General features: G+C 40.9%; 49 protein-coding genes, 1 tRNA gene and 1 pseudogene (1 of these 51 running past the window's edge). 30 read left to right on the top strand and 21 right to left on the bottom strand.

Annotated elements, in window-relative coordinates:
- The 5 genes and pseudogenes from M2448_RS16335 to M2448_RS16315 all read left to right on the top strand — a co-directional run.
- Positions 1-1,263 (top strand): annotated as a pseudogene (locus M2448_RS16335) (hypothetical protein); the annotation flags it as partial.
- 219 nt (positions 1,264-1,482) lie between these two features.
- Entirely contained in the window at positions 1,483-2,094 is a 612-nt protein-coding gene (locus M2448_RS16330) for a Type 1 glutamine amidotransferase-like domain-containing protein (RefSeq protein ID WP_280647190.1), read from the top strand.
- Between the two features lie 14 nt (positions 2,095-2,108).
- Positions 2,109-2,996 carry a hypothetical protein gene (locus M2448_RS16325; protein WP_280647191.1) on the top strand — a complete coding sequence of 296 codons (888 nt, stop codon included), beginning with the start codon at positions 2,109-2,111 and terminating at the stop codon, positions 2,994-2,996.
- A 31-nt stretch (positions 2,997-3,027) separates the two neighbouring features.
- Complete coding sequence (locus tag M2448_RS16320; protein WP_280647192.1) at positions 3,028-3,690, top strand: GNAT family N-acetyltransferase; 663 nt, start codon at positions 3,028-3,030, stop codon at positions 3,688-3,690.
- Positions 3,687-4,319, top strand: a complete 633-nt coding sequence (locus M2448_RS16315; protein ID WP_280647193.1) for a hypothetical protein — start codon at positions 3,687-3,689, stop codon at positions 4,317-4,319. The genes M2448_RS16320 and M2448_RS16315 overlap by 4 nt, the downstream gene beginning before the upstream one ends.
- A gap of 52 nt (positions 4,320-4,371) precedes the next feature.
- On the opposite strand, the gene M2448_RS16310 is transcribed toward M2448_RS16315, so the two are convergent.
- A tRNA-Leu gene (locus M2448_RS16310) sits at positions 4,372-4,453 on the bottom strand.
- A gap of 217 nt (positions 4,454-4,670) precedes the next feature.
- On the opposite strand from M2448_RS16310, the gene M2448_RS16305 reads away from it, so the two are divergent.
- Both M2448_RS16305 and M2448_RS16300 read left to right on the top strand, forming a co-directional pair.
- Positions 4,671-6,431, top strand: a complete 1,761-nt coding sequence (locus M2448_RS16305; protein ID WP_280647194.1) for a DNA polymerase III subunit gamma/tau — start codon at positions 4,671-4,673, stop codon at positions 6,429-6,431.
- A 110-nt stretch (positions 6,432-6,541) separates the two neighbouring features.
- Positions 6,542-8,440, top strand: coding sequence for an amidophosphoribosyltransferase (locus M2448_RS16300; RefSeq protein ID WP_280647195.1), 1,899 nt, complete (start codon positions 6,542-6,544; stop codon positions 8,438-8,440).
- Between the two features lie 87 nt (positions 8,441-8,527).
- On the opposite strand, the gene guaA is transcribed toward M2448_RS16300, so the two are convergent.
- Positions 8,528-10,048 (bottom strand): glutamine-hydrolyzing GMP synthase, encoded by a 1,521-nt coding sequence (guaA, locus tag M2448_RS16295; RefSeq protein WP_280647196.1) that lies wholly within the window; start codon positions 10,046-10,048, stop codon positions 8,528-8,530.
- A gap of 178 nt (positions 10,049-10,226) precedes the next feature.
- Here guaA and M2448_RS16290 point away from each other — a divergent pair, with 178 nt between their 5' ends.
- The 3 genes from M2448_RS16290 to M2448_RS16280 all read left to right on the top strand — a co-directional run bounded on the left by M2448_RS16290 (position 10,227) and on the right by M2448_RS16280 (position 11,770).
- Complete coding sequence (locus M2448_RS16290; protein WP_280647197.1) at positions 10,227-10,559, top strand: zinc ribbon domain-containing protein YjdM; 333 nt, start codon at positions 10,227-10,229, stop codon at positions 10,557-10,559.
- Positions 10,560-10,654: 95 nt separating this feature from the next.
- Entirely contained in the window at positions 10,655-11,479 is an 825-nt protein-coding gene (locus M2448_RS16285) for an MBL fold metallo-hydrolase (RefSeq protein WP_280647198.1), read from the top strand.
- Between the two features lie 156 nt (positions 11,480-11,635).
- Entirely contained in the window at positions 11,636-11,770 is a 135-nt protein-coding gene (locus M2448_RS16280; protein WP_280647199.1) for a hypothetical protein, read from the top strand.
- On the opposite strand, the gene M2448_RS16275 is transcribed toward M2448_RS16280, so the two are convergent.
- Together M2448_RS16275 and M2448_RS16270 are read right to left on the bottom strand one after the other, a co-directional pair.
- Positions 11,767-13,230, bottom strand: a complete 1,464-nt coding sequence (locus M2448_RS16275; protein WP_280647200.1) for a hypothetical protein — start codon at positions 13,228-13,230, stop codon at positions 11,767-11,769. The two genes, M2448_RS16280 and M2448_RS16275, sit on opposite strands and share 4 nt — an antisense overlap.
- A gap of 3 nt (positions 13,231-13,233) precedes the next feature.
- Positions 13,234-13,704, bottom strand: a complete 471-nt coding sequence (locus tag M2448_RS16270; RefSeq protein WP_280647201.1) for a CYTH domain-containing protein — start codon at positions 13,702-13,704, stop codon at positions 13,234-13,236.
- A gap of 383 nt (positions 13,705-14,087) precedes the next feature.
- On the opposite strand from M2448_RS16270, the gene M2448_RS16265 reads away from it, so the two are divergent.
- Complete coding sequence (locus tag M2448_RS16265; RefSeq protein WP_280647202.1) at positions 14,088-14,717, top strand: hypothetical protein; 630 nt, start codon at positions 14,088-14,090, stop codon at positions 14,715-14,717.
- A gap of 658 nt (positions 14,718-15,375) precedes the next feature.
- A complete protein-coding gene (mltG, locus tag M2448_RS16260; protein ID WP_280647203.1) occupies positions 15,376-16,395 on the top strand; it encodes an endolytic transglycosylase MltG in 1,020 nt (339 codons plus the stop codon).
- Between the two features lie 9 nt (positions 16,396-16,404).
- Here the strand turns inward: mltG and M2448_RS16255 are convergent, their stop codons facing one another.
- The 5 genes from M2448_RS16255 to M2448_RS16235 form a co-directional block, all read right to left on the bottom strand.
- Positions 16,405-17,817 (bottom strand): undecaprenyl-phosphate glucose phosphotransferase, encoded by a 1,413-nt coding sequence (locus tag M2448_RS16255; RefSeq protein WP_280647204.1) that lies wholly within the window; start codon positions 17,815-17,817, stop codon positions 16,405-16,407.
- A gap of 67 nt (positions 17,818-17,884) precedes the next feature.
- Positions 17,885-18,748 carry a CPBP family intramembrane glutamic endopeptidase gene (locus tag M2448_RS16250; protein ID WP_280647205.1) on the bottom strand — a complete coding sequence of 288 codons (864 nt, stop codon included), beginning with the start codon at positions 18,746-18,748 and terminating at the stop codon, positions 17,885-17,887.
- Entirely contained in the window at positions 18,738-19,607 is an 870-nt protein-coding gene (locus M2448_RS16245; protein WP_280647206.1) for an N-acetylmuramoyl-L-alanine amidase-like domain-containing protein, read from the bottom strand. The genes M2448_RS16250 and M2448_RS16245 overlap by 11 nt, the downstream gene beginning before the upstream one ends.
- A gap of 10 nt (positions 19,608-19,617) precedes the next feature.
- Positions 19,618-21,285 carry a formate--tetrahydrofolate ligase gene (locus tag M2448_RS16240; RefSeq protein ID WP_280647207.1) on the bottom strand — a complete coding sequence of 556 codons (1,668 nt, stop codon included), beginning with the start codon at positions 21,283-21,285 and terminating at the stop codon, positions 19,618-19,620.
- A 120-nt stretch (positions 21,286-21,405) separates the two neighbouring features.
- Positions 21,406-21,810 carry a DUF5856 family protein gene (locus tag M2448_RS16235; RefSeq protein ID WP_280647208.1) on the bottom strand — a complete coding sequence of 135 codons (405 nt, stop codon included), beginning with the start codon at positions 21,808-21,810 and terminating at the stop codon, positions 21,406-21,408.
- Positions 21,811-22,043: 233 nt separating this feature from the next.
- Between M2448_RS16235 and M2448_RS16230 the strand changes: the two genes are divergently transcribed.
- Positions 22,044-22,349, top strand: a complete 306-nt coding sequence (locus M2448_RS16230; RefSeq protein ID WP_280647209.1) for a hypothetical protein — start codon at positions 22,044-22,046, stop codon at positions 22,347-22,349.
- 239 nt (positions 22,350-22,588) lie between these two features.
- On the opposite strand, the gene M2448_RS16225 is transcribed toward M2448_RS16230, so the two are convergent.
- The 5 genes from M2448_RS16225 to M2448_RS16205 form a co-directional block, all read right to left on the bottom strand.
- Positions 22,589-23,188, bottom strand: coding sequence for a hypothetical protein (locus tag M2448_RS16225; protein WP_280647210.1), 600 nt, complete (start codon positions 23,186-23,188; stop codon positions 22,589-22,591).
- 27 nt (positions 23,189-23,215) lie between these two features.
- Positions 23,216-24,553 carry a dihydroorotase gene (locus tag M2448_RS16220; protein ID WP_280647211.1) on the bottom strand — a complete coding sequence of 446 codons (1,338 nt, stop codon included), beginning with the start codon at positions 24,551-24,553 and terminating at the stop codon, positions 23,216-23,218.
- A gap of 225 nt (positions 24,554-24,778) precedes the next feature.
- Entirely contained in the window at positions 24,779-25,696 is a 918-nt protein-coding gene (gene miaA / locus M2448_RS16215) for a tRNA (adenosine(37)-N6)-dimethylallyltransferase MiaA (protein ID WP_280647212.1), read from the bottom strand.
- Between the two features lie 23 nt (positions 25,697-25,719).
- Complete coding sequence (locus M2448_RS16210; RefSeq protein WP_280647213.1) at positions 25,720-26,196, bottom strand: hypothetical protein; 477 nt, start codon at positions 26,194-26,196, stop codon at positions 25,720-25,722.
- A gap of 188 nt (positions 26,197-26,384) precedes the next feature.
- Positions 26,385-27,371 carry a hypothetical protein gene (locus M2448_RS16205; RefSeq protein ID WP_280647214.1) on the bottom strand — a complete coding sequence of 329 codons (987 nt, stop codon included), beginning with the start codon at positions 27,369-27,371 and terminating at the stop codon, positions 26,385-26,387.
- Positions 27,372-27,547: 176 nt separating this feature from the next.
- Between M2448_RS16205 and rsfS the strand changes: the two genes are divergently transcribed.
- The 5 genes from rsfS (at position 27,548) to M2448_RS16180 (ending at position 33,941) form a co-directional block, all read left to right on the top strand.
- On the top strand, positions 27,548-27,904 hold the full coding sequence (gene rsfS, locus M2448_RS16200) for a ribosome silencing factor (protein ID WP_280647215.1): 357 nt from the start codon (positions 27,548-27,550) through the stop codon (positions 27,902-27,904).
- 78 nt (positions 27,905-27,982) lie between these two features.
- The gene (gene ftsH / locus M2448_RS16195; protein WP_280647216.1) at positions 27,983-30,013 is read left to right on the top strand and encodes an ATP-dependent zinc metalloprotease FtsH; all 2,031 of its coding nucleotides are present in this window, start codon (positions 27,983-27,985) and stop codon (positions 30,011-30,013) included.
- Between the two features lie 312 nt (positions 30,014-30,325).
- Positions 30,326-32,242, top strand: coding sequence for a hypothetical protein (locus M2448_RS16190; RefSeq protein ID WP_280647217.1), 1,917 nt, complete (start codon positions 30,326-30,328; stop codon positions 32,240-32,242).
- Between the two features lie 196 nt (positions 32,243-32,438).
- On the top strand, positions 32,439-33,269 hold the full coding sequence (locus tag M2448_RS16185) for a phosphatidate cytidylyltransferase (protein ID WP_280647218.1): 831 nt from the start codon (positions 32,439-32,441) through the stop codon (positions 33,267-33,269).
- A 138-nt stretch (positions 33,270-33,407) separates the two neighbouring features.
- Positions 33,408-33,941 (top strand): DUF4251 domain-containing protein, encoded by a 534-nt coding sequence (locus tag M2448_RS16180; RefSeq protein WP_280647219.1) that lies wholly within the window; start codon positions 33,408-33,410, stop codon positions 33,939-33,941.
- A gap of 7 nt (positions 33,942-33,948) precedes the next feature.
- On the opposite strand, the gene M2448_RS16175 is transcribed toward M2448_RS16180, so the two are convergent.
- Both M2448_RS16175 and M2448_RS16170 read right to left on the bottom strand, forming a co-directional pair.
- On the bottom strand, positions 33,949-34,386 hold the full coding sequence (locus M2448_RS16175) for a hypothetical protein (RefSeq protein ID WP_280647220.1): 438 nt from the start codon (positions 34,384-34,386) through the stop codon (positions 33,949-33,951).
- A gap of 1 nt (position 34,387) precedes the next feature.
- On the bottom strand, positions 34,388-35,359 hold the full coding sequence (locus M2448_RS16170) for a polyprenyl synthetase family protein (RefSeq protein WP_280647221.1): 972 nt from the start codon (positions 35,357-35,359) through the stop codon (positions 34,388-34,390).
- A 145-nt stretch (positions 35,360-35,504) separates the two neighbouring features.
- Here M2448_RS16170 and M2448_RS16165 point away from each other — a divergent pair, with 145 nt between their 5' ends.
- From M2448_RS16165 to M2448_RS16110, 12 genes are all read left to right on the top strand, one after another.
- Positions 35,505-36,539: a hypothetical protein gene (locus M2448_RS16165; RefSeq protein WP_280647222.1), complete on the top strand. Its 1,035-nt coding sequence runs from the start codon at positions 35,505-35,507 to the stop codon at positions 36,537-36,539.
- Between the two features lie 125 nt (positions 36,540-36,664).
- Positions 36,665-39,460 (top strand): DNA polymerase I, encoded by a 2,796-nt coding sequence (gene polA, locus M2448_RS16160; protein WP_280647223.1) that lies wholly within the window; start codon positions 36,665-36,667, stop codon positions 39,458-39,460.
- Between the two features lie 258 nt (positions 39,461-39,718).
- Positions 39,719-40,162: a hypothetical protein gene (locus M2448_RS16155; protein ID WP_280647224.1), complete on the top strand. Its 444-nt coding sequence runs from the start codon at positions 39,719-39,721 to the stop codon at positions 40,160-40,162.
- Positions 40,163-40,231: 69 nt separating this feature from the next.
- Entirely contained in the window at positions 40,232-41,911 is a 1,680-nt protein-coding gene (locus M2448_RS16150; protein WP_280647225.1) for a hypothetical protein, read from the top strand.
- A 9-nt stretch (positions 41,912-41,920) separates the two neighbouring features.
- Positions 41,921-43,627, top strand: coding sequence for a hypothetical protein (locus M2448_RS16145; RefSeq protein WP_280647226.1), 1,707 nt, complete (start codon positions 41,921-41,923; stop codon positions 43,625-43,627).
- Positions 43,628-43,634: 7 nt separating this feature from the next.
- Positions 43,635-45,299 (top strand): YfhO family protein, encoded by a 1,665-nt coding sequence (locus M2448_RS16140; RefSeq protein ID WP_280647227.1) that lies wholly within the window; start codon positions 43,635-43,637, stop codon positions 45,297-45,299.
- The gene (locus tag M2448_RS16135; RefSeq protein ID WP_280647228.1) at positions 45,296-46,987 is read left to right on the top strand and encodes a YfhO family protein; all 1,692 of its coding nucleotides are present in this window, start codon (positions 45,296-45,298) and stop codon (positions 46,985-46,987) included. The genes M2448_RS16140 and M2448_RS16135 overlap by 4 nt, the downstream gene beginning before the upstream one ends.
- Positions 46,971-47,186 (top strand): hypothetical protein, encoded by a 216-nt coding sequence (locus M2448_RS16130; RefSeq protein WP_280647229.1) that lies wholly within the window; start codon positions 46,971-46,973, stop codon positions 47,184-47,186. Before M2448_RS16135 ends, M2448_RS16130 begins: the two co-directional genes overlap by 17 nt.
- Complete coding sequence (locus M2448_RS16125) at positions 47,179-47,631, top strand: YqaA family protein (protein WP_280647230.1); 453 nt, start codon at positions 47,179-47,181, stop codon at positions 47,629-47,631. The genes M2448_RS16130 and M2448_RS16125 overlap by 8 nt, the downstream gene beginning before the upstream one ends.
- Before the next feature lie 47 nt (positions 47,632-47,678).
- Positions 47,679-49,016, top strand: a complete 1,338-nt coding sequence (locus M2448_RS16120) for a hypothetical protein (RefSeq protein WP_280647231.1) — start codon at positions 47,679-47,681, stop codon at positions 49,014-49,016.
- A 15-nt stretch (positions 49,017-49,031) separates the two neighbouring features.
- A complete protein-coding gene (locus M2448_RS16115; protein ID WP_280647232.1) occupies positions 49,032-49,811 on the top strand; it encodes a radical SAM protein in 780 nt (259 codons plus the stop codon).
- A 68-nt stretch (positions 49,812-49,879) separates the two neighbouring features.
- Positions 49,880-50,431 carry an NAD(P)H-dependent oxidoreductase gene (locus M2448_RS16110; RefSeq protein ID WP_280647233.1) on the top strand — a complete coding sequence of 184 codons (552 nt, stop codon included), beginning with the start codon at positions 49,880-49,882 and terminating at the stop codon, positions 50,429-50,431.
- Between the two features lie 120 nt (positions 50,432-50,551).
- Here the strand turns inward: M2448_RS16110 and M2448_RS16105 are convergent, their stop codons facing one another.
- The 5 genes from M2448_RS16105 to M2448_RS16085 all read right to left on the bottom strand — a co-directional run.
- A complete protein-coding gene (locus M2448_RS16105) occupies positions 50,552-50,917 on the bottom strand; it encodes a hypothetical protein (RefSeq protein ID WP_280647234.1) in 366 nt (121 codons plus the stop codon).
- 22 nt (positions 50,918-50,939) lie between these two features.
- A complete protein-coding gene (locus M2448_RS16100; RefSeq protein ID WP_280647235.1) occupies positions 50,940-51,485 on the bottom strand; it encodes a sigma-70 family RNA polymerase sigma factor in 546 nt (181 codons plus the stop codon).
- Positions 51,485-51,859 carry a DUF6249 domain-containing protein gene (locus M2448_RS16095; protein ID WP_280647236.1) on the bottom strand — a complete coding sequence of 125 codons (375 nt, stop codon included), beginning with the start codon at positions 51,857-51,859 and terminating at the stop codon, positions 51,485-51,487. Before M2448_RS16095 ends, M2448_RS16100 begins: the two co-directional genes overlap by 1 nt.
- A gap of 755 nt (positions 51,860-52,614) precedes the next feature.
- On the bottom strand, positions 52,615-54,252 hold the full coding sequence (locus tag M2448_RS16090; RefSeq protein ID WP_280647237.1) for a tetratricopeptide repeat protein: 1,638 nt from the start codon (positions 54,250-54,252) through the stop codon (positions 52,615-52,617).
- A 301-nt stretch (positions 54,253-54,553) separates the two neighbouring features.
- A protein-coding gene (locus M2448_RS16085; protein WP_280647238.1) for a glycosyltransferase N-terminal domain-containing protein crosses the window boundary here: on the bottom strand, positions 54,554-54,892 show its 3' end. Its footprint extends 903 nt past the window's final position; only the last 339 of its 1,242 coding nucleotides appear in the window; its start codon lies off the right edge, out of view; its stop codon occupies positions 54,554-54,556.

Genomic DNA, 54,892 nt, shown 5'->3' with positions numbered 1-54,892 from the left:
GTGCTCGAATCGGCCGTAGACATGATAAAGATGATACGCAACTACCCCTCACTGGCGATGTGGTGCGGAGGAAATGAGATAAAACCACCCCACGATATACTGGTTCCCCTGAGAGACTCTATATTACCCAAACTGGATGGTACCCGTTGGTTTATAGACTATTCCAACTCAGACGAGCGGTCGTACAACTTCTTGGGCGGTAACGGCGACGGCCCGTACACCATACAGCCGGTAGAAGTCTTCTGGCAGCAGCGCACATGGCCATTCAACTCGGAAGTAGGCTCAGTAGGCGTAGGCGATTACGAGTCGCTGGAGCGTTTTATCCCCAAAGAGAACATGATAGCTCCCCGCTACAATCCGAACGTACAGTTTGAAGAAGAAGCCGACCCCGTATGGACATACCACACCTATTCGGGAGTAGGCTACAAAGGGCATATCGTCCCTTACGGCGAACCAAAAGATGTAAAAGACTTTGCCATGAAAGCCCAGTTGGTGAACTACGACCAGTACAGAGCGCTGATAGAAGGCTTCAGCTCACACATGTGGGACTGGTACACCGGAACGATAATCTGGAAGACCCAGAACCCTTGGACTTCGATGCGCGGGCAGATGTACGACTACTACCTCGACCCCAATGCCTGCCTGTTCGGCTTGCGTAAGGGTAGCGAGATGCTGCATGTAATGTGCAATCCGGTCACCAAGCGTTCCATGATCGTAAACAACGGCTTTGAAGAAGTGAACGATATGATGTTCGTTGCCCGGTATTACGACATGGCAGGCAACGAAACCCTGTTGATACAGGAAATAGCCTATATAGACGCCTCCGATGCCAAGATGCTTCTGCCGTTGGAAGGTATGCTCAAAGACAAGCTCAAAGACGACGGCGGCTTCCTTTACCTGCAATTACTGGACAGAAGCGGGAAGTTGTTGAGCGATAACTTCTACTGGTACCCCAATGCTGAAGGTAAATACAGCGGGCTGAACAAGATGAAGCAAGCCGATATAAGTATATCCAGCAAGCAACTATCTGCCGGAAAGATGGAAGTAAGCCTCACCAATGCGAAAGGCGGCCCTGTTGCCTTCTTCAATAGAATCTCACTTGTAGACTCAAAGACCGGCAAACGTATTCTTCCTGCTTTTTATAGTGATAATTACATATCGGTAGTTCCGGGCGAAACCAAGACGATAACTGTCGAATACACCCCTGAGCCGGGTGTGACACCGAAGATCGAGGTTCTGGGCTGGAATACGGAGAAGAAGTAAAAAATTAGAAATACACACATCCTATTAATACACACGTTATAGGGATTTTTTTATTAAGGTTGGAAAACTGCCGGATGCGATATCCGGCAGTTTTCGTTTTGTTTGTACCAACCTGTATAATTTCTTTATGGAATTATCTATAGCGAAAGGAGCTGTTATTATCTTGGAAAAATAATTATATTTATGGACTTAATGTGATAAACAGAGAATTGTAACTATATGAAACGATTATTCTTATCATCTTCTTTTGCCGATGTAGCAGACTTGTTTAAAGAGTTCGCAAAAGAAGATATTAAAGGAAAGGCTGTCACCTTTATCCCCACAGCGAGTAATGTAGAGGAAGTAAAATTCTATGTCGATCTGGCAAGAGAGGCTTTTAGAGAAATGGGGCTGATTGTTGATGAGCTCGATGTCTCTAAGATGTCAGGTGATAAGATGACGGCGAAGCTGAAAGAAAACGACTATATCTACATCTCGGGAGGAAATACATTCTATCTGCTTCAGGAGTTAAAAAGATCAGGAGCAGACAAGATGATTGCAGACGAGATCAACTCGGGGAAATTGTATATCGGAGAATCTGCCGGTTCTATGATTGTATCGCCGGATATCGAATATGCAAAAGAGATGGACGACTTTAAGAAAGCACCAGATCTGGATACATTTTCGGCGTTGAATATCATCGACTTTTATCCGCTGCCGCATTATAAGAGCTTTCCTTTCGAGGAGGCTGTTGAAAAGATAATTGCTAAGTACGGGGCGAAATTGAATTTATATCCGATCAGCAACTCTCAGGTAATATTGGTGGAGAGGAGTAATGTGAGGGTTAAGTGATAAAAGAACAAAATATGGATAGTTTATTTATGGGTTGCATAAAAATATGCATAAAATGCAGCTTTTTATTTATAGTTGGTTTATTTATGAGTTGTAAATTGAATCTTTCTGTGAAATATACAGAGCACGATATTCTGAGTGAATTGGATGGCGCTTTCCATAAAAAAGTAAGCAAGTATTATCCGGTTGGTAATTCGGATGATATAAAGTATATTTTCTTTTTAGACCTAGAACATGGATATTGTGAGACTGCAGGAAGCAGAATTCATTTATATGCAGATTCTGTAAATTGGGCGATTGTTTTTGAAAAGAGCGGTTATCAGAATCGGGGCGATTATAGTGGTATAGAATTGGCTTATATAGGAAACTGTATTAAGTATATGACTGAACATTACAATGGCTATAACTATATAGCAAACTCCAAAAGCATCAGCCTTGTTTCACATACAGAGTATGAACGCATAAGAAATAAAGAGGGTGGAGAGGGTGAGCAATTTGAATTGATAAGTGATTCGGTAAGATTTGTCAGAGTAAGAGATAAGCTGATTAATATAGAATACGATCCCCAATTATTTATCAAAATGGGAATTGTCAGGGAATATAATAACCCAAGAAACTTAATGAGTTACGGCGGGCTGGTAAGATATTTGAATGACACACAACCTTCGGTTGTTCAAAGTACAGAATCGGAGATAAAAGAGCAGTTTTTAAAAGATATTCCTAAAATAATGACATTAGATGAATTTCATTACTTCAGTATTTATAATGAAGATAATATTCCTAGTAAGCAGGAATTATTTCAACTAATAGCTAAAATATTGGTGACGAGAGATTCTACCCTATGGAAACCAACAAAAGAGCCTAATAATCATTGGTCTAACTGGGAATCTGGTAATTTGTAAAAGCGAGAGTGTGTAACGGAGATTATAGAATATGAACAACTTTGAAATAAAACAGATACAGCATTCTGAGATTGATGAAGTGGCAGTAGTACTGACAGATGCCTTTTATACCAATCCGGCATATTCTGCTGTTTTCAAAGATAAAAGTCAGCTAAGAGAAGGCTTGTTGTGGTTGTTCCGGACAAGCCTGCTGATGAATAACCGGAAACAACCGTTGACAATGGTTGTAAAAGAAAAGAGCTCAAGTGCGATAGTCGGAACATATTCATTAATTCCTCCACAAGGTGTATCAAATAGTATCTCCATATATTTTCAAATCGGTATACCCCGCTTCATTTCAAAGTTTGGACTCAGTACTTTGATCAGAATGCTTAGTCTGGATGCAAAGAATAAGAAACTATTGACGGAATCGCTGGAAAATCAGGAACATCATTATCTGTCTATGGTCGTTGTAAAAGAGGAGTACAGGGGTTGTGGCATCGGCTCTTTAATGGTCAGGCACGCAATAGACCGTCTTGTGGCTTCCGGCTCTGCTTGCCATCTGTTAGGGCTAACTACACAGTTACCCGAAAATGTGGTATTTTATTCCCGCTTGGGATTTGACAAACTCGATGAAGGATATGTCACTTTTAAAGAGAACAGGTATTATAATTGTAACATGAAGTTAGATTTGATGAAAGAGGGGATCGGATGAAACAAGTATTGAGAAAAATAAAACCAAAAACCCTTAAGTATATTGGCTTTGCATTTTATGTCTTGTCGTTTATTTATTTCATTCGTTGTACCATCTATGAATATCCTTATTTCCCGATTACTGTTCCATTGCTGGCTGCCACTTTCTGCTGTTTGATAGCAGAGAATAATACAGAGCATATTACCGATTCAATTATGCTAATTGTATTTTTCCTTGCGTTTACATTCTTTTCATATTTAGATTTAAAAACTAAAACAGATAACTTACTTGAAGGTTATGCAACAACAAAAGGCAGAGTAGTAAATATAAAATTTCATACAGCGACGCCAAATTCGCATTCAACGGTTTTTTGCAGATTCCTTCTATCTGATGATAAAATACATACTATTTGTAAGGATTATTCTACGATTCCCCCGTTTAAATATAATGATTCTGTATTTGTTGTATATCAGAGTGATAATTTTGATAATGTCTGGTTTTTTAAATCCAAAAAAGAGGTTGACAAATGGATAAAGAAATCATCTTTCTCAAAATTCTGGGAAGAGGCGTATTGGCTAAGGCGTATCGTAATAATATTTATATTATTTGGCATTATTCCCTATGTTTTATTGAAAGTAAAACGACACTAATATATTAAAAAAAGCGACAAAAAGAAGAAAATCTTCAATTTGTCGCTCTCAGTGCGGATGAAGGGACTCGAACCCCCACGCCTCACGGCACCAGATCCTAAGTCTGGCGCGGCTACCAATTACGCCACATCCGCGTAGCTAATTGCGTTAGCGGGTACAAAGGTATAATTATTTTTCTTAAAACAATGCTTTCTGTCGAAAAAATGAATTAATAATGAAATATGGAGGAGTATTCTGTGGATATATAGGTTCTACATGTCTATTTTGGTATATGAAGGTAATCACATTTTTTACCTTTTTAGTTTCCGTTTTTTTTCATAGCTTTGTATTGCTAAAAGAGGAAAGATAAGAATGGATAACTATATAGTTTCGGCTCGGAAATATCGCCCGATGAACTTCAATTCGGTTGTAGGGCAACGGGCATTAACCACCACACTGAAAAATGCGATCGCATCGGGTAAATTGGCGCATGCCTACCTGTTTTGCGGACCACGTGGAGTGGGGAAGACCACCTGCGCCCGTATTTTTGCCAAGACTATAAACTGTCTTTCTCCGGCTGCCGATGGCGAAGCATGCAATCAGTGCGAATCGTGCGTGGCTTTCAATGAGCAGCGTTCGTTTAATATACACGAACTCGATGCCGCATCGAACAACTCGGTAGACGATATCCGTTCGCTGATAGAGCAGGTAAGAATACCGCCACAGATAGGAAAATATAAGGTATATATTATTGACGAGGTACATATGTTGTCTCAGGCGGCTTTCAATGCCTTCCTGAAGACATTGGAAGAACCACCTCACCACGCTATATTTATTCTGGCTACTACCGAGAAACATAAGATACTGCCTACTATTCTTTCGCGTTGCCAAATATACGATTTCAGTCGTATCACGATTAAAGATACTGTCGAGCATCTTGAATATGTCGCTTCACAGGAAAATGTACAGGCAGAACCCGAAGCACTGAACGTACTCGCTCAGAAAGCTGACGGAGGGATGCGCGATGCCCTTTCTATATTCGATCAGGTAGTAAGCTTTACAGGTGGAAATGTGACCTATAAGGCAGTTATCGAGAACCTGAATGTATTGGACTATGAATACTATTTCAAACTGACGGATTGTATTCTTACAAATAATGTCGTAGAAGGATTGCTGATACTGAACGAGATACTTAGTAAAGGCTTCGACGGCAATAATGTGATAACGGGGATCGCATCTCATTTCAGAGACTTGCTTTTGTGTAAAGACCCTAAAACAGCCGAACTGTTCGAAGTGGGAGCTTCTATTCGTGACCGTTATATAGAAACGGCAAAGAAATGCAGCAATGAGTTTCTCTATAAAGCGATAGATATAGTCAACGAAAGTGATCTCAATTACAGGCTCAGCCGGAATAAACGGTTACTCTCCGATCTGACGATTATAAGGCTCTGCCAACTATCTTCCCCTAATGGTTTGGAAGATCAAAAAAAAAAGCAGGTAATTGAACCTGTATTTTCAAATCAGGCTCCGGCTCAGACATCGCCGTCCAGACCTGTACAATCTCAGACGCAACCACAACCGACTGCAAATGTAGCTGCAACTACACCACAAACTAGTCCCGTTTCCAGAATTACACCTCCGAAAGTGGGTGAGCCTTCAGTGTCTGCTGCTCCAAAAGCCAGTACGGGAGGATTAGGTATTTCCATATCAGCATTAGGACAGAAAAAAGAGCAGGAGGCAGACAAGCCGGCAATGACTATTGAGGTGCTCAATGAGCGCTTTACTCCATTGCAGCTTATCAATGAGTGGAAAGCCTATGCCGAAGAGCTGACCGAAGAGCATCATCTGAAAAATACAATGTTGAACTGTTTGCCAAGCCTGTTAGAGAATTCAGTCTTCGAAGTGGTTGTAAACAATCCTGTTCAGGAGCAGCGATTGCTTGAAAATAAGATGGATATTCTGTACAAACTGAAATCTCAGCTTCGTAATACACAGTTACAGATGCAGGTGCGTATCAGCGAGGATAATGAAAAGAAACTGGCTTTTACCCCTGCCGAAAAGTTCAACCTGATGATGGAAGAAAATGAGAGCCTTCGCAAGTTGAAAGACGAATTCGGATTGGAACTTAGCTGAATAATAGGCCGACTATTTATGATTTCTACATCTCGATTTTTCTAGGTTTGCGTTGAAAATCATATTATCTTTGTAGCCTCAAATAAACATTCTCAAGAAGGAGATTATCTATGACAGAGCCTTTAAAGCACGAATGCGGTATTGTAATGATACGCTTGCTAAAGCCGCTTAACTACTATCAGGAAAAGTATGGAACATGGCAGTATGGACTGAACAAGCTGTACTTACTAATGGAAAAACAGCACAATCGTGGACAGGAAGGTGCAGGGTTGGCTGTGGTGAAGCTTGATTCGCCTCCCGGCAGCGAGTTCATTTTCAGAGAGCGTGCGACAGGCTCGGGTGCCATATCTGAGATTTTCTCCAATGTCTACAAAAATTATGAAAAGGTAGATTCCGAAAAGCTGCACGACCCGGTATATGCAAGCCAATACTTGCCATTCGCCGGAGAACTGTTTTTGGGGCATCTGCGCTACAGCACTACAGGAAAGACCGGCATATCATACGTGCATCCTTTTATGAGGCGTAACAACTGGCGGACGCGCAATCTGGCACTGGCGGGTAACTTCAACATGACAAATGTAGACGAACTGTTTGCTGAACTGCTTGCAGAAGGGCAGCATCCGCGTGACTTTGCCGATACATTTGTTTTGCTCGAATCGTTGGGTCACCATCTTGACAGGGAGGTACAATACCAGTACGATAAATATGGAAAAGACCGTAAGGTGAAAGGTGAGGAACTTAACAAGATCATTGCGGACAATCTGGACATACATTTTCTGCTCAACAAAGCGAGTGAGAAATGGGACGGAGGTTTTACCATTGGCGGACTTATCGGTTGCGGTGACGGCTTTGTCTATCGCGATCCGTGGGGCATACGACCTGCATTCTATTATCACGATGACGAAATTGTCGTGGTAGCATCGGAGCGTCCTGTGATACAGACAGCTTTGGGGCTGGATGTGCCGGATATTAAAGAGCTGAATCCGGGACAGGCCATCATAGTGAAGAAGGACGGACGTGTGATGTTCTCCCAAATACAGGAACCTAAGAGGGTGACACCTTGTTCATTCGAACGTATATACTTTTCGCGTGGTTCGGATGCCGATATTTACAACGAACGCAAGGAGTTGGGTAAACTGTTGCTAAATCCTATACTTAAATCTATTGACTCGGATATTCAACATACGGTCTTCTCTTTTATACCGAATACAGCCGAAGTGGCTTTCTTCGGTATGACGGAAGCACTGAACAAGCACATGAACGATGTGAAGCTGCGTAAGATCACTGAAAAAGGTCCTTCTATAAAAGAAGAAGAATTACAGCGAATACTGTCGATGCGTGTGCGAACAGAGAAGGTTGTTATCAAAGATATCAAGCTTCGTACATTTATCGCACAGGATGGTAACCGTGAAGACTTGGCGGCACACGTTTATGATGTCACATACGATTCTATCCGTCCTTACGAAGACAATCTTGTAGTGATCGATGACAGTATTGTGCGTGGAACAACGTTGAAACAAAGTATAATCAAGATGCTTGACCGCACTCATCCGAAGAAGATTGTGATCGTTTCATCCTCTCCTCAGATACGTTACCCCGATTGCTACGGGATAGACATGTCGCGCATGAGCGAATTTGCAGCTTTCAGAGCAGCCATAGAGCTTTTGAAGGAAAGAGGCATGCAATCGCTGATAGATGAAGTATATCGCAAATCGCTGGCTCAGAAAGATAAGCCGAAAGAAGAGATTGTAAATTATGTGAAGGAGATATATGCACCGTTTACAGATGAAGAGATTTCTGCCAAGATGGCCGAAATGCTGACACCGAAAGGTACGCAGGCTAAGATAGAAATCGTTTTCCAGAGTATAGAGAATCTGCACAAAGCTACACCTGATCATAAGGGCGACTGGTATTTCTCTGGCGATTATCCTACACCGGGCGGAAACAGAATGGTGAATACGGCATTCCTAAATTATATAGAGGGTATTGAATTGAGAGCTTACAAATAATCTGTAACTAAGATTTATATAATACAATGAGGGCTATCGTATGATAGCCCTTATTTTTATCTCAGTTCTTGGTGTTTATTAGATCTACTACTCCCACTCTATCGTTGCCGGCGGTTTCGACGAAATGTCATATACCACACGGTTTACACCTTTTACCTTGTTGATGATCTCGTTCGATACCTTCGCAAGGAATTCATAAGGCAGATGTGCCCAGTCGGCAGTCATTCCATCAGTAGACGTAACAGCACGCAAAGCAACCGTATTTTCGTATGTGCGTTCATCGCCCATTACACCGACAGATTTAATAGGGAGAAGAATTGCTCCTGCCTGCCATACCTTGTCGTAAAGATTATTCTGGCGAAGCATACGGATATAAATATCATCGGCATTCTGTATGATCTCTACTTTCTCGGGAGTGATATCTCCAAGTATGCGAATACCTAGTCCGGGACCCGGAAACGGATGTCTTCTGATTAGTGATTCCTTCATGCCAAGTTCAAGTCCTACGCGGCGTACCTCATCTTTGAACAATAGGCGTAGAGGTTCTACCAGTTTGAGGTTCATCTTCTCAGGTAAACCGCCTACGTTATGATGCGATTTTATAACTGTTCCGGTAATAGATAGCGATTCTATTACGTCAGGGTAGATAGTTCCCTGTCCCAGCCATTTTATATCTTTCAGCTTGTGTGCTTCTTCATCGAATACATCAATAAATCCTTTACCAATGATCTTACGCTTGCGCTCAGGATCGGTTACTCCTGCAAGCTCTTTGTAAAAGCGTTCTCTTGCATCTACACCGATTACATTCAGTCCCAGATGTTCGTAGTCTTTCAATACAGTTTCGAACTCATTTTTGCGTAACAATCCATGATTTACAAATACACAAGTCAGATTCTTGCCTATTGCCCTGTTCAGCAAAACAGCCGTAACGGAAGAGTCCACCCCACCCGAAAGCGCCAGAATGACTTTATCGTCACCCAGTTGGGCTTTCAGTTCGGCAACAGTAGTATCTATGAACGAAGCCGGACTCCAGCCCCTTTTAGAATGGCATATATTGAGGAAGTTGCTCAACAGGCGTGTACCGTCTGTCGTATGATATACTTCAGGGTGAAACTGTACAGCCCAAGTCTCTTCTCCTTTTACCTTGTAGGCAGCTGTTTCCAGATCTTCTGTTCCAGCCACAGCCTCAAAATTGTCGGGGATAACAGTAATAGAATCTCCGTGCGACATCCATACCTGCGAACCCTCCGATATTCCGTCGAATAAAGCTACTCCCGGTTTTATCTGTGTGAGATGTGCCCTGCCATATTCGCGGGAATCGCTTTTTTCTATTTTTCCTCCCGATGTATATGCCAGATACTGTGCTCCGTAACAGATACCCAATACAGGATATTTGCCCCTGATCTGGCTGAGGTCAGGTTTGAAAGCATTGGCATCGTTTACCGAGAACGGACTGCCCGATAGGATTACTCCTTTTACAGAGTCGTCTCCGAAAGGAAATTTGTTGTAAGGTACTATTTCGCAGTATGTATTTAACTCTCTGATCCTGCGCCCGATCAGTAGGGTGGTCTGCGACCCGAAATCGAGGATGATAATTTTCTCTTGCATAAGAAATAATGATAAGAGGGAGTTGTTATTTAATGAGTGCAAAGATACATCATTTTTTGGTATATTAGTCATAAGCTTACCCTGTTTAGTCCTTAAATTTGGTGTAAAATACTGTCTATTTGCAACCTGTTTCTATTTCCCTTATCTTTGTGGCTTTAACACTAAAAAACTAGCTAAAATGGAAGGAACTCCGAATTGTCCGGTGTGCAGCATGGAAAATACGTATTTCGATGGAACATCATTTGTATGTCCCGATTGCTTTCACGAATGGACAGGCGAAGCCGGCACAGAAACAGAAGACATGATACCCAGAGACAGTAACGGTGCTGAACTGATGGATGGCGATGCCGTAACCGTAATTAAAGACCTGAAAGTAAAGGGATCGTCGATGGTGATCAAACGAGGAACAAAAGTAAAAAGTATCCGCCTGACGGAAGAACCGGAAGAGGTGGATTGCAAAATAGACGGATCGAGCATTGTGCTCAGAACCGAGTTTTTGAAGAAAGGCTAATCATGCTTTGTAAAGGATAATTTATACTAAGTGTTCATAACTTTAACGTTACGGACACTTTTTTTATTGGCGATACTCCATACCTTTGTAAGGTTATGCAATACGATTTATTTACACAACACAAATATAAGTTCTTCAGCATGGGTAGTGGCAGCAGCGGTAACTGTTACTATCTGGGCTCCAGCGAATGCGGTATTCTTATCGATGCGGGCATAGGTATACGCTCTGTTCAGAAAGCATTGCGCGAATACGGTGTGCCGTTCCATAAAATAGTCGCCGTATTGGTAACTCACGATCATGCCGATCATATAAAGACAGTAGGTTGCTTCGGCGATAAATACAATATTCCTGTCTATACCACCGAAACCGTTCACGAAGGTATTCTCCGTAACAGGGTAGTGCAGGCAGACCTTACCCGCTCACGACGGATTATAAAGAAGGGAGAACCTTTTACCATAAACGATTTCCGTATAACAGCATTCGATGTGCCTCACGACAGTATAGAGAACGTAGGCTATCATATCGAGTTCGATGAGCAGACCTTTGTGCTTGCGACCGATGTGGGCAGCATTACCGATACTATAAAAGAATATGCCTGCCGTGCCAATCATCTGGTAATAGAAGCCAATTATGACGAATATATGTTGCAGGCAGGTAAGTACCCTTATTATCTGAAACAACGTATAGGCAATGGCATGGGACATCTCAGCAACCGTTTGTCTGCCGAATTTATAGGGAGTATATACAACGAGAAGATAAAGAACATCTGGCTGTGCCATCTCAGTCAGGACAACAACCATCCCGAAATAGCTTATAAAGCTGTAGAAGAAGCCTTATTGCAAAATGGCGGGATAGTAGGAAAAAATGTGAGGCTTGAAGCTCTGAGCAGGTATAAAGTCTCCGGACTGAGAGAGTTTTAAGTCTCCGGTTTTGCAATAGCCTCAAGAGTTTTGGCAGAGTGGACGATGTGCCGACATGCCATTTCGGGCTTATAAAATAATCTTAATTAGCTGCTGTTCCCCGTCTGTTTTCGGATAATGTTAGTATCTTTACCTATAACTAAACTTTATTGGATAATGGCACAAAACGATACGACAAAAAAAGTACTGGCAGTGACTTTGGTAGCTGCTGTAGCCGGAGTGGCAATATATGCCTATGTGTGGAAGAAGAAGAAAGAAAGGCGCAGGAATCTGCCTCTGAACTTTATCTAATTAAGTTCCGTAACATCGCTGATACCATTACGGTTAAACATTACGCGGTACTTCTTGTAATATTCATCTTCATCCGATTTGCAGTGTAAGATGAAATATAATGAGTACATCTTATTCCCCTCGATGCTTATATAACCCCTTTCTTCATTGGATATATAAAGCGGAATATGGGGATTATCCATTTTTTGCGTAAAGTTCAACAGATTGATACGTGTAATGTCATTGACACCCGACAGCCTGTATTCTTTATACTTCTCTATCTCTTCCTTCGACAGGTTCACCCATTTTCGGTATAGCATGATTTTTTCATCATACACCTGATTCTCGGCTTCTACAAGCGGGCTGCGTGCGCGTATATTGCGTACTTCCTCCGATAGTTTATTCTCTTCTATGTAGTCGAATGCTTCCTTGATCCATCCTATTTCCTGTTTACGTATGCTCAGTTTCAGCTTGGTGTCGAAATACTTTTTCCCCAACTTGGACGAAAAGTAGTAGCGCATCATATCCTTTATACGGTCTTTGAACATATAGCTGAATACAAGGATGATGAAAAGGTCGGTGGTGAAATTACCGAAACGCTGTGTGGCAAAGAATGAGATCACTGTGGCAAAGATCATAGCAACCCCTGCTGCAATGCTGTAGTAGAACTGCTCGGCAAAGAAGCCGTCCTTTTTCTTAATGATTTGCAGGAAAAGGTCACTCTCTACAAACTTCTTGAGAATGTTGCGTTGCGTGATTACCAGACTGTTGTGCTTCTCATTGTCTTTGTCGAGTAGCATAAAGCCCCTTTTCTTGCGGTGGGCGATTTCGTCTTCTATCAGCTTATGCAGTTTTGGTCTTACCGCCTCGAACAGAGTGCTTGTTCGTAGCAGTCGTATTACCTGAAAGGTATATTGCTCGGTAATATTTCCCAGAAAATCGTCTCCGAACAGGAAGTATTCACGTTGTTGCTTTGTAATATCAGGTTTGCTCAACTCGTCCCACAATTCTCTGTATCGCAAGTTTATCTCCCTGATATCGCGTATGTAAGCCTCTACATGCTCAAGCGTTTTCTCGTCAGTAGTGGTTGCCTTTATTATCTGCACATGGCGGCGAAGCGCACTTTTTACGATACACACCAGCATCTTTACCTGATAGACAAAGCTTTCTGTCTTTACTTCATCGGCAGGGTCTATTACTAAGGCATCCAGTGCTTTTTGCAGGCGTGGTAGGGGGCCACGCCCGGCTTTCAGTATTTCTTCGAGCGAATACACAGGGGTAATCAGGCGCATATTGGTTTTTACATCCCTGTAGAAGTCATTTTTCTTATATGTAGAGCGATTGATATCGAGGCTGTTGGGTACGAATACCCACGTGTTGATCCTGAACTCGTTGATGTCTTTACCATTCTTGTTGGTGATAAAGCCGATCTTGAATTCAAGTGAAAAATTATCGTGTACTTTTACTTCGGTATCAATCATATCTCAATCCCATTTACTATAAGGGTATTTGACCAATGAGGCATTATAGTAACGTTTATCCCCCGTTACTTCCCTTCCCAGCCATTCAGGCTTCTCAAAGTTATCATTTTCGTCGGCAATTTCGATCTCGGCAACTGTTAAACCTTCATTTTCACCGCGAAATTCATCTACCTCAAACGTATATTTGCCACTCGCTATATAATAACGGACTTTGTCTATCACTCCCGGTTCACACAGCAGGAGAAGTTCGCGGGCTTCGGCTACCGGAATCTCCTTTTCCCATTCGTAGCGCGACATTCCCGACTCATTTCCCATCCCTTTGATGGTAAGGTATGCTTTTTCTCCTTTGATGCGTACCCGCACCGTACGTTCGGGTACAGAAGAGAGATAACCCTGTACTATCTCTTCGTGGGTGAAAGCAGCAGCTTTATAGTCTCTTGTTACTAAGAATTTTCGTTCTATTTCTAATGGCATATATTTTTTATTTTAACTAAAACCTTACAAACATTACTAGTTTACTAGTTTTTAAGTCTACTAGCTTGCTAGCATTATTTTCTGTTTTTCGGGCGAACACATGGGTTCACCCCTACAAGCTCATTCCCTTTTTGGGCTTTGCAACCCCCTCTCACTTTGGAGAGGGTCGGGGTGAGGTGAATTTAACTAAAACCTTACAACCAACGGTCACAGGAGCGAAGCGTATGTAATCATTATAAGTTTTACGCAAGTTTTCGTTTTTATTTTCCCATTTTTATTTCTCCTCTGTGTATTGATAAAATTCCTGCCGGTTGATAATGCTGGTAGCAGAAAGTCTTTGTATAATCAAAATTATCCTTTATTTTTGAAAAAAGATAAATACCATGAAAAAAACATTCTTCATATTATTTTGTATCTTATCAATACAATGTTATTCGCAAATAGAACTAGCTGAGATAACGGTTTATGAAGATACCACCATATTCTCAAAAGTTCAGATAGTTGACTTCGGAAAATATAAAGGATTCATATTTCCAAAAGAGTATGGCTCAATCATATTTTCACACCCAAAAGATAAGAGAAGCTGCTTTGATATTGATAAGCCCCTTATTCTTAAGGTTGATAAAGAGTTAATTAGCCAATATTATTCTGCCAATAAGTATTTTATGGAACGACGATTCCAGGAAATTTATGAAAACGAGAAAATGCATCCCGGCTCCTATGATGTCAAGGCTCTCAATAAGGATCGTAAAGATTATTGGAAAATATTTAAGAAAAATAAAAATAAGATGGAAGAATATCTGGAAAGTTCTGATCGACAGTATATAGGCTATGTGTCGAATAAAGGCGAAAAAATTATTCGAATACAGATTGTTCCCCATCATTATAATTATGATGATAACTTTATGAGAAAACGTTTTGCTCCAATTTATACATCACAAGATGGGTCTGATGTTATGACCATGCATTATCATCTTTCGGCCAATAGGATAACTGTAAATGAAGATTTTTAATTATTATGATAGTCTGCAGATTCTATTGTTTGCATATAGTAAATCTATTTTACATCAATATCCTTTTCAAGGCAGAAGGCAACAAATTTATCACGAATATTGCCCCATTGTATTGATCATAAATGGGCATTGGTTGCAGTAGCTATTTTGTTATCATTATTTGTATTATTCCTTACTTATGAAAAATCTAAAACCGCTACTGTAATTGGAGGAATTATAATAGTTTTTCCTATTGTTATACTAAATTTTCCAATGTTTGTGGAAATAATATTTATTACTCCAGCTGTAACATTTATTCCTTTTTTCTTTTCTTTACATTCATATATGAGTCGTAATTACAGAGAAACCGCGCGATTGCATCGCGTGGTTATGAAGCCAATTTTATAAGTTAACAAAAACTTTATCTATAAGAATAGCTCACTTAACAGAATAGAAAGGGATATTGAATTGAGAAACCGGCCGAACCAATGGATAGGTGAATAAGGAAAGAAAAAGTAATGGAAAGTAAAATGATTCAAAAACGTTACCTTCGTTACATTTTAGTTAAAAAAGGTGTTTTATTTATTTGCTATAATAGAAAAGGTAAAAGCATAAAAGATTGCATACTCATAAAAAAATACACTATTTTTGGCTTTATTTTGCTTCAACAGGTTTAGATATGAAAAAGAAGATATTATATATTGTAATTATAGTAATCGCTCTACTTGCCGCACTGGGTATATACGGCTATAGTATTCTATCCACAGGATTTAATATAGACAAGACAGTTTATATCTATGTAGACCAATCGAAAAATTACGATAGGTTGTTAAAGGAAGTAGAAGATAGTGCGAGAGTCGAAAGTTTATCAAGCTTCAAACTATTGGCTTCCGCTCTTGGTTACGAAGATAATTTAAAGACAGGACGATATGCCGTAACACCTGATATGAAAGCTATCGATCTGATCAGAAATCTCCGAAGCGGACATCAGGCACCTCTTAAGTTGAGGTTTAATAATATCCGGACAAAAGAAGACCTTGCCGAGCGTATTAGCGAACAATTGCTGATTAGTAAAGAAAGCCTGTTATCTGCTCTGGATGATAAAGATAAATGCGAGGGGCTCGGATTTACACCTGAGACTGTGGTGGCGATGTTTATACCCAATACATACGAGTCCTATTGGGATGTAAGTCTGGACAGCTTCCTCAAACGTATGCAAAAGGAGTACAAGACATTCTGGACAGACCAGCGAAAGAACAAAGCTAAAGAAATCGGGCTGACAGAGATTGAAGTATCCACTCTGGCATCTATAGTGGAAGAAGAATGTACCTACACAGACGAATATCCGATGGTTGCAGGTCTGTATATAAACCGTCTTCGTCTGGGACAGGCTTTGCAGGCTGATCCGACAGTGAAATTTGCAGTAGGTGATTTCAGCCTGCGCAGAATACTCAATAAGCACCTCGAGGTAGATTCTCCTTACAATACCTATAAGCATACAGGATTGCCTCCGGGACCTATTCGCATTCCATCAATAAAGGGGATTGATTCTGTACTGAACTTCTCAGAGCACGAGTATTTGTATATGTGTGCCAAAGAGGATTTCTCAGGTTACCACAATTTTGCAAAAACGTTTGCCGAACATCAGTTGAATGCAACTAAATACAGAAAGGCTCTGACTGAAAGGGGGATTTTCTAACAAAGTGAATTAATAAGCGTTCTCTTCGCCTTTGACAGCGTTGCGTATCGTACGATAGATAATCTTCAGATCGAGAAAGAAAGTCCAGTTTTCAAGATACCACACATCGTGTTTTACCCTGTCTTCCATCTCTTCGACTGTTTTGGTCTCACCCCTGCATCCCGAGACCTGTGCCCATCCGGTAATACCGGGTTTAACAAGGTGACGCACCATAAATTTGTCAATAATGGATGAATATAGTGCTGTATGTTGCAGCATATGAGGGCGAGGGCCAACGACAGACATATCGTTTTTGAATACATTGATAAACTGCGGTATTTCGTCTATACTGGTACGGCGCATAAAAGCCCCGATTTTAGTAACACGCGGATCTCCCTGAACCGCTTGCAATGTATTTGCATCGTCATTTATTTGCATCGATCTGAATTTGTAGCAATAGAACTCCTTCCCTTTGAATCCGGTTCTCTTCTGCTTGAAGAATACAGGACCCGGCGATTCAGTCTTTATGATAATGCCGAATATGATATACAGGATAGGGAAAATGGTGATGAGCACCAGTATTGAGAAAATAAGGTCGAAAGTCCGTTTAACAAATCTGTTGGCAAAATGCTGCAATGGCTCATACCGGAGACTTAATACGGGGGTAGACTCTATGAAGTGTAAGGAAAACCGACGCCTGAAGAACTTATAAAACTCCGGAATAAGGTGGAAACGGATCATGTTCTTTTCGGAGAAGTGGATCAGATCGTATATTACATCTTCCTGGCTACCCGGTAAGGAGCAGAATATTTCATCAACTTTTGTAGTCTGGGTATAATCCTTGATATCGGACAATCCTCCCAGATAATTAGGCATGTTATCCTTTTTATCCGGATCATCTTCGAAGAAACCAAGTATCTTATAGCCGTATTCGCTGAATATCAGGGATTCGTATGTCTTGATACTATTGGAACCTCCCCCTACGATGATCACTTGTCGGTAATTATAGCCCTTTCGCCTGTACGACTTTAGTAATATACGGAATAAGACATGCCATGCTACAAACAATGTACCCAATACAAAGACGCCCATTAGCCATGGAGTGAATGGAATGCTTATAATGTGCAAAACAGAAAAGCCTGCGGTAATGAGAATGGTATATACAGTGATGAACAGAGTTGAACGTTGTACTATTTTTTCAATATATACAATATTGGAAGATATATGAAAGCGTATGAAAGAGGCCGTTATAAAATAGCACAGGTTGATGAGGAGCAGGGCTATAATCTTCTCTCTGTAATGCAGATGGCTGATAACCAATTCTTCATTTCGGAATATGACATATGCCGATATGAAGAATACATTTATCAGCAGTATATCGCCAACATGAACGATCCAGTCAATGAGGAATCCGTACCCTTCTTTTTTCTCTATTGTGTCCATAATGCAAGTAATGCAGATGTAAGTGTAAGTGCAAATATAATAACTTACTTTTCGGCTTTATAGTATATTATAGTTTTTTGTGAAGAATAAATAGTATGATAGCAGATAAGATAAAGCTTGAAATAATCAGCGGAGCATTCTCATTAAGGCTGAAATACCCCATTTGTTCATTTTCCGGAATATCGTAATACACATATATCAGAAGCACATTCACTGCATTATGAATGGTGTGTGTAATTACAGGCACCCAGATACTACCCGACCATAAGAACAGATAACCTAAAAGAGCACCAAGCAATACACGCGGAACAAAGCCATAAAACTGAAAATGTACGATACTGAATATAATGGCTGTTATCCATACGGCAATATGTTTGTTTGTGACTATCTTCTGTACGATCTGTTGCAGGCATCCCCTAAAGAAAAACTCTTCGGCAAGACCCGCTACTACAGCTATCACAAGCAGATTGAGGATGAGGGAGAAAACACTTCTGTCCGTAAACAGGACTTTTAATGTCTTCTCAGCAGCAGCTTCCCCATTCTTTATCCATCCATCAAAAGATGCCATCGACTCGGGTAATACAATCTGATGATTGTAATAACTGATGCAATTTATAAAAGGTTGAATGACAATGATAAGCAATATGGCTAAAATGATCAGCAGGAGGTTCTGGCTTTCTTCCGTTTTAAGATAAGTTTTCGGACTGCCCTGACACAGATAGGCAAAGGCTAGTGAGGGGAGCAGAAATATAAAGACAGTCTGTATTGCCTGCACCATCTGCATTGTGCGTGCTGATTGATATATCTCTTCCGAATTTGTGAACAGTGTAATTATAAGGACTCCTGTTATCAGTCCGATGGAAGCAAGGAAGAAAAAGAAGAAGAACTGTGACCAGCCTCCCATACCATGCAAGATACCCTTATTCTCCATATCTGTTCTCCGGTTTTATTCTGAATATGCTTATTCCTGTACAGTTCTTCGAACTCTTACAGTAATTGAGTAAGGTCTTTGTTTCTATAACAACCTGCTTAGCCCTGCTCGAAGCATGGATAAAATGCATTGTTCCGTTTTGCCTATAAGCAATACCCATATGAGAGTAGTCAAGTCCGGCTATAGATGTGGCAAAAGTAATAATGTTGCCGTTTTCGATCCCCTTCTCAATTGCTGCTATTTTAGCTAATGGGATGATCCGGTACGAATCTCGTTTGTTTATTTCTTTTTCAATGTTGCTCAGTTCCCTGATATTGGAAGGACTGTTCTTGAGATGCTTGTACAGATTCGGGTGTGTCGACATAAAGTTAACAGGCTGTACAACCTTTTTTCCTCCCGGTTTAAGGCTTATATTTTCAAACACATTCTGCTTTTCGTTCTCGAAAATCCAGTCGGTAGTATAATGCAGACGCGACAAATAGCCGTTTATTTCGCCGTCCCGATAACGTATCTGTTTAAGTATCCGGCAGTAATTGCCGAAAGAGGTGTCTCCTGACTTTATAGTCTTTGCCAAAGCGATACTGTTCTCTACCAAAGTCGTGCAATCAAATTCCCTCAGGTTTATTATCAACTGTTCTTTGTCCGACACTTCCAATGTAGATGCTACATAAGGTTTCCCCATGAAGAACTTGGATGTATTCACTATCAGTTCATCCAGTGGCTTATCTCTTTCTGATTTAAACTCCTTTATATACTTTTCATAGATAACAGAATCCTGCTTGCTATACACAACATCTGCACCTTGAGCCGCACAGAACAGGGAGCAAAACAGTAATATAAGTACAAACAAAGGTTTCATAACAAATCTATCAGCTAAGTCCTTCTATCACTCCGTCTACAATATCGATATGCTTAGCCTGTGGTTCGGCAGGCAATCCAGGCATACGCATAATGCTGCCGGCAATAGCAACAATAAATTCCGCACCGTTATTTATCACAATATCGTTGATTGTAAGTGTAAATCCTTTCGGTGTACCATAAGCATGAGCATTGTCAGAAAACGAATACTGCGTTTTTGCTATGCAGACCGGATACTTTCCGATACCCAGTTTAGCGATCAGCGGCAATTTTTTCTTTGCCTTGTCAGCTAACACAACCTTGTCGGCTCCATATATCTGTTTCGCTATCTTCTCTATCTTCTGCTCGGTAGAATCTCCGTCTTCATATACAAATCGCAGAGGCTCCGATGGGGTCTGCTCTATAGCTTTTACCACTTCCTTTGCAAAGTCGATAGCACCATCTCCACCATTGGCAAAAGATTCGTTGAGCGCAAAACCAACCCCCATACTTTTGCAATGATTTTGGATCAAGTCGATTTCTTCATCGGAATCGAATCCGTATTTGTTAAGGGCTACCAATACATTCTGTCCGAACGACTTCATATTGGCGATATGTTTGTCCATATTGGCAAAGCCGTTTTTCAGACCTTCTATATTCTTTTTCTTAATATCCTCTATCGGCACATTACCGTGCATTTTCAGTGCTTGGGTGGTGACAACAATAATGGTAAGTTTCGGAGCGATTCCTGCTTTCCGACATTTTATATCAAAGAACTTCTCTGCTCCCAAGTCTGCGCCAAAACCGGCTTCGGTAACCACATAATCGCTGTGCGACATTGCCATCTTAGTTGCGATGATAGAGTTACAGCCGTGTGCAATATTGGCAAAAGGCCCTCCGTGTATAATGGCTGGAGTATTCTCTGTTGTCTGCACCAGATTCGGGTTTATGGCATCTTTCAGCAATACAGTGATGGCTCCTGCTACACCCAGATCGTTTACCGTAAAAGCACTACGGTCGGCAGCATATCCGAGAATAATGTTGCCTACCCTTCTTTTCAGGTCGTCGAGATCTTTTGAGAGGCAAAGGATAGCCATTATTTCCGAAGCGGGAGTGATCTCGAATCCCGACTCGGAAGGAGTGCCGTTTTCAGAGCCGTTGAGTCCCGTAGTAATGTATCTCAGGTTGCGGTCGTTCACATCGAGAACACGCTTCCACACCACCTCTTTCAGAAACTTATCTGTTCCTCTGTTCCTATATAGATAATTATCCAGCAAAGCCGTAATCATATTATGCGCCGATGTGATGGCGTGGAAGTCTCCAGTGAAATGCAGGTTGATGTCTTCCATCGGCAACACCTGCGCGTATCCGCCTCCGGCAGCTCCGCCCTTCATGCCAAAGCATGGGCCTAATGACGGTTCGCGTAATGCGACGATTGCTTTCTTTCCTATCTTGTTCAGTCCTAAGACCAATCCTATCGAAGTGGTGGTTTTTCCTATTCCGGCTTTCGTGGGAGTGATAGCAGTAACAAGTATGAGCTTACTCCGGCTTATCCTGTCTGCATCGATCAGCGATACAGGGATTTTCGCAATATACTTTCCGTAATGGTGGATGTACTCGGGGTTTATATCCGTATTTTCAGCTATTACGGATACGTTTTTTAGTTTTATGCTCCGGGCTATTTCAATGTCTGTTTTCATGATCTGATTTGTGTCTTTATATGGTTTGCAAAGGTATAAATTTTTAAGCAACAAAGGCCATCTTTAGGGAGATAGCCTTCATCATATTTTGTTTATCGGACAGTTTGTTCCGATTCCTTATTATTGTAGTCTTTTCAGGCGATACAATAATTGTTGGATAGCTTCCTGATAGTCATCGATGATTGCCTGAGTGAAAGCTTCTGCGAAAAGCTCTCTCTGAGTTTCAGAATAGGCAAAGAAATCTTCAGCATGCTTTACAATGTCTGTAGGGTTCTTTGTTTCAGGGATAACGATGTTCAGGTCACCTTTCAGTGCATAAGAAGTTTCGACAAGACGGTCTGTTACATCCAGCAGGTCTTCTATAGCCTGATCCAGTGCAATGTGTTGAGCATAGCTGGCTTTGCCTGTTATGTGCCAGTGATGAAGCTTCAGGCTGCTGTTGAATGAAAACATTTTACCAATGAATGTTGCAATTTCAGCATTAACTGAGGTTGCTTTTTTTTCTTTTAATGTTGATGTACTCATAATGATAAAGTTTATTTATTATTTTTGTTTTTATATAGACAAAGTTAATGACAAAAGCAGCGATTATCAAATTAAAACAATCGAATGTTTATATGTTAATATAGATTCTGTTTATTATGTATTTTGAAATATTCACACCGCTTATGTAATTATATAAACAAATCTAACTATTAATTGTTTCGGGGAAGTTAAAATTTTGTGAGGCCATCTTGATTTTTTATTATATTTGGTTCATGAAAGGATTCGTGAAGTTTAGCTTTTGGTTCTCTATAGCAAGTATTTCCGTTAATCTGATTGCTGTTATACTTGCATTTACTTTTGGAGATAGTTTGCGTTTTCTGGAAGGCTTTCTTTTTTATTCATGTTTTCTTACTCCGATTCTGAATTTACTGATCATGCTAGCCTGCCTTTTTGAGGCTTGTTTCAATAAAGAAGACAGAAAGCAATTAATGATAAACAGCCTGCTCCTGCTGCTTGGTAGTCCCATCTCAATTATAGCAATGTTTCATATAATATTTTCTTCCGGTTACAGAGGGTGATTATTTATTCACATGAAATATTTTAACTAAAACCTGACAACTCTTACTAGTTTATTAGTTTTTTTAGTTTACTAGCTTGCTAGTTTAAATTTTCCTCCGCCGATTACTTTGCAATTCTTTTTTCTAGTAAACTAGAAACATCGTTCAGCGGAACAAGGTGTAGCTAACTCTATAATCTAGTACACTGGTTATTCAAAGATCGCTCAGGATATAGATAAAAATAATGGATGATGATATATCTAATAACTTTGCAAGCTTTTTCCTTTTCTTATAGCTTTTAGAATATTCTTTCGGGTTGTTTTCAACGAAGGGGGAAGCTGTGAATCTTCCACTATATCCAATGCTGTACGGAATTCCTGCAGTAATTCGGGAATTATTCTGCACATTTCATAAGCCAGTTTCATACAAATAGTTGTAGTTCCGGGAGCTTCTTTTCTTGCTATCATTTCTTCGAGGCAATAATCAAGAAAATCAATGCGCGGTGGGTTTGCCAGTGGTTGCCTGTAAAGCAGATTAAGCAATAATCTCTGTTGTGACTTATTTGTTGTCAACAGTAGTTTATCTATCATTTCATCTTGTTTCTGATACAACCATCTGTTTTCAGATAATGAAAAGTGGTTCATTATCCACAATGTGTTAGTTACAATCCTCTCGTCTTCATCGAAGATCAGGTTATATAGCCTCTGCCTGCCTTTATTGTTGTTCTGAATCAGATATGTAATCTCATGGATGTCATCCATACTGATGCGCCCCGATAAGCGTTTTCTGAGATTAGACGGGAGCTTTTTGCTACTTTCGCTTTCTCCTAGAAAGTATATTATGATAGGTTCTCTTTCCATAACATATTATTGTCCTATGTCACACTTTTACCGATCGAATCGCAACCTTTCGCCCCTTACCTCATTTACTGTTCCGTTCTCGAAAGCGATTTTTCCGTTGAGGAATGTTTTTTCTATGGTTGCCGACATGGTTTCACCTTCCAGTGGCGACCACTTGCATTTGTATAGTATATTTTCCTGTGTGATTGTGTATGGCTTATTCGGGTTAACCAGTACAAGATCGGCATAATATCCTTTGCGGATAAAACCACGCTTATGTACCTGAAACATGATTGCCGGAGCATGGCACATCTTGGTTACGACCTGTTCTTTCGATATTTTCCCTTTCTTAGCCAGTTCGAGCATCATTTGCAGTGAGTGCTGTACAAGCGGACCTCCCGATGCGGCTTTCAATGCACCACCCTGTTTTTCTTCCAGCAGGTGGGGAGCGTGATCGGTAGCTATTATATCCAGCTTGCCTTTGAGCAGTCCCTGCATGAGTGCGCCGCGATCTTGCCGCGTTTTCACCGCAGGATTCCATTTGATGCGTGTACCGTATTTGGAATAATCTTCATCCGAAAACCAAAGGTGATGTACACAGACCTCTCCTGTTATTTTCTTTTCGGCTAGCGGTTTTATATCGAACAGGCCAATCTCTTTCTCGGTGGAAAGGTGCAGAATATGCAGACGCGACTGATATCTGTCTGCCAGTTCCACAGCTTCTGCTGACGACCGGTAGCAGGCTTCTGCACTACGTATCAGCGGGTGATATTGTATAGGAACATCGTCACCGAACTGCGCCTTGTATTTAGCCATGTTCTCGCGTATTATCTCTTCTTTTTCACAATGGGTAGCTATCAACATATCTACTTCAGCAAAAATGGCTTGCAGCACTTTTTTATCGTCAACAAGCATATTTCCGGTCGATGATCCCATAAAGACTTTTACACCGGGTATCTGTTTCGGATCAGCCTTTTTCAACTCCGCGAGATTTTCGTTTGTCGCCCCCAGATAGAATGAATAGTTGGCGTATGATGTGTTTGCACCTATCTCGAATTTCTGTTCCAGCAGATCGAGTGTGATTGTCGGCGGCTTGGTATTGGGCATCTCCATGAAAGAAGTGACGCCTCCGGCGATGGCTGCACGGCTTTCGCTGGCAATATCACCTTTGTGAGTAAGTCCCGGTTCGCGGAAATGCACCTGATCGTCTATCACACCGGGTAGCAGCCACAGGCCATTGGCATCTACGACTTTTGCCTTATTGAGTATATATTCGGGTACCTCTTCGATACGGTAAACTTCGGTGATAAGGTCGTTTTCTATCAATACCGAGCCGGTAAATGAACAACCTTCGTTAATAATGGTCGCTTTATGGATAAGTATCATGTTGTGAAATAAAAAAGATTTCTACAAAGGTAAATTTTATTATGGATAACGTCTGTAATTCCTCGAAAAAGTGGAATAGAGGTTCACACCTCATCTTTTAGAGTAAATACAGCCATATTATCCCAATCGAATACCGCATTTTCGGAATAATTGCGTTCTCCCATATACAGTAGTTTAGTAATCTAACGTTTATCTAATATACAATTAAAATATTACTCATATTTTTTATTCAGCCAGCAACGCCATCACTTCACTTATTTTCTTTTCCATCGGCAACGTAGCGTCTATCCAATGAATATGTATGCCTCTTTTCTCCATACCCCTGAACCATGTCATCTGTCGTTTGGCAAACTGATGGATGGCTATTTCGAGTTGGGTGAACATTTCTTCGTAGGTTAGCTGTTTCTGTATGTAAAGCGTAACATATTTGTATTCGAGCCCGTAATAAATAAGATCATCGGCGCTGACGCCCTTGTTGAGTATCGCCTGCACTTCCTCTATCATTCCTTCTTTTAAACGTGCTTTCAAGCGTTCCGATATTTTCTTTCGGCGGAGTTCCCTGTCTATATCTACTCCTACGACCAGGCTGTTGAGTGGAGGGAATTCGTTCGTTTCCATCGGGTGTTCTTTCTTATATTCCTCTATCTCGATGGCACGTATGGCACGCTGGGCTGTATCCACATCGGTGCTGTTATGTAAGATTTTATAACTTGCCAGCATCTCGGTCAGTCGGGGCAGGTTGTAATCTGCATATTTCTTTCTGAGTTCTTTATTCTCCGGTACATTAACAAGAGAATAACCTTTCAGTACCGATTCGATATATAAGCCTGATCCACCGCAGAGAACAGGTAATTTTCCCCTGTCTTTTATTTCAGTATAGACCTGATGAAAATCGTGCTGATATTCAAAAATATTGTATTTATCACCCGCTTCGCGTATATCTATCAGATGGTAGGGTATAGGTTTGCCATCAACGATGTAGTCCGAGAGGTCTTTTCCTGTGCCGATATCCATTGACTTATACACCTGCCGCGAATCGCCACTTATGATTTCAGTGTCGAGTGTTGAAGCCAGATGGCAGGCAAAGGTGGTCTTGCCGGAAGCAGTAGGTCCAAGTATGGTGATGAGGTCGTAATTCTTCATATGGCAAAGTTAAGCTATTTCGGTCAATAGCTTTTCCTGTTTTCCGTTAAACTGATGACCAGATCTATTATTAGCCCTAAGATAAAAAACCACAGGCTACTGATGGGGAAAGTATAAAAGGAACCCATTATCAACTGCCCATCTGAGCGATAGTCCAACTTTATAGCCCAATAGATATAGAAGACGAGAGGATGCACTATCAGATAGGACATTGCCATTATCAAAGCAATTTTGATTTTAGTTACCTCCCGATCGTTGATTACCTGCTTGCGTACATAGTATATAGTTGCTATTAGCATAATGGCAAAAATAACAGACATTACGATAATCGTAACCCGCCCTACATTACTGTATGGCTCGTTGTCTACAAACGCGGAAACAATGCCCTCAACAATAGCTCCCGGGATCAAAGAGAAAGCAGGTACAATAATGGTTATTGTAAGCAGCATGGAGACAATTGTAAATATGCTCCCGACTTTAAGTCCGTTATAATCGTTCATTTTCTTCTTGTGCTATGTTGTTTATATGTCTTCCTTACCTCACTTTTTTTAGCGCGGCAACGCATTATCAACTCAAAGAACCGAAAATACGATAAATTTCTTGTATTTTAATGGAAAGAGAAAAACGGATTCCCACAAAATTACTTTTGATGCAGGAATCCGTCGGTATATTTTTTACTTATAAGAATTTAAACTTCTTCTTCCCTCTTGCTCGGCAATGCTATAATGACATATGAAAATATGAAGTACACACTCATTAAAACATAGAAGAAACGATTTGAGAAGAGATACATTACGGGCTTGTCATCAAAGAAGCCGGTTGCCAGTGTAAAAATATAGAAACCGATCAGTGCCACTAAAGAGAAAAAAGCTACGATGATAAACGCACTGTTAATCCCTGCATCCCGCGATCGTTTTACGAAAATTTTCAGATAGAAATAAACGTATGCAACTATGGCGGCCAGACCTGCCAGCTTAGCAATTGTAGGATTATATGCCAGCCATGATGCCATCAACTTAAAACAAATGAAAACTGCGGTGTACGCCAGAAAGAATTTTGTCAGGCCAAATATGCAGCTAATAGAATCGTATGCATCGTAGTCTACTTCCTCTTCATTATCCACATCAGCCTGTCTGGATAGGAGTATAACTATTATGATGGTTGCTACGATAAATATTCCCGTGATAATGAATCCTGTAGGAATAACCATGTCTACATCGGAGAGATCGGAAGCATCGCCTCCGTAGCTACGCGCACTTGTACTTTTGTATTGAGCATACTTAGAAAGTGCGTTCAGCAAAAAATAAGAAGCGTATGTTATTATAGCAAAAACCCAACCTATTACTTTCGCATACCCTAAAGCCCTGCAACGTTTCAGTGTAACGAAAATCAGTGAAAATGCCACAGCGGTAGAAGTAAAATACAATATAGTCATCAGGCCACCGAGAATCTGTATCAGAAATAAATATGTGTCCCCATCATATATTGTAGGAATGTTTCTTATGAAACCCAATGAACCACCGAGAGACTCCCATCTGTATATAAGATTATTTGTTGAGAGCATAATAAGTAAGAAAAGCAGGCTGCCCCAATATTGGCGGCGGGTAATGCTACCCCGATAGTCGAACAGCATCCGGAAAAATTTGTTTTCGATCATAGTATTATTCGTTTCCATGTAGTTTGTTCTCCACAGGCAAATATAGTTTTTTTGCCTTATCTATTCTAAAATATGGTAATATTTATTGTAATCTTGCATTAAATCTTTGTTCTTCTAACGTATGTAGGCTTGTTGTTCGAAAAATCACCCTATATTTGTAGGTTCAAATAGATTCAAACACTTTATAATTACGGATGAAAGAAGTAAAGAGCTTAGTAAACAACATCGTGGCTGCATGTCAGGAAAAAAAAGCAAGAAATATTGTAATCGTCGATATGACCCAACTTCCGGGAACAATTTGCCAATACTTTGTTATTTGTGAGGGAAACACGCCTATGCAGGTGGGAGCTATCTCAGACGAAATCGTGGATGCGCTGAAAAAGAAAAAGGAACGTCCTCTCTCGATAGACGGTCTGCGCGAAGCCCGTTGGGTAGGAATAGATTATGGTACGGTTATTGTACATGTTTTCTTGCCGGAGTTGCGCGAATTCTATAACATCGAACATCTGTGGGCTGATGCCAAGCTGGAGAGCATACCCGACTTCGACTAACAACAATCTCCTGTAGTTGCTTGTTATACGTTTTCAACAACCAAAGGGAATAGATTAGAAACCGTATCTGAAAAATATATGGATAATTATAACAAAGAAGATAAAAACAAACCCAAGATGCCATCTACCAAAGGGCCTAAGATGCCATTCAACCTGTATTGGATCTACCTGTTGGTATTCGGTGCTATTATCGGGATGTACTTCTTCACCGAGAACAGTGTCACTAAAGAAGTACCCTGGACCGATTTTCAGGGTTATGTAGAAAATAACAGCATCAACAAAATCGTTGTCGACAACAAGAACAATACGCTGAAAGCATTCGTTCGTCCCGATTCGGTGAAAACCGTATTCAAAACCGATGCCGAACGTGCAGGGAATAACCCAGCCATTGTTGTAAGAATACCGTCGGCTGACAAATTTTCAGATTTCTACGATAAAGTACGTGCAGACTATAAGTACAATATAGATGTCAGCTACGAGAGCAGCACCAGTGCTGTGGAAATCTTGCTCAGCTTCTTGCCTATACTGCTTATATTCGGACTCTTCATCTATATGATGCGCCGCATGTCGGGCGGAGGTTCCGGTGGCGGAGGAGGCGTATTCAGCGTGGGCAAATCCAAAGCACAGCTGTACGACAAAGGTTCCGACCTGCGTGTCAGTTTCAAAGACGTAGCCGGTCTATCCGAAGCCAAAGAAGAGATTGAAGAAATAGTTGAATTCCTTAAAAATCCGTCGCGTTATACTGAAATAGGTGGTAAGATACCTAAAGGAGCCTTGCTGGTAGGCCCTCCGGGAACAGGTAAGACCTTACTTGCAAAAGCGGTAGCCGGAGAAGCCAATGTTCCGTTCTTCTCACTGTCGGGTTCCGACTTTGTGGAAATGTTTGTCGGCGTGGGAGCTTCGCGTGTACGTGACCTTTTCAAACAGGCAAAGGAAAAATCGCCTTGTATTATCTTTATTGACGAAATAGATGCAATCGGTCGCGCGCGTGGCAAGAATCTGAACATGGGTTCGAACGATGAGCGCGAAAATACGCTGAATCAGTTATTGACAGAAATGGACGGATTCGGTACCAACAGCGGTATTATCATACTGGCTGCTACCAATCGCGCCGATATTCTCGACAAAGCTCTGCTTCGTGCAGGACGTTTCGACCGTCAGATCACTGTAGACCTACCCGATCTGAATGACAGGAAGGAAATATTTAAAGTACACCTGCGCCCTGTAAAAATAGATGATACTGTAGATGTGGAATTTCTTGCCCGCCAGACACCGGGATTCTCGGGTGCGGACATTGCCAATGTATGTAACGAAGCTGCGTTGATAGCTGCACGTAAAGGCAAAAAAGTGGTGCAAAAAGAAGATTTTACCAATGCCGTAGACCGTATCATCGGTGGATTGGAGAAAAAAAATAAAGTAACTACGCTCGAAGAGCGCAAAACAATAGCCATACACGAAGCCGGACATGCTACTCTCAGTTGGTTCCTCGAATATGCTAATCCGCTGGTAAAAGTAACCATCGTACCGCGAGGTAAGGCGTTGGGTGCTGCATGGTATCTGCCCGAAGAAAGGCAGATAACCACGAAGGAGCAAATGCTCGATGAGATGTGTGCATTGCTTGGCGGACGCGCTGCCGAAGATGTATTTATCGGACATATATCATCCGGTGCGGCTAACGATCTCGAACGTGTTACCAAACAGGCTTATGCTATGATCTCTTATCTTGGGATGAGCGAAAAAATGCCTAATCTGAGTTATTACGATTCGTCAGGAGAAGGATACGGATTTACAAAACCATATAGTGAAGAAACTGCCCTTCTGATCGACAAAGAGGTACAGGCTATGATCAATGAACAGTATGAGCGTGCTAAACGCTTACTGAAAGAACATGCCGATGGTCATGGAAAACTGGCGAATCTCTTGATTGCTGAAGAGGTGATCTTTGCCGATGACCTGAAGAAGGTATTCGGCGAACGTCAGTGGGTTTCTCGCTCAGAAGAATTACTGAAAGAAACCGAAGAGCTTCCTAAAGATGTGGAGATAGAAATTAAAAAAGGAGAAGATGCTCCCGGAATAATCACTCAAGAAGACCAATCGGAAGAACAATAAGGATTTATCCCACTAAACAATTACCCCTAAATGTCTGTAATATACACATTTAGGGGTAATTGTTTAATAGATATTACATCTTTATGATAAATAATAGATATATGTTTTTGCATTACATAAAAAAATACTTAGTTTTGTCACGAAAGCCCAATATATTCTAAGTCTTATCCTAAGACTAAGACTATGATTATGACAAATAATAGTACGCTTGATTTTGTTTGCTGATACTTTTTGCCCAAGAAAGTAGGTGAACTTTATTTAGGGAAGGGCTTTTATTATCTGATAAGTCAAACTAAAAACTCAAGTAAAAAAATGAAGACAACACAAATTCTGGTATTTTTCCTGATTATCTTATCGGTCGGGAATATACAAAATCTTAACTCACAAGTGACGGTTGGACAAAACGAGCCCCCCGAGCAATATGCAACTTTACAAATCAAAGACAAAACTATTGACAGGACAGGAGATCTGGATGTCGCTACAGCTGACAAAGGCGGGCTATTGTTGCCGCGTGTAGAATTGGTGAAGAAAAAAGAACTTCTCCCTTTTGTTACACAAGACGAAATAGACGCAAATGCACAGGAATATAACGATGCTAAGCTTCTTCACACAGGACTTATTGTATATAACCTTGTGGAAGACGATGATGAAGAACTCTGTATAGGTCTCAACCAGTGGGACGGTGAGGAATGGAACTGTTTGCAAAACAAGATGGGTAATGCAATAGCCGAAATAAATGATTGCAGTACACTAAAATTTATGGGGCAATATCAGAACGATGTCCCTTTGAACAGTTCTAATTACATGAGTATTGAACTGACCGTAACAAAGGCGGGAGCTTATACTATTACGGCTATGCCCGATCCCGAAAACGGATATTATTTTGCCTTTACCGGGGTTTTCATGGCAACAGGAGATTATACCCTTATTGTCCCCGGGGCAGGTACTCCTATTAATTTTACTCCTACCGGAGAAAGCGGAGATCCCATTAAAATCACCTTCAACGAGAAAGCATTGGATGCCTGTGCCCCTCTGTATGTCGTAATAGAAGACTCTTCGAAAAAACCAATTTACTCAATGCTTTGTAACAAAACTGAAGTGAAAGGCGTGTACCAACTGGATAAAGAACTTGACGAAGATAATTTCATAGAAGTGACATTAGATGTTGATCCAGCTGCTGCCGGAGCAACCTATATTATAGAAACCAACACTATAGATGGCATATACTTTAAGGGGCAGGGCACGCTTGCTGATACAAGTCCGCAAACTATATCCCTGCAAGGATATGGTACACCAAACAGTTACGACAACAAAGTGTTTACTATCTCATCTAACAGTGTGCAGACTGCTGAAACCTGCAAGGCTACAGTAACAATATCATTGGCTACCAAGGTAACATACGGATGGGGATATTATGAAAATTCCGCCGGCTATATTATGCAACCGGGACAGGGAAGTGGGAAAATAGCTGATGCCAAAATAAATTTCGGCACGGATGAAACCAGCACAGTAAATATAGTCAGGCATTCTGAAACTCAAACATTCAATCATAAAACTTTAGACGGTACTTCTGCCTATAGTCCTACTCAGGTAAAAGCGATGTTCGACTCCAAGCCGGAAATTGTTCTGGTCGGTTTCGACTTAGCTATTTCATCTGGGAACAGGGCTACAATCGCCGGCTATATGGTAGACTACCTGAAAGCAGGAGGGGTACTTATATTGGCACTGGAAAGAAGTTATATGATGGAGGCCTTTGTCGAGGCCTTATATCCGGGTATTTCTGTTTCGGCAAGTAGTTTGCAGGATGAATCAAGATATCAGATAGGCTTCATGGATGATGAAATACTTAATGGCCCGTTTGGTGATATCAGAGGACTCTTCTGGGGGAATGATACCAGAGGAGCAATCAGTATAGCCGGGATGCCCGAAGAAGACCTCATCGTATATAGCAGAGACCCTGATGGAAACCCTTTTATGTTCAAGCATAAATACTTCAATCTGTTCTGGATAGGAGAAGGCGGGGTGTTTGCTAATTATAATGGAAATACAGGATCGCGTAGTGGAACTATTTCTGCGACATCTTATCCTTTAGCTTTTGATGATACTTTCCGCCCGACAACCCGTACAAACTGGTCAGGTGGAGATGTGGAAAATGGCAGATTATTTGGTAATATCATGGCTTGGGCTGTTAAGCAGGCACAGTTTAATGGAATAAATACTCCGAAATAAAGCATCGATTATTTTCATAAGAGGTGATTCTCGCGAATCGCCTCTTTTTTTGTCGGATACAACACGTTGTATAATGATTTTTAGTATTTTTGCCCATAGAACTAAGAGCCTGTTTAAATTTTAGCGAAAATTTTTTATTATAGGCTCAATAAATAGTTTGCTATAAAATTTAAACAGACTCTAAAACCTGATCACATTGAAATTACCTAATATCGCAGTCCGTATTCTGGCCGGAGCCGTATTTGTAGGCTTGTTGCTCGGAGGCATCCTCGTTAATGAATATACTTTCCTGATCATATTCTCAGTTATTACCGCTCTGTGCCTGTACGAGTTTTACGGGCTGATGGAGAAAGATGCGAAAGTACCTGTAATACGTCCTTTGAATATATTAGGCGGGTTTTTCCTGTTCTTGGGTGGTTTCTATTATTGTGTGCATACCCCGTCGGTCATTGCGTTCGTTCCATATATCATCTATCTGATAGTGTTATTTATCAGCGAGTTGTATATGAAGCGCCCTAACCCGATACAATCACTGTCTTATTCTCTCTTAGGACAGGTATATATTGCCGGCCCGATGGCGCTAACCAATTATCTGGTATTTGCTTATGAACCGGGAAGCTATCACTATGTGTATATTCTTGCCCTGCTGGTCTTTATTTGGGTGAACGATTCCTTTGCCTACCTCACAGGTATGGCCTTTGGTAAGCACCGTATGTTTGAACGCATATCTCCCAAGAAATCGTGGGAAGGATTTGCCGGAGGAGCTACTGTAGCCATTGCTTCATCCCTTATATTTGCTCATTTCTATCCTAACTTGTCTGTTCCCGCATGGCTTGGTTTTGCTGCGGTAACTGTGGCTTTCGGTACATGGGGCGACCTCTTCGAGTCGCTTATTAAACGTACATTGGGGGTAAAAGACTCCGGTGGTATGATACCGGGACATGGAGGTATTCTCGACCGCTTCGACAGTACTATACTAGCCATTCCGGCAGTATTTGTATATCTGATGTTGATTTCGCTAGTTTAATAGATCCCATCCTTTCTCTTTTTACAATGTGCTGCTACTGTCTACAGTAACACTATAATTCTCATTTGCAGTTTTTTAGCTTCATCTGTTAAACCTTTTATATCACAGGTTGTTATAGTTCTAAAAAACAAGATGGATATGAAAACGTATGTATTCTCATTTATCGCAATAATTTTATTATTGAGTGGTTGTAAAGCGAAAGATCCATTGGTGCAGCAGGCAAAACAAGCCGAAGAAAAGATGTGGCACGATAAGGCTGTACAAGCCCTTAACGATCGTGAGTTTGTACTCGAAGCCGATCGTATTACTTTCAAATACGGGCGTTTTACCTATGTAAATGCAAATACGAATTTTATTTCCGTACATGGCGATCATGCTACTATACAGATGGCCTTCAATTCGCCCTATGCAGGGCCTAACGGCATAGGTGGCGTTACAGTAGATGGTATGGTATCGAATATAAAGGTAAATACTGATAAAAAGGGGAATATAACTTACAGTATGTTTGTGCAGGGAGCTGCCGTATCGGCAGAGGTAAGGATATGGATACCAAATGGTAGCAACAGGTGCAATGCTGAAGTAAATTCTACTTTCAATAGCGGACGGATAAGCTTTTCGGGTAATATGTACAGTGAGGAAGACTCGAACGTATATAAAGGCAGGGCGTTATAGTTGATTGTTAATAAACTTGTTGTAAGCTATCAATATATACTTCTCTTCTTGAGTTTATTCTATACCGTTGTTTCGAAGAATATTTCTTTAAAGAATGGAAATCGGCAATCTCTCGTTTTATTGTAGCATAGTTAACGAGCGTATTATTCTTTGTGAATAAAAGAATACAAATATGGTCTGAATTTCCTATGGAATTGCTGATATCCGCATCGGTTTCGTCTGTCATAGTTATATTAAAGTCCTGATATTCGGGTATCATATAAGGAGAAAGGACATAAACGGAATCCCATGAGGCTGTATTGATCGTATCTAACGTGAATGAAGCATTGGTATTTATTCGGGATAAGTGTTTTTCTATATCCCTGTTTTCTTGACGATTACCACAACTTAAGAACAGAAGAACCGAAGCGGAACATATTATCGTCAATAACACTTTCTTTATCATACTAATATGCTCTCTCTACAATGTAATCGACCGTAGCCTCCAACGCTTCGCGTACCTCAGTATTTGACACTTCGGCTATCAGCGCTTCCGCCTGCAATTTTATTTCTTCTATTTTACGGTAAGCATATTCTATTCCACCATGCTCTTTGGCATAGCTGATCAGCTTCTGTATATTTTCGTCCGTATAGTTATAAGAATTGATGATTGTCAGCAGTTCGGTACGTTCATTTTCGGGAGCATTCCGTATAGCATAAAGTAGTGGTAAAGTCACCTTTCCTTCGCGGATATCGTTACCAGTAGGTTTGCCTATAGCATTGGTGAAATAGTCAAATATATCGTCTCTCAGTTGGAAGCAAAGACCGAGCAGCTCGCCTAGTTTTGTGAATTTTTCAACCACTTCCGGCACAGCATCTACCGACATAGCACCTACACGCATACAGACTGACATGAGCGAAGCGGTTTTCTTCTTTATCACCTCAAAATACTCCTCTTCATCGAGAATAAGTTCTTTTACAAGCGAGAGTTGGTTCAGTTCACCTTCGGCAAGGTCGCGACCTAAGTCCGATATATTGGAGATAATCTCCATGTTTCCGGTCAATACGCTTTTTATGAGAGCTGTCGACAGGAAGTAATCGCCTGCAAGTACAGCCATCTTATTGTCATAAATGGCATTTATAGAAGCCATCCCCCTTCTTATCTTCGATTCGTCCACTACATCGTCGTGAATAAGGGAGGCTGTATGTAACAGTTCTACCGTGATAGCGGCATTGTAGGTTACATTATTTATTTCTCCACAGGCCTTAGCTGCTAGTAACAACAAGGTAGGGCGGATGCGTTTCCCATCCGATTTCATAATATAATCTATTATCTCCTGAATCCTTGCATTATTACAAAAAATCGAATCCTTGTAATAGGAGTTAAAAATCTTAAGTTCTTCCGCTACAGGTTTAGCTATTAACAGCTTCTTGTCCATATCATTTTTTTGTTGAAATGCAAATTTAAGAATAATTCGGCTTTTAGCGTTATTTATTTATATATTTGAATGTATATACGTAAAGTAAAATACTTTTATTGTATTTTTTAACATTAGCATCAATCATATAAAGAACTTTAGATTTATGAGAAAGAGATTATTCATTTTTCCAGTGCTTATAATATGGTCTATCGGGTGGTCGTACGCCCAGAAAAACAGTGACCTGAAGATTACTATACCCGATGGAGAGATAGCAGACAGTAAATATCGCAATCTGCAATATATAGAGTCACGCCCCAACCCCGATGATATGGGAATATTGTATGTTGATATCTGGAATGGATTGCAGATGGTTACAGCAAAAGAGCCAATAGCAGAACAGCTTAAACCTATTGTAAATCTGATGTCTCCATCCGAAGATGCAAAAACACTGGCTGTGCAGATGCGCGTTTTGTTTTTCGAACAAGGCACAAAGGAAACAAAAGGGAAAAACATGGGACACCTGCGTATGACGCTGTATAAGATGGATGGCGACAAATACTATTTCCTCAATACGCTGGATACTACCCTGCTTGATGGCAGTGCCGGAAAGATCAGGACTATTACAGGCGATGCCATTGTCTCTTTTATTACAGACAATCTGCCATATGATGTCTTTGAAGACGAACAGGCACTGGACATGCAGCAGGTGATGGATATAGATATGTATGAAAGGAACAGTATTCCGTTCTATACCGAACTGAATATTCCCGATGGAATCTATAATAATTACAAATCGCTGAAATCGCTTACTCCCGATAATTCTTCACCTATTACAGTAACTAAAGCAGATGGTGACGACCTGAAAGAGGTGAAAATACCCGATCCCGAAAACTCCGGTAAGGAAAAGAAAGTGAAGGCTAAAGACGTATATGCGGTTGTTGTGGATGGTATCCCTTACATTGCTTATAGTGGGAGTTTTCACAAAGCATACCTGAAAGACTCAGACTGGCGATTTGTCATCAGCCGCAAGGTTGCCGGTAGCGGCTTTGCTCTGGGGGTGAGTATGGGCGGCGGTGGCCGTCATGGTGGCGGAGCTGTAGGATTCGGTATTCCGATAGGAGGCAAAAAGGAAAATATAGAGATGTTTATAGATCAGCTCAATGGCGCTTTTTTTATGGGGAAGAAGGTGACGGAGTGAAAATATATAAAGGTCAACTTATTGGCTTATACTAATTGTTGAAAAAGATATGATAGTCTGTTTTTCCGCTTTGTAATTCCCCCCTTTTTCCGTAACTTTCCACAGTTTTTATAAAAATTATCCCGATGAAACTATTTCTGTTAGACGCATACGCATTAATATACCGCTCATATTATGCCTTTATAAAAAGTCCGAGAGTCAACTCCAAAGGGCTGAATACTTCCGCTGTTTTCGGATTTGTGAATACACTCGAAGAGTTGCTCCGAAAGGAAAATCCTACGCACATTGCCGTAGCATTCGATCCGCCCGGTGGAACTTTCCGTCACGATGCTTACGAGCAATATAAGGCACAGCGTCAGGAAACGCCCGAAGATATCCGTATTGCAGTACCCATTATTAAAGAGATAATAGCAGCATACAATATCAAAGAACTCGAAGTGCTTCGCTACGAGGCCGACGATGTGATCGGAACTATCGCCAAAAAGGCTGAAAAAGAGGGATTCGATGTATATATGATGACTCCTGATAAGGATTACGGGCAGCTCACTAGCGATCATATATTTATGTACAAACCCAAATTTGCAGGTAACGGATTTGATACGCTCGATGCAAAGGCCATAATGGAAAAATACGAACTGTCGTCTCCCGAACAGATGATAGACCTGTTAGGGCTGATGGGCGATGCTTCCGACAATATACCCGGCTGTCCCGGAGTTGGGCCAAAGACTGCACAAAAATTACTCGAAGAATACGGCAGTATTGAGAATCTACTCGAAAATACAAAAAATATAAAAGGCACACTGAAACTGCGCCTTGAAGAAAATAAAGAGCAAATCATTTTCTCTAAATTTCTTGCTACAATAAAAACAGACGTGCCTATCGATTTCAAAAAAGACGAATACAAGCGCAGGGAGATAAATGCTGAGAAAATAGCCGAATTGTTCGAAGAACTCGAGTTCCGTACACTTATCAACCGCGTACTCAAGAAAGACGGTAGTCCGGCAAATCCGGTGCGGATAACCACTACCCACGAAGCAATACAAGGCGATTTGTTCGCTGAACTTTTGCCTGTAGCAAATCAAGCGAATGAAACAGTGAATTATTCGAGTTTGCAGGAACTGAAAGATATACCGCACACTTATCATCTGGTAGAGAAAGACGATGAAATCGCAGATCTGGCGATAAAAATAGCAAAAGAAAAATCCTGCTGCTTCGATACTGAAACTACAGGGCTAGATCCGACTACGAGCGAACTGGTAGGTATGTCGTTTGCCTTTAAGGAAGGCGAAGCCTACTATGTCGCAGTACCCGCCGATTTTGAAAAGGCAAAGCAAATAGCAGGACAATTCCGTTCGTTTTTTGAAGACGAGAAAATACAAAAGGTAGGACAGAATTTGAAATATGATATTATTGTCCTCAAAAAGTACGGCATCCACGTGAAAGGGCCGCTTTTCGATACCATGATTGCTCATTACCTGCTCAATCCTGAGTTGAGGCACAATATGGATTATATGGCGGAAACGTTTCTCAACTATAAGACAATCCATATCGACGAACTGATAGGAGCAAGAGGCAAAAACCAGTTGAATATGCGCAGCCTGCGCCCCGAGCAGATAAAAGATTATGCCTGTGAAGATGCCGATGTGACTCTGAAACTGAAAGCAATACTCGAAAAAGCCATTGAAAAACAAGGTTTGGAGAAGCTGCTGTACGAAATAGAATTGCCATTGATATATGTTCTGGCAGATATGGAATATACCGGCGTACGCCTCGATACGGATGCTTTGGCAGAATATTCAAAAAAGCTTACGCTCCAGTTACAGAATATAGAGCAGGAAATATTCAAAGCAGCCGAATCGGAATTTAATATCAATTCGGCTAAACAGGTAGGAGAAGTGCTTTTCGACAAACTCAAAATTGTAGATAAACCTAAAAAGACAAAAACAGGGCAATACGTAACCAGTGAAGAAACACTGGAAAGCATGAAGACAGCCCATCCTATTGTAGGGCAGATTCTGGACTATCGCGGACTTAAAAAACTGCTGAGTACCTATATAGATGCACTGCCGTTGTTGGTAAATCCTGTCGATGAAAAGGTGCATACATCGTATAATCAGACGGTGACTGCTACCGGACGACTAAGTTCGAGTAATCCTAACTTGCAAAACATTCCTATCCGCGAAGATCAGGGACGAGAAATCCGTAAAGCATTTATTGCCGATGAGGGCTGTGTATTCTTCTCAGCCGACTACTCGCAGATCGAGTTGCGCATTATGGCACATCTGAGCAAAGACCCGAATATGGTAGATGCTTTCAACAGCGGGGAAGATATCCATGCTGCCACTGCTGCCAAGATATTTAAACTGCCGATAAAAGAAGTTACGGGCGATATGCGCCGTAAGGCAAAGACAGCTAACTTCGGTATTATATACGGTATTTCGGTATTCGGATTGGCCGAAAGGCTTTCAATTCCGCGCGGAGAAGCCAAAGAACTTATCGACGGCTATTTCGAAACTTATCCGAAAGTGAAAGAATATATGGACAACAGCATCGCTGTTGCTCGTGAGAAGAATTATGTGGAGACTGTTTTCGGACGCAAACGCTATCTGCCCGATATCAATTCCCGCAATACGACCGTACGCGGATATGCTGAGCGAAATGCAATAAATGCACCCATACAGGGAAGCGCCGCTGATATAATCAAAGTGGCTATGAATCGTATTTTCGAGCGTTTCGAACGTGAAAACATCAAATCGAAGATGATATTGCAGGTACATGACGAATTGAACTTCAATGTTATAGAAAGCGAATTACCACAGGTGCAAAAAATTGTGATGGAAGAAATGGAAAACGCCTATAAGCTGGTTGTACCGCTGAAAGCCGATTGCGGAAAAGGAAAGAACTGGCTGGAAGCACATTGATATATTTGCTATACCTACTTTATCGCACACACAAATCAAACATTTCTATAAAGTAGTTTTATAGATTATTCTAACATCTCCCCTATTGTTAAGTGTTTTCGGGGGAAATAAGGGATGAACAGATACCGGTAAAACAGACATAGGGGGGGATATATGCTACTTGTAAATTCTATTCTCCTCTTTTTGAAGACAGAATCTAATTCATAACAGGACTATATACTTTTTAATATGTTTTTTATTAGCCCAAAACTTAGGTTTGTGCTATTATTTCTGTTTATAATAGTCTATCCATTCATTTGCAGTCTCGAGTTTAAGGCTGTAGATTTTTATTCCAATACACCGAGCTACGATCATAGGCTTGTGCTTTTATCCTTATATCCCATTTTGACAGGTTTTCTGGGCTATTTTTTCTTTGTCAGGGGTATCGGTGAAGAATTTTCGCTGGAATCCTGTGTAAAAGCTGTTTTGTCCTTTACGGTTTTGCTGATTATTGTATCTTCTCTTGCGATGGTTACGTGGCTGCTGTTGGAAGATCCATTGAAATCGCTCTTATACAAAACACAATGGTATAATTATTTTTTCGATTATGACAGACGATCAGGTGAATCATTCTTATCCGTAAAGGTTTTATGTGTATTCTACACTTTGTATATATTGTTAAGTGGATGGTCAGTATGGAAGGCAATAGATAGGAAAGAATAATTCATGTCTCTTAAAAAAAGTCCGAATAAATCTTTCTGATTATCTTTACCGGAAATTTAAATTTGCTCTATGCACAATATTTTAAATAAAATAGAACAAAGCGGGAAAAACCAATACTGGATATTCTTTTCCATTCTGGTTATTCTCACATTGTTTACAATGTGGTGCAACGGGCCGTCATCGTCTTATTCCGGTTTCGATTTTTTCTTTCATTTCCGTAGGCTAGATGTGCTGATCGATGCCTTGCGGCATGGTTCATATCCTGTTTATATAGATTATGTAAATGCCGAAGGATACGGCTATTTTATCAAGGGATTCTATCCCGATCTCATACTTATTCCGTTCGCTTTCATCGGAGTTTTCTCCAGTACATACTTTGCTTACGATGCTATGGTGTTCACCATGACCATATTGTGTGGTGTGCTGATGTACCATACTGTCAGGGTAATCTTCAAGAGCAGGTATGCTGCGGCTGTAAGCTCTCTACTTTATACTTTTGCCGTCTACCGTCTGTATGACTTTTATCAGCGGGGCGCATTATCCGAAGGGCTTTCGTTCACCTTTCTGCCCATCGTTTTTCTTGGATTGTATTATATAGTTAAAGGCGATTACCGTAAATGGTATGTGTTAGCCATAGGTTACAGCCTGCTGATTTATACCCATACGATAGCATCAGTGCTGATGTTTGTCACCCTGCTCATTCTATTACTTGTTTACTGCAAATCTCTGATCAGAGAACCTAAGCGCATCGCTTATCTGATGCTGGCGGGTGTGGTTACTTTGGTCATCACTTCTTACTATATCTTCCCTACATTGGAGCAGCTCAGCTCTAATTCGTTCTATCTCGATGCCCGTACGCCGGGCGGCGGTGCCGGATACGGTAAGGTGGATTTCGATATTTTACTGTGGGGATTTGTCAGTGGTATTGCTTATCCCAATATACTTTGGACGGGAGTAGGTATTATCCTTACCTCCATTATCTTCCTGCGCTTTTTTATAAAAGGACACAAGACGGATCGGCTCAGGGCAGCAGATATAGGTGTCGTTATCGGTATTCTTTTTATTATAGCCACTTCCCGCATTTTCCCTTGGGGCCGTTTTCCGTTCAATATTCTTTCATTTATACAATATCCTTGGCGATTGTATGAATTTGTTTCCTTTTTCTTTGCAATAGCGGGCGGATACTATTTATCTTTGCTGCTGACTAAGAGCAGGCAGCGCATGGCGGCTTTTGCCGTTATCGTTGTGGCGACACTGATTACAACCTATATACACAGCGAAAACTTTAAAACACTTTTTCCAAAAAATATAGAAGGAAATGTCACCACCAGCGAGCAGCCGGCCTTTGGTAACAGGTATCATACCATTGGTGGAGAATATTTTCCGGCACGTTTGCCGAATATAGAATATATACGCGACAGAGGCGAGGTTGCAGAAACGGGGAATGAAGATACGGAGGTAACAAATCTGAAACGTGACTATAATGTTACTTCGCTTCATATTTCGGTTAATCGTACCGATACGGTGATATTACCGCTTCTCTATTATTATGGCTATGCCGTTACATTGAACGGTGAAAAGGTATATTTTGAAGAGAGCGACAAAGGGCTTATTGCTGTGCCTGTCAATCGTTCGGGAGAGGTAAAAGCATGGTATGCAGGAACAACAATGCAGAAAGTGACTTTCTATATATCCATGATTGCCATTTTAGTATTGATAGTATTTATTGTCTGGAAGAGAAGAGAATAAAATATAAGGATGGGGAAAATCGAACTTCTTTTAAGCAAAATAGCCGCTAACAGGAAAAGCCACTTCTGGTTGTTCCTCGTTGTGCTTGTGATCCTTACACTGGCTATGATGCTGTTGTACCGGCCGCTGTGTCCCGGTCACGATTTCTTTTTCCATTACAGGCGGCTGATGGCGCTGATGGACGGACTAAAGATCAGCCCTTTCCTTATCTATCTCGATTATAGTGCAATGGCAGGTTACGGTTATTTCGCCAAAGCATTTTATTCCGATGTTATCCTTATTCCGTTTGCTATTATCGGTAACCTTACCAATGCCGAATTCGGTTACCAGTCGATAATATTTACTACGACTGTGCTGTGCGGAGTATTTACATACATGTTTATCAATCGTGTATATAAAAATACCTTTACTGCATCGGCAGGAGCTTTACTATTCACATTTTGTGTCTACCGCATACTGGATGTGTATCATCGTGCAGCCGTAGGTGAGGCATTGTCGTTTACATTTATTCCGATTGTCTTTTGGGGACTTTACGAAATTATAAACGGCAACTATCGCAAATGGTATATACTGGCTATCGGCTACAGCCTTGTAATATTCACGCACCTGATATCTTCGGTGTTGATGTTCCTTACCATGCTGATCATACTTATTATCTGTTATAAACCGCTGATAAAAGAGCCTAAACGAATCCGCTCTCTTGTAATTGCAGGTGTAGTCACTTTACTTATCGTGAGTTACTATCTGTTTCCGATGCTCGAACAGATGTTTTCCAATACATTCTACTACAACGGTAAAAATATAATGATGAAGGCAGGCGATATGTCGCTCGATTATCACTGGATTATCTGGGGAATGTTTGGCGGGGTTATTCAGCCACGCCAGTTGTTCATACCGGGAACGGGCTTGTTGCTGACCTGTGTTATTGCCTTACGCCTGTTCGTTAGTGGCAGGTCGGACAAACTGAGAATGGCAGATATTGGTGTACTCATTGGGCTTTTCTACATCGTGCTTACCATGCCTTTTATTCCTTGGAGTGTGTTCCCGTTCAGTTTACTCGATTTTATACAAATGCCTTGGCGATTTTATGAATTTTCAAGTTTCTTCTTTGCAGTGGCAGGAGCATATTATCTGTCACTACTGATAAAGTCGAATAAACGCGGATTGATCGCCCTGTGTATGGTGGTGGCAATGATATTGGTAGTAATGGCCAACGACAGCCGGATATATAAAGAAGTACGTTGTTACAATTCGATAGAAGAAAATGTGCCGCAACCGGCAAACGCGTATAATATGGGTGGAGCGGAGTACCTTCCCGTAAAAGTACCTTCGGTCGATTTTATCGAAAAAAGAGGGGATCTCATTCTTAGCGGAGAGGATACAATAAATGTCTCAGGTTTTGATAGAAACGGGAAATATACACGCCTCAACCTGACATCGGATAATGCCGGAATGTTAGAGCTTCCGCTTATTTACTATAAAGGATATACTGCTACACTGGATGATCAGACCATTCCGGTGAGTGAAAGCAACAACGGATTGGTAGAGATACACGCAGACCGTTCGGGAAGTGTGGAAGTGTATTATGACGGCACTGTGGCACAGCAAGTAGGCTGGTTCCTTTCAGTGCTAAGTATTATTGGTCTGTGCATTTACATTTTTGTGTCAGTCCGCAAGCAAAAGCAATCTTTATCTGAAGATGAATCTTCAATCTGAAATAAAAATGAAGGATAGCAGGTATGATTACCCGCTGTTCCTGTTTGTTTTGTTCACCTTATCCCTGTTCATGGTGTGCTGGTTTGCGCCTGTGTCGGAATATGGAGGGCACGATTATTTCTTCAATTTCAGGCGTTTCAATGTTCTGATGGAAGCATTGCAGGCTGGTAAATATCCGATTTACCTCGATTTCAACGCTATGGAAGGGTATGGTTATTTTACCAAAGCTTTCTATCCCGATCTTATGCTTCTGCCCTTTGCTGCGATAGGCTTGCTTATCGGGCCGGTAGCAGCTTATAATGTAATGATCTTTACATTGACTTTCCTATGCGGACTGTTTATGTATCATGCTGTAAAAACCGTTTTCGATAACCGGATGATGGCATCGTTCAGTGCCATACTCTATACCTTCTCGGCATATCATCTTTTCGATTGGTACAATCGCGGTGCATTAGGCGAATCTATCTCTTTTACCTTTCTTCCGCTTATATTTCTGGGACTTTACCATATCATAGCAGGCGATAGCCGCAAATGGTATTTACTGGCTATCGGTTATACCCTTTTACTTTATACCCATCTGTTGTCCTCTTTCCTCACATTCATTACACTTGCCATAGTTGTACTCGTTTGTTACAAACCGCTTATAAAAGAGCCGAAGCGTATCGGCTATTTATTACTGGCAACTGCGGTTACCGTATTGCTAACAGCGTCCTATATTCTGCCAATGTTTGAGCAGATGGCATCCAATACATTCAATTACAGCCATGCTGTGAATATAACAGGACAGACAAAGCTCAGTATCAAGGAAATGGGATGGGGAATGCTTAGCGGAGTATTTAACCAGTGGGGCAGCAATATGAGTGGTACAGGCCCATTATTGATTATTCTTGTTATTCTGCGCTTGTTTATCCGCGAAAAATCGTCTCTTATCCGTATCGCCGATATATGCGCTTTGATCGGGATAGCTTACATGATCGTGATGTCTTTTATCTTCCCTTGGGGACGTTTGCCATTGGGCTTTATACAGTTCCCCTGGCGGCTGTATGAATTTGTCATATTTTTCTTTGCTATTGCTGGAGCGTATTACCTGATGCTGATCCTCAAGTCGAGAAAACAACAGCTGGCGGCAGGAGCGGTTATCGTCTTTTTCGCAGTGATTACGATCGTTGTCACCAACAACAGCTACATATACTGGCAGTCGCAGGCAAAGACTGCTGTTCCCGAATTGTTTACAGGAATACCATCCGTAGACAACGAGTATTATCTGGGTGGACGTGAATATATGCCAGCCAGTGTACCGTCTTACCGCCTGATACACGAACGGGGCGACAGCATAAAGGCGCAGCCTGCTACAGTAGCCATATCCAATCTGGTTAAAAGCGAAGGCATTACCCGTTTCGATGTGATTGTTGACAGCCCTGCTGCACTCGAATTACCCCTGCTTTATTATAAGGGATACAATGCCACTTTGAATGGGAAAAATATTCCGATAGGGCAAAGCGATTGGGGGCTGCTGACTGTTCCCACCGATGAATCAGGCAAAATAGAAGTTTATTATAGAGGAACTATGGTGCAGAAAATCAGCTGGTATATAACACTTCTTAGTGCATTGGCATTTTGTATTTATATATTTGTATCGCGAAAGAAGAAAGAACCTAAAATACAGAAATGACAGGTATAGAAAATAACAGTAAATCACAGTTCCGTTTGTTTTTCGGTCTACTGGTACTTTTGTCCGCATTTATGACACTAGTATATGGTCCTGTCTACGAGCATCCGGGTTACGACTACTATTTTCACCTGACACGTTTCGATGCGCTAATCACTGCTTTGCGCGAAGGGAATTTCCCCTTCTATACCGATTACGTGGCGGCACTTGGCTACGGCTATCTGAGCAAGGTATTCTATTCCGATATTATTCTGCTGCCTTTTGCCATTCTGGGCGTTTTCACCGGAGCATATCCGGCCTATGAGGTAATGCTTTTTACAATGACCATCCTTTGCGGGCTGTTTATGTATGGCATGGTGAAAACGGTCTTTAAGAATCCGTATGTGGCTCTTCTTGCTGCTATTCTCTATACTTTTTCGGTCTACAGGCTTTTTGATATTTATCATCGCGGAGCCTTGGGTGAGGTGTTTGCCTTCACGTTTTTACCACTTATTTTCTGGGGACTTTATTATATTATAAAAGGAGATTACAGAAAATGGTATATTATCGCCATCGGATTCAGCCTGATGATCTTTTCGCACGTTATATCTACTGTGCTGATCTTTATCACAGTTCTTATATTCCTTGCGGTTTATTATAAAGATTTTGTAAAAGAACCGAAGCGGTTTTTCTACCTTGCTCTTGTAGGGGTAGTCGCACTAGCAATAACATCTTCCTATATTTTCCCGTTACTGGAACAGATACAGTCAAATACTTTCAGATACGAAGATAATGACTGGTCGCTACCGTCACGCACCAAGCTCACCCCTCTGTATTTCATCTGGGCTTTGCTTTGTGGTTTTGTCTTCCCGAAAGATATAATGATAGTGGGAATAGGCATCCTGCTGGTCATTCTGGTTTGGTTACGCTTTTTTATAAAAGGTGACAACAAACTACTGAGAGGCGTGGATACAGGCGTATTTATCGGTGTATTCTACCTTATCGCCTCCTCCAGCATCTTCCCTTGGGGACGGTTTCCTTTTACCCTGCTATCCTTTATACAATATCCGTCGCGTTTGTTTTTGTTTGTTACTTTCTTTTTTGCTATTGCAGGGGCTTACTACCTGTCGCAGCTATTTACAAAAAACAGGCAGCGGATGATTGTTGTCGTTTTCATCGTGCTTTGTACAGTGGTAACCTTGTACATGCATAGCGACAATTATAAGTATATGCAGGAAACATATATTACAGAGTCGAATGCTACACCTGCGCCCGGAAACTTCTTTTATCTGAATGGTGCCGAGTATGTGCCCGAGCGTGTAGAGTCAGCTTACTTTATACAGGAGCGAGGTGATAGTATTATCAGTTTGCATAACGGGGTTGAGGTGAAAGGACAAAGGAGAGACGAAAAAATATTCAGCGCTGATATAACGGTTCAGAATGCAGATTCTTTGGAACTACCATTGTTTTACTATAAAGGATATATTGCAAAGCTCAACGGTAAAGAAGTTCTCATAGAGCAAAGCCATCATGGGTTGATACAGATTCCGGTCGATCATTCGGGCGAACTAAAAGTGTATTATGCAGGAACAACTTTACAAAAAGTGAGTTGGTATATAACCATTGTGGCTGTTTTTGCGTTATGTATTTATATATTTGTACAAAGAAGAAAAAAAACATTTAAAGATAACAACAATGCTAAAGTTCACTAATTACGATTATCTATACGCTATTTTTATGTTCGCTTTTGGTCTGTTCATGATCTTTAGTCCGCGCACGCTGATGCGTGGGGCAAAGTATGACGAAGACAGCCTGAAAACGGAGAAATGGGTTAAAAGACTGGGCATCGGTCTTTGTGTGATAGGTGTTATTTTCGGTATCTGGTTATACACGAGTATGAAAAATGCTTGACGGCTTTGTAGAATACGGCTATATCGGGCTTTTTCTGGCTTCCTTTCTTGCAGCTACTATCCTGCCGTTCGGCTCCGAATTTGTTTTTGCCGGATTGCTGGCTATGGGTATGAATGCGTGGGGTTGCGTCATTGTGGCAACAATAGGCAACTGGCTCGGCGGTATGACAAACTATTATCTGGGCAGGCTGGGCAAAATAGAGTGGATAGAAAAATATCTGAAGGTAGACAAAGCAAAAATAGACAAGATGCAGCATTGGCTGGAAGGGAAAGGTGCCATAATGGCATTTTTTAGTTTTATGCCTGTTGTAGGAGATATTATTGCGTTGGCTCTGGGTTATATGCGCGCGAATGTGTATATAGTGAATGTGGCGATGTTGACAGGTAAGTTTGTCCGCTATCTGGTGATCATGTATATTATGTATGGTTTCAGTTGGATAAGATGATGAGACTCTTTATTATAATCTTTTCTTTAGCGCTGCTCTCTTGTAATATGGATAGAGGAGTAAGGATAGAGTGGGTTGACAATCTGCAAGGCGATTTCTCTTTTACCGAAAGGTGGAGTTATCCCGAGAATGTTTTTCGTAACGATTATGGTGAACTGGTCTGTGATGGGATATGCGACGATGTGCTGTTCAGTATGCGTGATACAGATGGCCGGATTTTACCCGATTCCATCGAACGATATTATCAATTACTCGATACCACACATTACTATCATACTATAGAAAGCGATGCCGATTGCTATGAATGGGATGGTACGGATTTTGCATATGCACACAGAAGCAGCAACGATACGGTTTATTGCTATACCGCTTGCGGAGTATCTACTCACTCGAGTTTACGCTTTATGATTACGGAAGATAATTGCATCCCCTCGATAGAGTTGAATAGTATAGCTGATGGAGGAATAAAGTATTATAACGGTAAAAACGGGTGGATACGGATAGACCGGACTTTATGGCAGAAAAATATTCTGAAAGCAGAATTTGATTTTACTTTCGATAATTCGGATGATATAGAGAACCCGATGCGGTGGAAAGGAAGGATTTATACAAAGATTGATGATAGTCTAAAGCAACAAGCGGTTGTTGAATCTATAGAAAATAGTCTGCGCACAGATTCTGTATATACGGGTTTCATTGGAATTGACGAGATAGATGCAGACTATATATTGCCCGGTTCGGAGAAGTATGTCAGACAGGGGTTCGTACTGAAATCTAAAATAGGCACTTATGATTCCTCTTTCAGGTTTAAGGTGTGTACAACATTCCCCTACGAGGAAGAGGTTACACCTGTAGAGATATTGCAAAGGACGAAGAAATTGATAAGAATGGACAAGGGCGATATCTGCTCTTCAGACTACTTTCTTAAAGTAAAGTATGGTAATGAGTATTTTATAGCAAATGGAACTGAGGTTTACGAAAAAGATGAACAAAGTGTTTTCACATTCGTAAATTCCAAAGGAAAAAAACTGGAGCTATTTCGCATAGGTTTTCTTCGGATCGGAGCATCTAATGAGGACGGACTTACAGGTTGCGATGAGTATTATCCGCTTCTGATAAAGGATGGCGATAGATACTATAAGATAGGAACTCCGAGAGCCGATGACTATTATGCAAAAAGGCACCGGATATTCTATTTCTACCTGAAAGGGGATGATACGGCTCAAGAAAGCATAAGGTCGGCTTCATTGAAGAATGATACCATAATTGCTTCCATAAAGGCATTGTATCAGGAGGGTGGAGCCGAATACGACTTGAAAATATTCAGGAAAGGAGAAGGCTATTCTTCTTCTATAGCCAACAGAATAGAATACGAAACAGAATAGAAAAATATACAGATTATGTCAACAATATTGTTTCACGAAATAGTTTTTGGTCCCATACACAGCCGTCGTTTGGGTTCATCTTTAGGTATGAATCTGCTACCTTACGATGGCAAGTTGTGTTCATTCGACTGCATTTATTGCGAATGTGGTTACAACGAAGATTTCAGGACAAAAACACGCCTGCCCGACAGGGAAAATGTGAGGGCAGCACTGGAAGACAAACTGATACAGTTGCAAAAAGAAGGTACGCCGATAGATGTGATCACCTTTGCCGGTAACGGCGAACCGACTGTACATCCTCAGTTTGCAGAAATTATTGATGATACTATTGTCTTGCGTGACAAGTATTATCCGAATGCAAAGATCAGCGTATTGTCGAACGCCATGCATGCCGGAAAGCAGAAAGTATTTGATGCTTTAACAAAAGTAGATAACAACATACTAAAACTCGATTCTGCCATTCCGGATACAGTACGATTGATAGATCGCCCCAATTCACCGGAATATAGTATCGAAAAACAAATAGAACTTTTCAAGCGTTTCAATGGTAATTTTATCATGCAGACCATGTTCTTAAAAGGCAGTCATAAAGGCAAGATCGTAGATAACACCACAGAAGAAGAGATATCGGCATGGTTAGAAGCCGTTAAGGCGGCTAATCCGCGCGAGGTGATGATCTATTCCATTGATAGGGAAACGCCCGAAAAGAACCTCGAAAAAGTGCCTGTGGAGAAATTAAAAGAAATAGGCCGGCGGGTAGAGGCGCTAGGTATAAAAGCAAGTGTAGCGGGGTAAACAGACAGGAAGTCTTTTCTTGTGTAAATTACTCTTCCAGTTATAACTAATAAAAATTTGAATAAAAAATGGTTACAATCGTATTCAGCCATCCATGGCACGGTAGCTTCAACAAAGCTATATTAGACACTATCACAGCTAAGTTCGATAAGGAAAACAAAGCATATCAGATTATAGACTTGCCGAAAGACAATTTTAATCCATCATTTTCGGAGGCCGAACTTGCCGGATACAGCAAGGGAAAAGCAGTAGATCCGCTTGTTACAAAATATCAGGAAATGATGAAGAATTCAGATGAGATGATCTTCATATATCCTATCTGGTGGGGTACGATGCCAGCCATTCTGAAAGGATTTTTCGACAAGGTATTGTTACTCGATTTTGCTTACAATTACACTAATGGATGGACTCCGCTACTAAGCATTGGCAAATCTACAGTGATCACTACTTCGGAAAGTCCGGGTGATAACTTCAAACCATTCGTACAGGATTATTTTATCCCCAATATGCTCTATTCGGTAGGAATTAATAATGCTACATGGCTCAACTGCGAACATATTGTATCCGGTTCGGATGAACACCGCAAAAACTTTTTGAAGAAAGTGGAAGCAGCAGTGTAAGATTCAAGTCTTCAATCGGGATGCTACAAATAAAACAGGCAGGGAAATACTCCCTGCCTGTTTAACTATAATATTATTTTACCAAATATTTTGAGAAAAATATGGTTAATATAAAAACACCTATTCTTTTACCTTTTGGCGGTTTCGCCTGTTATCATCGTATGATGAGATCATCCAGAACATCGCGCAAACAGATGCAATGAGGATAATCGGCAGGAAGAAGGCTACCGACTTCAACATACTTTCACCGACAACGAAATATGTACCCACTCCAACCAGTGCGATCAGAGCATACATAATTCCGAAGATGGAAAGCATATTTCCCACAGCCGGACGTGTTACTTTCCGAGCCTTCTGTTGCAAAGCCTGTTCGGTCTGTATTTGCTGCATGATTCTATATTTGAGATTCTCTCCGGCTTTCATCTTGGTGCCCGAAAGAAGTTCTTTCAATTTATCATCCTGCATATTTGTTTCGTTCTTATTCATATTCAAATATATATAAATATTTTTAAACTCTTAGTTGATTGCCGATAATATCAGCAAATCGCTTCCGCGCTCTGTGAAGCTTTACTTTTACATTCGACTCGGTAAGATTCGTTATCAGTGCTATTTCTTTTACCGGATTATCTTCCAGATAATACAGAGTAAGCATTACACTTTCGTCCTTAGGCATTTGCTCCATCGCCTCATTGATGAGCCTGTTGCGCTCGTTCTCCTCTATCTGGCTCATCGTATCCATATCTGAATATGAATTTGTCTCAGCCACCTTATAGTCTACAAATTCGGTGTTGAATGTCGAAGTACGGGTTTCCGTTATGGCTGTATTATATACAATACGGTAAAACCATGTGGAAAACTTACTGTCGGCTCTGAATGTATGCAAGTTATGAAAAGCTTTTACAAAAGCATTCTGCACAATATCTTCTGCATCCTGCTTGTTGCCACAGATACGATAAGCTATGGTGATAGCCATATCCTGATATGTATCGACAAAGTAGCCGAAGGCAGACATGTCTCCCTTCAGCACCTTGTGTATCTGTTGCTTTTCGTCCATTATTCGATATTGTTATCGAGGTCTTTATTCTTCACCATGAAGTAAAAAAGCACATATGCCAGTCCTAGGCAAAGGACAGTGGACGAGGTGATGATCAGGAATTCGATATAGAAATCGAAGAATTGTCCTGTTATTATCACAATACCCAGTATGAGTCCGATGGCAATGCCGATGCAGAGTACGCCATTGCGTAGCGAGCGGTATTTGTTGGGCGATGGTTTTTGCCTTACCGGAGGTATTATCCCGTGTTTTGCCAGTTCCATCCGTTCTTTGTTGTTCGACCCGATGAGTTTTATCAATACGTATGCTCCTGCAACAACCGGAAGCGCGAATATACATATGATCGCTATTATCGGAATTAAAATATCTTCCATAATCTGTTTATTTTTTAGTGTTAATAATCTGTTTACGAATATATGACTATAGAAGTGTCTGTTCGGTTACAGATTCTTCCGATTTTTTTGAAATATTTTTTATTTCATTGGTTAGTAAGTGTTTATGCAGCCTATGATTTCCTTTTATATTGCGCTATCTAACACGAATATAGGCATTACGAAGCAAATATAATTGTTTTTGGTGTATCTTGAAGAAGATGGCGGATGTTTAAGTAACTGTTTAAATTTGATTGGCAATCTTATTTTGTGTTATTTCAAATATATTTTTTTCTTTTTATTCGCAGGTTTAGCGGGCTAAACCAAGAGTGGAAAGTAGAAAATAGAGAAGAAAGAATGAAAATAAGAGCCAAAGAATGATCAGAAACAGTTATATGAAATATTTTCGGTCAAATTTAAACTGTTACTTATATATATAGGTATCAAAAAAAAGCGGATACCGTTATATGAGCATAGTTTTGTGTATCCGGTATCCGCCGGTGCTTGTATTAAAGTAGAAAGTGTATTATTTATATTTATGGGAACTATCACAGTTTTTTAGCAGGGGCAAAGTTATTCTATTGAGGCAGGAGAGACAAATTTCAGGTGTCTTTAGATTAAGACACTACCCGATTGCAAGGCGCTTATTTTTAGTGTATTTTGTGAGATATAAGATGGAAATATTGAGACATGCCGAAAAATCCCTCTTATTGGGGCTCGGGGAGTAATATGTTGTTCGGATAAACGAAGGGTAATTTTTAGCCCAGCACTTTTTCGCGGAGCATCTGTTCTAGATCTTTCGCGTTAGTGAATCCTAATTTTTTACACAGGCGTTGCTTAAATTTGTACTGGCTGCTCTGCTTATAATCCATGATAAGAGAAATATCTGTAGTAGACAGTTGCAACATAAACAGGCAGCACCACATGATCTCCTTGTCGGTGATATCGGGATAATTCTCTTTCAGCTTCTTAGGCAGGTCGTTCAGCAGGCGGCTAGCCTTTTCGGTGAATGCCTTTTCATCATTTATGTGGAGTACATTGTCGTAAACGTCCTTTTCTAGCTGCATACGTTGTTCGAATGTAGCATTTTTGCGCATCTCAGCATATTTAGTGCGGGTACGCTCCAATTCATCGGCAAATTCGAGCAATAGTAACTCCTGTTTTTGTTCCAGTTGTTCGTGCTTTTGTTCCAGTAGTACATTCTGTTTATCCAGTTCACTTTTGTAAGTGTCGGCTTTTATTTGTTTCTTTCTGTTACCCCTGTACATCCAAAGAAGGATAAGAGTGCTCGCCAGTATCAGCCCGATAATGCCGCCAATAAAATATATCTGCTGCTGCTTTATCTTGGATGCTTCGGCTTCTGACCGGTATATTTTGTCAAAGAGTTTTATACTTGGTTGTTTTTCTATCTTCCTTATCGAATCCATACAGGCCTGTTGTTTGGCCATATATACGGATAGGTTCTCCTTATCGTTTTTTACTATCGCAATTTTGGAGAGTGCCTGATAACATTCTTCTTCTATGTAAATATTGATCGGGTGTGACAAGGCTTTTTCTATATATACTTTTGCCGAGTCATACGACCCGATGGATGTGTACACATTGCCTATATTATACAATCTGAGCGACAGGTTGGTCGACAGATATGGATATTCCAGACTTTGGTGCAGATAATACAATGCCGAGTCGGGTTCTTGCATGTAAATATACGAATTTCCGATATTACTCAGCAGATCTCCCTGTGTAATAGGTGCTGGGTTACTATTCAGTGCCTTCCGGGCAGCGAGTATAGCATCTTCGAAGTGTTCCATTGCCTGATATACCCATCCTTCTGCCACATATATTTTGGTAATATTCTCTGTATTTCCGCTTTTTTCGTAATACTGCTTAGCTTGTTTATAATACTCGATAGCTTGTTCCAGTTCGCCCTGATAGCCCGATATTAGTCCCAGATTGAAATAAACCGAACCAAACATATTGATGTCCTTGTCGGGGTCAATATATTTCAGGGTTTCCAGTAGTTCCTGTATTGCTTCGGGATATTTTCGCTTGGTAGTGTACATACGTGCTTTGTACAAGTAACTGTTAGCGAGAGATTTTTTATCGTTGTTTTTTTTGTAGTAGTTGATCGAATGATCTATCTTTTCCACAGGCATTGCATCTATCCCTAAGGCGTATTTCACCTGAAAGAGCAACAAACCATATGCAGCCTTTTGCTTATCCGTCATCTCGGGATAGTGAGGTTCCAGATTTTGAAGCAGGTGCAATACCGAGTCGGGATTCTCTTTTACTAAATTACGGCTCTCTGCCAGCTTGTCGTCAATCTTTGGCACAGGTTGACAGGCAAACAGCAGGGGTACTAAAAGAAATGTTATAACCCGCAGGAAAGATTTCATGAAATTTGTTTGAGTGTCAAAAATACAATTTTTGACACAATAGTACAATAGGATTACACATGATTTAAGATTTTATGAATCTTTTTCGACGAATTGAGAACGAATAGCTTTACTTCAATTGATTCTATAATCTACTCCTGTCATTATTGTGGACGGTATCCTTACCCTTGTTTGCGCAGCAAGAAGAAAGATCGTATTTTGAGAAAGCACGAACAATATGTTTGCGTCAGCGAGATTAGATTCGTAAAAAGATAGGTCAAAGCGATGGGATATGACTTTTTACGAGGGGGAAAGGGGAAATTTAAAGCTCCAAAACAGCCATTACCCGATCTACTACCCCACTGTTTGCCCTGACATAATCTCCTGCATGTTTTCCGGCAGCGATGCGTGTATTGTCATATTGCAGGAACTCGTCCATCAGGCCTCTGAAAGACTGGTAGTCGGATACGGAATAGCCACCACCCTGTTCGAAAAGTTGCTGAGCTTCGCGGAATTTTTTAAAGTTAGGCCCGAATACGACAGGAATATCATATACGGCAGCTTCGAGTACATTGTGTATGCCCACACCAAATCCGCCGCCAATATAGGCTATCTGTCCGTACTTGTAGATGGAAGATAGCAACCCGATGCAATCGATGAT

The organism is Dysgonomonas sp. PF1-14 (assembly GCF_029892965.1).
Classification (GTDB): Bacteria; Bacteroidota; Bacteroidia; order Bacteroidales; family Dysgonomonadaceae; genus Dysgonomonas.
This window is presented reverse-complemented; position numbering and strand designations above follow the sequence as displayed.

Coding starts and splice junctions, on each gene's coding strand:
- M2448_RS16250 (WP_280647205.1), bottom strand. CDS start 18,748: ATGGAGAATAAGGGTATCTTGCATGGTATGGGAGGCTGGTCACAGTTC.
- M2448_RS16225 (WP_280647210.1), bottom strand. CDS start 23,188: ATGGAAAGAGAACCTATCATAATATACTTTCTAGGAGAAAGCGAAAGT.
- polA (WP_280647223.1), top strand. CDS start 36,665: ATGAAACTATTTCTGTTAGACGCATACGCATTAATATACCGCTCATAT.
- M2448_RS16265 (WP_280647202.1), top strand. CDS start 14,088: ATGAAAAAAACATTCTTCATATTATTTTGTATCTTATCAATACAATGT.
- M2448_RS16240 (WP_280647207.1), bottom strand. CDS start 21,285: ATGAAAACAGACATTGAAATAGCCCGGAGCATAAAACTAAAAAACGTA.
- M2448_RS16325 (WP_280647191.1), top strand. CDS start 2,109: ATGGATAGTTTATTTATGGGTTGCATAAAAATATGCATAAAATGCAGC.
- rsfS (WP_280647215.1), top strand. CDS start 27,548: ATGAAAGAAGTAAAGAGCTTAGTAAACAACATCGTGGCTGCATGTCAG.
- M2448_RS16285 (WP_280647198.1), top strand. CDS start 10,655: ATGCAATACGATTTATTTACACAACACAAATATAAGTTCTTCAGCATG.
- M2448_RS16115 (WP_280647232.1), top strand. CDS start 49,032: ATGTCAACAATATTGTTTCACGAAATAGTTTTTGGTCCCATACACAGC.
- M2448_RS16305 (WP_280647194.1), top strand. CDS start 4,671: ATGGATAACTATATAGTTTCGGCTCGGAAATATCGCCCGATGAACTTC.
- M2448_RS16190 (WP_280647217.1), top strand. CDS start 30,326: ATGAAGACAACACAAATTCTGGTATTTTTCCTGATTATCTTATCGGTC.
- ftsH (WP_280647216.1), top strand. CDS start 27,983: ATGGATAATTATAACAAAGAAGATAAAAACAAACCCAAGATGCCATCT.
- M2448_RS16165 (WP_280647222.1), top strand. CDS start 35,505: ATGAGAAAGAGATTATTCATTTTTCCAGTGCTTATAATATGGTCTATC.
- M2448_RS16170 (WP_280647221.1), bottom strand. CDS start 35,359: ATGGACAAGAAGCTGTTAATAGCTAAACCTGTAGCGGAAGAACTTAAG.
- M2448_RS16255 (WP_280647204.1), bottom strand. CDS start 17,817: ATGGACACAATAGAGAAAAAAGAAGGGTACGGATTCCTCATTGACTGG.
- M2448_RS16130 (WP_280647229.1), top strand. CDS start 46,971: ATGCTAAAGTTCACTAATTACGATTATCTATACGCTATTTTTATGTTC.
- M2448_RS16290 (WP_280647197.1), top strand. CDS start 10,227: ATGGAAGGAACTCCGAATTGTCCGGTGTGCAGCATGGAAAATACGTAT.
- M2448_RS16245 (WP_280647206.1), bottom strand. CDS start 19,607: ATGAAACCTTTGTTTGTACTTATATTACTGTTTTGCTCCCTGTTCTGT.
- M2448_RS16235 (WP_280647208.1), bottom strand. CDS start 21,810: ATGAGTACATCAACATTAAAAGAAAAAAAAGCAACCTCAGTTAATGCT.
- M2448_RS16105 (WP_280647234.1), bottom strand. CDS start 50,917: ATGAATAAGAACGAAACAAATATGCAGGATGATAAATTGAAAGAACTT.
- M2448_RS16120 (WP_280647231.1), top strand. CDS start 47,679: ATGGATAGAGGAGTAAGGATAGAGTGGGTTGACAATCTGCAAGGCGAT.
- M2448_RS16280 (WP_280647199.1), top strand. CDS start 11,636: ATGGCACAAAACGATACGACAAAAAAAGTACTGGCAGTGACTTTGGTA.
- mltG (WP_280647203.1), top strand. CDS start 15,376: ATGAAAAAGAAGATATTATATATTGTAATTATAGTAATCGCTCTACTT.
- M2448_RS16095 (WP_280647236.1), bottom strand. CDS start 51,859: ATGGAAGATATTTTAATTCCGATAATAGCGATCATATGTATATTCGCG.
- M2448_RS16135 (WP_280647228.1), top strand. CDS start 45,296: ATGACAGGTATAGAAAATAACAGTAAATCACAGTTCCGTTTGTTTTTC.
- M2448_RS16275 (WP_280647200.1), bottom strand. CDS start 13,230: ATGATTGATACCGAAGTAAAAGTACACGATAATTTTTCACTTGAATTC.
- M2448_RS16230 (WP_280647209.1), top strand. CDS start 22,044: ATGAAAGGATTCGTGAAGTTTAGCTTTTGGTTCTCTATAGCAAGTATT.
- M2448_RS16315 (WP_280647193.1), top strand. CDS start 3,687: ATGAAACAAGTATTGAGAAAAATAAAACCAAAAACCCTTAAGTATATT.
- guaA (WP_280647196.1), bottom strand. CDS start 10,048: ATGCAAGAGAAAATTATCATCCTCGATTTCGGGTCGCAGACCACCCTA.
- M2448_RS16150 (WP_280647225.1), top strand. CDS start 40,232: ATGCACAATATTTTAAATAAAATAGAACAAAGCGGGAAAAACCAATAC.
- M2448_RS16210 (WP_280647213.1), bottom strand. CDS start 26,196: ATGAACGATTATAACGGACTTAAAGTCGGGAGCATATTTACAATTGTC.
- M2448_RS16320 (WP_280647192.1), top strand. CDS start 3,028: ATGAACAACTTTGAAATAAAACAGATACAGCATTCTGAGATTGATGAA.
- M2448_RS16180 (WP_280647219.1), top strand. CDS start 33,408: ATGAAAACGTATGTATTCTCATTTATCGCAATAATTTTATTATTGAGT.
- M2448_RS16145 (WP_280647226.1), top strand. CDS start 41,921: ATGGGGAAAATCGAACTTCTTTTAAGCAAAATAGCCGCTAACAGGAAA.
- M2448_RS16300 (WP_280647195.1), top strand. CDS start 6,542: ATGACAGAGCCTTTAAAGCACGAATGCGGTATTGTAATGATACGCTTG.
- M2448_RS16205 (WP_280647214.1), bottom strand. CDS start 27,371: ATGGAAACGAATAATACTATGATCGAAAACAAATTTTTCCGGATGCTG.
- M2448_RS16175 (WP_280647220.1), bottom strand. CDS start 34,386: ATGATAAAGAAAGTGTTATTGACGATAATATGTTCCGCTTCGGTTCTT.
- M2448_RS16330 (WP_280647190.1), top strand. CDS start 1,483: ATGAAACGATTATTCTTATCATCTTCTTTTGCCGATGTAGCAGACTTG.
- M2448_RS16140 (WP_280647227.1), top strand. CDS start 43,635: ATGAAGGATAGCAGGTATGATTACCCGCTGTTCCTGTTTGTTTTGTTC.
- M2448_RS16090 (WP_280647237.1), bottom strand. CDS start 54,252: ATGAAATCTTTCCTGCGGGTTATAACATTTCTTTTAGTACCCCTGCTG.
- M2448_RS16270 (WP_280647201.1), bottom strand. CDS start 13,704: ATGCCATTAGAAATAGAACGAAAATTCTTAGTAACAAGAGACTATAAA.
- M2448_RS16100 (WP_280647235.1), bottom strand. CDS start 51,485: ATGGACGAAAAGCAACAGATACACAAGGTGCTGAAGGGAGACATGTCT.
- M2448_RS16110 (WP_280647233.1), top strand. CDS start 49,880: ATGGTTACAATCGTATTCAGCCATCCATGGCACGGTAGCTTCAACAAA.
- M2448_RS16220 (WP_280647211.1), bottom strand. CDS start 24,553: ATGATACTTATCCATAAAGCGACCATTATTAACGAAGGTTGTTCATTT.
- M2448_RS16125 (WP_280647230.1), top strand. CDS start 47,179: ATGCTTGACGGCTTTGTAGAATACGGCTATATCGGGCTTTTTCTGGCT.
- miaA (WP_280647212.1), bottom strand. CDS start 25,696: ATGAAGAATTACGACCTCATCACCATACTTGGACCTACTGCTTCCGGC.